General features: G+C 62.1%; 51 protein-coding genes, 1 tRNA gene, 2 rRNA genes and 1 riboswitch (2 of these 55 cut by a window edge). Of the genes, 22 read left to right on the top strand and 32 right to left on the bottom strand.

Annotated elements, in window-relative coordinates; genetic code table 11:
* The 3 genes from NXT3_RS17610 to NXT3_RS17600 form a co-directional block, all read left to right on the top strand.
* Positions 1 to 861: ribosomal RNA gene (locus NXT3_RS17610) — 23S ribosomal RNA — on the top strand (it extends 1,937 nt beyond the left edge of the window).
* A gap of 233 nt (positions 862 to 1,094) precedes the next feature.
* Positions 1,095 to 1,209 (top strand): 5S ribosomal RNA (gene rrf / locus NXT3_RS17605).
* Between the two features lie 88 nt (positions 1,210 to 1,297).
* Positions 1,298 to 1,374 (top strand) — tRNA-Met (locus NXT3_RS17600).
* 446 nt (positions 1,375 to 1,820) lie between these two features.
* On the opposite strand, the gene NXT3_RS17595 is transcribed toward NXT3_RS17600, so the two are convergent.
* The 5 genes from NXT3_RS17595 to NXT3_RS17575 all read right to left on the bottom strand — a co-directional run bounded on the left by NXT3_RS17595 (position 1,821) and on the right by NXT3_RS17575 (position 6,478).
* Positions 1,821 to 2,828, bottom strand: a complete 1,008-nt coding sequence (locus NXT3_RS17595; RefSeq protein WP_104839775.1) for a recombinase family protein — start codon at positions 2,826 to 2,828, stop codon at positions 1,821 to 1,823.
* Positions 2,829 to 3,017: 189 nt separating this feature from the next.
* Positions 3,018 to 3,377, bottom strand: a complete 360-nt coding sequence (locus tag NXT3_RS17590; protein ID WP_104839774.1) for a hypothetical protein — start codon at positions 3,375 to 3,377, stop codon at positions 3,018 to 3,020.
* Between the two features lie 178 nt (positions 3,378 to 3,555).
* The gene (locus NXT3_RS17585) at positions 3,556 to 4,323 is read right to left on the bottom strand and encodes a hypothetical protein (protein WP_097527699.1); all 768 of its coding nucleotides are present in this window, start codon (positions 4,321 to 4,323) and stop codon (positions 3,556 to 3,558) included.
* Between the two features lie 638 nt (positions 4,324 to 4,961).
* Positions 4,962 to 5,144: a hypothetical protein gene (locus NXT3_RS17580; RefSeq protein ID WP_104839773.1), complete on the bottom strand. Its 183-nt coding sequence runs from the start codon at positions 5,142 to 5,144 to the stop codon at positions 4,962 to 4,964.
* A gap of 2 nt (positions 5,145 to 5,146) precedes the next feature.
* Positions 5,147 to 6,478, bottom strand: coding sequence for an AAA family ATPase (locus tag NXT3_RS17575; protein WP_158665349.1), 1,332 nt, complete (start codon positions 6,476 to 6,478; stop codon positions 5,147 to 5,149).
* Positions 6,479 to 6,917: 439 nt separating this feature from the next.
* Here NXT3_RS17575 and NXT3_RS17565 point away from each other — a divergent pair, with 439 nt between their 5' ends.
* Both NXT3_RS17565 and NXT3_RS17560 read left to right on the top strand, forming a co-directional pair.
* The gene (locus NXT3_RS17565; RefSeq protein ID WP_104839770.1) at positions 6,918 to 7,172 is read left to right on the top strand and encodes a type II toxin-antitoxin system Phd/YefM family antitoxin; all 255 of its coding nucleotides are present in this window, start codon (positions 6,918 to 6,920) and stop codon (positions 7,170 to 7,172) included.
* Positions 7,169 to 7,591 (top strand): type II toxin-antitoxin system VapC family toxin, encoded by a 423-nt coding sequence (locus NXT3_RS17560; RefSeq protein ID WP_097540558.1) that lies wholly within the window; start codon positions 7,169 to 7,171, stop codon positions 7,589 to 7,591. Before NXT3_RS17565 ends, NXT3_RS17560 begins: the two co-directional genes overlap by 4 nt.
* Before the next feature lie 202 nt (positions 7,592 to 7,793).
* Here the strand turns inward: NXT3_RS17560 and NXT3_RS17555 are convergent, their stop codons facing one another.
* From NXT3_RS17555 to NXT3_RS17445, 24 genes are all read right to left on the bottom strand, one after another.
* On the bottom strand, positions 7,794 to 8,705 hold the full coding sequence (locus NXT3_RS17555; RefSeq protein WP_097527714.1) for an ABC transporter permease: 912 nt from the start codon (positions 8,703 to 8,705) through the stop codon (positions 7,794 to 7,796).
* Positions 8,702 to 9,802, bottom strand: a complete 1,101-nt coding sequence (locus tag NXT3_RS17550) for an ABC transporter permease (RefSeq protein ID WP_104839769.1) — start codon at positions 9,800 to 9,802, stop codon at positions 8,702 to 8,704. Before NXT3_RS17550 ends, NXT3_RS17555 begins: the two co-directional genes overlap by 4 nt.
* Positions 9,799 to 11,334, bottom strand: coding sequence for an ABC transporter ATP-binding protein (locus tag NXT3_RS17545; RefSeq protein WP_097540555.1), 1,536 nt, complete (start codon positions 11,332 to 11,334; stop codon positions 9,799 to 9,801). Before NXT3_RS17545 ends, NXT3_RS17550 begins: the two co-directional genes overlap by 4 nt.
* Before the next feature lie 3 nt (positions 11,335 to 11,337).
* Positions 11,338 to 12,435, bottom strand: coding sequence for a BMP family ABC transporter substrate-binding protein (locus tag NXT3_RS17540; protein ID WP_176536700.1), 1,098 nt, complete (start codon positions 12,433 to 12,435; stop codon positions 11,338 to 11,340).
* 25 nt (positions 12,436 to 12,460) lie between these two features.
* Positions 12,461 to 13,840, bottom strand: coding sequence for an amidohydrolase (locus NXT3_RS17535; protein ID WP_097540554.1), 1,380 nt, complete (start codon positions 13,838 to 13,840; stop codon positions 12,461 to 12,463).
* Between the two features lies 1 nt (position 13,841).
* Positions 13,842 to 14,501, bottom strand: coding sequence for a glutathione S-transferase family protein (locus NXT3_RS17530; RefSeq protein ID WP_097527719.1), 660 nt, complete (start codon positions 14,499 to 14,501; stop codon positions 13,842 to 13,844).
* Complete coding sequence (locus NXT3_RS17525) at positions 14,498 to 15,325, bottom strand: aromatic ring-hydroxylating oxygenase subunit alpha (RefSeq protein ID WP_104839768.1); 828 nt, start codon at positions 15,323 to 15,325, stop codon at positions 14,498 to 14,500. The genes NXT3_RS17530 and NXT3_RS17525 overlap by 4 nt, the downstream gene beginning before the upstream one ends.
* Positions 15,326 to 15,336: 11 nt before the next feature.
* Positions 15,337 to 15,990 (bottom strand): Rieske 2Fe-2S domain-containing protein, encoded by a 654-nt coding sequence (locus NXT3_RS17520; RefSeq protein WP_097527721.1) that lies wholly within the window; start codon positions 15,988 to 15,990, stop codon positions 15,337 to 15,339.
* 118 nt (positions 15,991 to 16,108) lie between these two features.
* Positions 16,109 to 16,429 (bottom strand): acylphosphatase, encoded by a 321-nt coding sequence (locus tag NXT3_RS17515; protein WP_097527722.1) that lies wholly within the window; start codon positions 16,427 to 16,429, stop codon positions 16,109 to 16,111.
* 162 nt (positions 16,430 to 16,591) lie between these two features.
* Positions 16,592 to 16,726, bottom strand: a complete 135-nt coding sequence (locus tag NXT3_RS32955) for a hypothetical protein (RefSeq protein WP_272939857.1) — start codon at positions 16,724 to 16,726, stop codon at positions 16,592 to 16,594.
* 22 nt (positions 16,727 to 16,748) lie between these two features.
* The gene (locus NXT3_RS17510) at positions 16,749 to 17,333 is read right to left on the bottom strand and encodes a HupE/UreJ family protein (RefSeq protein ID WP_097527723.1); all 585 of its coding nucleotides are present in this window, start codon (positions 17,331 to 17,333) and stop codon (positions 16,749 to 16,751) included.
* 24 nt (positions 17,334 to 17,357) lie between these two features.
* Positions 17,358 to 17,897: a hypothetical protein gene (locus NXT3_RS17505; protein ID WP_104839767.1), complete on the bottom strand. Its 540-nt coding sequence runs from the start codon at positions 17,895 to 17,897 to the stop codon at positions 17,358 to 17,360.
* 10 nt (positions 17,898 to 17,907) lie between these two features.
* Positions 17,908 to 19,113: an agmatinase family protein gene (locus NXT3_RS17500; protein WP_097527725.1), complete on the bottom strand. Its 1,206-nt coding sequence runs from the start codon at positions 19,111 to 19,113 to the stop codon at positions 17,908 to 17,910.
* Positions 19,106 to 19,912, bottom strand: coding sequence for an ABC transporter ATP-binding protein (locus NXT3_RS17495; RefSeq protein WP_097527726.1), 807 nt, complete (start codon positions 19,910 to 19,912; stop codon positions 19,106 to 19,108). The genes NXT3_RS17500 and NXT3_RS17495 overlap by 8 nt, the downstream gene beginning before the upstream one ends.
* A complete protein-coding gene (locus NXT3_RS17490; protein ID WP_104839766.1) occupies positions 19,909 to 20,733 on the bottom strand; it encodes an ABC transporter permease in 825 nt (274 codons plus the stop codon). The genes NXT3_RS17495 and NXT3_RS17490 overlap by 4 nt, the downstream gene beginning before the upstream one ends.
* Before the next feature lie 83 nt (positions 20,734 to 20,816).
* On the bottom strand, positions 20,817 to 21,899 hold the full coding sequence (locus NXT3_RS17485; RefSeq protein WP_097527728.1) for a putative urea ABC transporter substrate-binding protein: 1,083 nt from the start codon (positions 21,897 to 21,899) through the stop codon (positions 20,817 to 20,819).
* A gap of 93 nt (positions 21,900 to 21,992) precedes the next feature.
* A riboswitch (guanidine-I (ykkC/yxkD leader) is annotated at positions 21,993 to 22,101 on the bottom strand.
* A gap of 264 nt (positions 22,102 to 22,365) precedes the next feature.
* Positions 22,366 to 24,171 carry an allophanate hydrolase gene (gene atzF, locus NXT3_RS17480; RefSeq protein WP_104839765.1) on the bottom strand — a complete coding sequence of 602 codons (1,806 nt, stop codon included), beginning with the start codon at positions 24,169 to 24,171 and terminating at the stop codon, positions 22,366 to 22,368.
* A gap of 4 nt (positions 24,172 to 24,175) precedes the next feature.
* Positions 24,176 to 24,523 (bottom strand): cupin domain-containing protein, encoded by a 348-nt coding sequence (locus NXT3_RS17475; RefSeq protein WP_097527730.1) that lies wholly within the window; start codon positions 24,521 to 24,523, stop codon positions 24,176 to 24,178.
* Positions 24,516 to 25,184, bottom strand: coding sequence for a cysteine hydrolase family protein (locus NXT3_RS17470; protein WP_097540549.1), 669 nt, complete (start codon positions 25,182 to 25,184; stop codon positions 24,516 to 24,518). The genes NXT3_RS17475 and NXT3_RS17470 overlap by 8 nt, the downstream gene beginning before the upstream one ends.
* The gene (locus NXT3_RS17465; RefSeq protein ID WP_097527732.1) at positions 25,184 to 26,728 is read right to left on the bottom strand and encodes an ABC transporter ATP-binding protein; all 1,545 of its coding nucleotides are present in this window, start codon (positions 26,726 to 26,728) and stop codon (positions 25,184 to 25,186) included. The genes NXT3_RS17470 and NXT3_RS17465 overlap by 1 nt, the downstream gene beginning before the upstream one ends.
* On the bottom strand, positions 26,725 to 27,441 hold the full coding sequence (locus NXT3_RS17460) for a biuret amidohydrolase (RefSeq protein WP_104839764.1): 717 nt from the start codon (positions 27,439 to 27,441) through the stop codon (positions 26,725 to 26,727). The genes NXT3_RS17465 and NXT3_RS17460 overlap by 4 nt, the downstream gene beginning before the upstream one ends.
* A 12-nt stretch (positions 27,442 to 27,453) precedes the next feature.
* Positions 27,454 to 28,380 carry an ABC transporter permease gene (locus NXT3_RS17455; RefSeq protein WP_104840025.1) on the bottom strand — a complete coding sequence of 309 codons (927 nt, stop codon included), beginning with the start codon at positions 28,378 to 28,380 and terminating at the stop codon, positions 27,454 to 27,456.
* Positions 28,380 to 29,510 carry an ABC transporter permease gene (locus tag NXT3_RS17450; protein WP_104839763.1) on the bottom strand — a complete coding sequence of 377 codons (1,131 nt, stop codon included), beginning with the start codon at positions 29,508 to 29,510 and terminating at the stop codon, positions 28,380 to 28,382. The genes NXT3_RS17455 and NXT3_RS17450 overlap by 1 nt, the downstream gene beginning before the upstream one ends.
* Before the next feature lie 14 nt (positions 29,511 to 29,524).
* Entirely contained in the window at positions 29,525 to 30,667 is a 1,143-nt protein-coding gene (locus tag NXT3_RS17445) for a BMP family ABC transporter substrate-binding protein (RefSeq protein WP_097527735.1), read from the bottom strand.
* 326 nt (positions 30,668 to 30,993) lie between these two features.
* On the opposite strand from NXT3_RS17445, the gene NXT3_RS17440 reads away from it, so the two are divergent.
* From NXT3_RS17440 to dhaK, 14 genes are all read left to right on the top strand, one after another.
* A complete protein-coding gene (locus NXT3_RS17440) occupies positions 30,994 to 31,671 on the top strand; it encodes a GntR family transcriptional regulator (RefSeq protein ID WP_176536698.1) in 678 nt (225 codons plus the stop codon).
* A gap of 219 nt (positions 31,672 to 31,890) precedes the next feature.
* The gene (locus tag NXT3_RS17435) at positions 31,891 to 33,216 is read left to right on the top strand and encodes an ABC transporter substrate-binding protein (protein WP_176536697.1); all 1,326 of its coding nucleotides are present in this window, start codon (positions 31,891 to 31,893) and stop codon (positions 33,214 to 33,216) included.
* Between the two features lie 123 nt (positions 33,217 to 33,339).
* On the top strand, positions 33,340 to 34,266 hold the full coding sequence (locus NXT3_RS17430; RefSeq protein WP_104840024.1) for a carbohydrate ABC transporter permease: 927 nt from the start codon (positions 33,340 to 33,342) through the stop codon (positions 34,264 to 34,266).
* Entirely contained in the window at positions 34,263 to 35,216 is a 954-nt protein-coding gene (locus tag NXT3_RS17425; RefSeq protein ID WP_097527738.1) for a carbohydrate ABC transporter permease, read from the top strand. Before NXT3_RS17430 ends, NXT3_RS17425 begins: the two co-directional genes overlap by 4 nt.
* The gene (locus tag NXT3_RS17420; RefSeq protein WP_097527739.1) at positions 35,213 to 35,425 is read left to right on the top strand and encodes a hypothetical protein; all 213 of its coding nucleotides are present in this window, start codon (positions 35,213 to 35,215) and stop codon (positions 35,423 to 35,425) included. The genes NXT3_RS17425 and NXT3_RS17420 overlap by 4 nt, the downstream gene beginning before the upstream one ends.
* 3 nt (positions 35,426 to 35,428) lie before the next feature.
* The gene (locus NXT3_RS17415) at positions 35,429 to 36,526 is read left to right on the top strand and encodes an ABC transporter ATP-binding protein (RefSeq protein ID WP_104839762.1); all 1,098 of its coding nucleotides are present in this window, start codon (positions 35,429 to 35,431) and stop codon (positions 36,524 to 36,526) included.
* Positions 36,519 to 37,526: an ABC transporter ATP-binding protein gene (locus NXT3_RS17410; RefSeq protein WP_097527741.1), complete on the top strand. Its 1,008-nt coding sequence runs from the start codon at positions 36,519 to 36,521 to the stop codon at positions 37,524 to 37,526. The genes NXT3_RS17415 and NXT3_RS17410 overlap by 8 nt, the downstream gene beginning before the upstream one ends.
* Before the next feature lie 40 nt (positions 37,527 to 37,566).
* Complete coding sequence (locus NXT3_RS17405; RefSeq protein WP_176536695.1) at positions 37,567 to 39,201, top strand: dihydroxyacetone kinase subunit DhaK; 1,635 nt, start codon at positions 37,567 to 37,569, stop codon at positions 39,199 to 39,201.
* A 62-nt stretch (positions 39,202 to 39,263) separates the two neighbouring features.
* Positions 39,264 to 39,884 carry a dihydroxyacetone kinase subunit DhaL gene (dhaL, locus tag NXT3_RS17400; protein ID WP_423827848.1) on the top strand — a complete coding sequence of 207 codons (621 nt, stop codon included), beginning with the start codon at positions 39,264 to 39,266 and terminating at the stop codon, positions 39,882 to 39,884.
* Positions 39,881 to 40,279, top strand: coding sequence for a dihydroxyacetone kinase phosphoryl donor subunit DhaM (gene dhaM / locus NXT3_RS17395; RefSeq protein ID WP_097527744.1), 399 nt, complete (start codon positions 39,881 to 39,883; stop codon positions 40,277 to 40,279). Before dhaL ends, dhaM begins: the two co-directional genes overlap by 4 nt.
* The gene (locus NXT3_RS17390) at positions 40,279 to 40,623 is read left to right on the top strand and encodes an HPr family phosphocarrier protein (RefSeq protein ID WP_097540542.1); all 345 of its coding nucleotides are present in this window, start codon (positions 40,279 to 40,281) and stop codon (positions 40,621 to 40,623) included. Before dhaM ends, NXT3_RS17390 begins: the two co-directional genes overlap by 1 nt.
* Positions 40,607 to 42,211, top strand: a complete 1,605-nt coding sequence (locus NXT3_RS17385; RefSeq protein ID WP_104839761.1) for a putative PEP-binding protein — start codon at positions 40,607 to 40,609, stop codon at positions 42,209 to 42,211. Before NXT3_RS17390 ends, NXT3_RS17385 begins: the two co-directional genes overlap by 17 nt.
* Positions 42,212 to 42,622, top strand: a complete 411-nt coding sequence (locus NXT3_RS17380; RefSeq protein WP_097527747.1) for a hypothetical protein — start codon at positions 42,212 to 42,214, stop codon at positions 42,620 to 42,622. It abuts the gene before it with no gap.
* 124 nt (positions 42,623 to 42,746) lie between these two features.
* On the top strand, positions 42,747 to 43,742 hold the full coding sequence (dhaK, locus tag NXT3_RS17375; RefSeq protein ID WP_097527748.1) for a dihydroxyacetone kinase subunit DhaK: 996 nt from the start codon (positions 42,747 to 42,749) through the stop codon (positions 43,740 to 43,742).
* Positions 43,743 to 43,777: 35 nt separating this feature from the next.
* Here the strand turns inward: dhaK and NXT3_RS17370 are convergent, their stop codons facing one another.
* A complete protein-coding gene (locus NXT3_RS17370; protein WP_234828062.1) occupies positions 43,778 to 44,263 on the bottom strand; it encodes a VapC50 family PIN domain-containing toxin in 486 nt (161 codons plus the stop codon).
* 4 nt (positions 44,264 to 44,267) lie between these two features.
* The gene (locus tag NXT3_RS32460; protein ID WP_234828061.1) at positions 44,268 to 45,026 is read right to left on the bottom strand and encodes a GAF domain-containing protein; all 759 of its coding nucleotides are present in this window, start codon (positions 45,024 to 45,026) and stop codon (positions 44,268 to 44,270) included.
* A gap of 424 nt (positions 45,027 to 45,450) precedes the next feature.
* Here NXT3_RS32460 and NXT3_RS33270 point away from each other — a divergent pair, with 424 nt between their 5' ends.
* The gene (locus NXT3_RS33270; RefSeq protein WP_104839759.1) at positions 45,451 to 45,690 is read left to right on the top strand and encodes a PTS sugar transporter subunit IIA; all 240 of its coding nucleotides are present in this window, start codon (positions 45,451 to 45,453) and stop codon (positions 45,688 to 45,690) included.
* Complete coding sequence (locus NXT3_RS17355; protein ID WP_104839758.1) at positions 45,690 to 45,950, top strand: PTS sugar transporter subunit IIA; 261 nt, start codon at positions 45,690 to 45,692, stop codon at positions 45,948 to 45,950. The genes NXT3_RS33270 and NXT3_RS17355 overlap by 1 nt, the downstream gene beginning before the upstream one ends.
* A 424-nt stretch (positions 45,951 to 46,374) precedes the next feature.
* Here NXT3_RS17355 and NXT3_RS17350 read toward each other — a convergent pair whose 3' ends face one another.
* Positions 46,375 to 47,274 carry a LysR family transcriptional regulator gene (locus tag NXT3_RS17350; protein ID WP_097540180.1) on the bottom strand — a complete coding sequence of 300 codons (900 nt, stop codon included), beginning with the start codon at positions 47,272 to 47,274 and terminating at the stop codon, positions 46,375 to 46,377.
* A 113-nt stretch (positions 47,275 to 47,387) separates the two neighbouring features.
* On the opposite strand from NXT3_RS17350, the gene NXT3_RS17345 reads away from it, so the two are divergent.
* A protein-coding gene (locus NXT3_RS17345; protein ID WP_104839757.1) for a 4-oxalomesaconate tautomerase crosses the window boundary here: on the top strand, positions 47,388 to 48,169 show its 5' portion. The gene runs 301 nt beyond the window's last position; 782 of the gene's 1,083 nt are visible here — the first part of the coding sequence; its start codon is at positions 47,388 to 47,390; its stop codon lies beyond the right edge, outside the window.

The raw sequence follows: 48,169 nt of genomic DNA, 5'->3' as shown, positions 1-48,169 counted from the left end.
GTGAAGATGCGGGGTTCCTGCGGTCAGACGGAAAGACCCCGTGCACCTTTACTATAGCTTTACACTGGCATTCGTGTCGGCATGTGTAGGATAGGTGGTAGGCTTTGAAGCAGGGACGCCAGTTCCTGTGGAGCCATCCTTGAAATACCACCCTTATCGTCATGGATGTCTAACCGCGGTCCGTCATCCGGATCCGGGACAGTGTATGGTGGGTAGTTTGACTGGGGCGGTCGCCTCCGAAAGAGTAACGGAGGCGCGCGATGGTGGGCTCAGAGCGGTCGGAAATCGCTCGTCGAGTGCAATGGCATAAGCCCGCCTGACTGCGAGACTGACAAGTCGAGCAGAGACGAAAGTCGGTCATAGTGATCCGGTGGTCCCGCGTGGAAGGGCCATCGCTCAACGGATAAAAGGTACGCCGGGGATAACAGGCTGATGACCCCCAAGAGTCCATATCGACGGGGTTGTTTGGCACCTCGATGTCGGCTCATCGCATCCTGGGGCTGGAGCAGGTCCCAAGGGTTTGGCTGTTCGCCAATTAAAGCGGTACGTGAGCTGGGTTCAGAACGTCGTGAGACAGTTCGGTCCCTATCTGCCGTGGGTGTAGGAATATTGACAGGATCTGTCCCTAGTACGAGAGGACCGGGATGGACATATCTCTGGTGGACCTGTTGTCCTGCCAAGGGCATAGCAGGGTAGCTATATATGGAAGGGATAACCGCTGAAGGCATCTAAGCGGGAAACCCACCTGAAAACGAGTATTCCCTCGAGAACCGTGGAAGACGACCACGTTGATAGGCCGGGTGTGGAAGTGCGGCAACGCATGAAGCTTACCGGTACTAATCGTTCGATCGGCTTGATCGTTCTTGTTGCCTATGCTCATCAAACGAAGTTTGATGATGCTATCTCTGTCCTCACGCTGTCGCGATCGGAAGATCGCTTCGCTGCGGACGGCGCGCGCCACAAGGCGCGACGCGCTCTGCGCTTGCGGCATTCGGCCGGGGCGGCAGACAAAAGACGTGTTCAAAAAAAGAGGCGAAAGCCTCACCAGCTTCTCACAATTGCTCCCTCCGGGAGCAAAACTTGCGCTTTGCCGACCTGGTGGTTCTGGCGGGGTGGCTGCACCCGTTCCCATTCCGAACACGGCCGTGAAACGCCCCAGCGCCGATGGTACTTCGTCTTAAGACGCGGGAGAGTAGGTCGCTGCCAGGTCTGCAAAGCGCAAGTCAAAAACATCTTCTCGCACACACGCGGCCCCTCCCAAGACCGGGCCAACACAACTCGGAATTCGACGACTTGACGCGGGGTGGAGCAGCCCGGTAGCTCGTCAGGCTCATAACCTGAAGGCCGCAGGTTCAAATCCTGCCCCCGCAACCACTGAGACTTGTAATAGCAGCCGTTCCTTCTCCCGCTCGGCCAGCAAGGCCTCGCAGCGGCGAAGGAATTTTGTTTTGTCGGCCAGCGACTTGAACGCGCCCGACGAACGCATGCGGACGTACTCCGCAGATTGCTGATCCCGCAGTTCCCGTGAGACATCACGCCAGGCGTCCTGGGCGGCCAGGATGGCTGCGAGGCGGCCATGGATGGTAAGCTCCGCCGATTTGCCGTCCGCCGATGGTGCGATCACCACTTTCTGGATAAGTTGGCGGGCCAGAGATATCCAGCTCTCCTCGACACCGTTCTCCCGCGTTGACAGCATGGTCCTGACTGCCGCAATCGCACTTCTGAGCAGGCCGCCATTGAGCGCCTGCGTCGCAGTAGGGGAGTTAGTAGGTGGAGCAGTAGCCAACTGCTTTGATAGCGTCAGGCGTTGCTGTTCCAAGTCATCCAGCATCTGATCGAGGGCGGGGATGGCAGCGTGCCCGGCCATCAATACCGCTCAGCAAGTATTGCGGCCGGTGGCCTCTGTTCAGGCGGTTTGTGGTCGTCCGGGAAAAGCTCTGTTCGACCTCCATCTGCCGCTTCTTGACGGCGGTCCAGAGGGCATCGGAGACAATCCGCAGATCGGGCTGTTCAGTGACGATCCATTCATCGCGGGAGTTAGGACGCGCTACACGCTTCTCGGTATCTGGGTTCTTGCGGTATTCGCGCCGGTTCCAGACGACACGGCCAATATACAGTTCATTGTTCAAAATGCCGCTGCCACGGCTGACATGTCCACGGATCGCAGTATCACGCCACTTCGCTCCCCGTGGTCCGGGCACGGGGGGGACGCGACTGTTGAGTTCTATGGCCAGCTCCTTCGGCGAGCGGCCTTTGGCATATTCCTCGAAAATCCAGCGGATGATCCGGGCTTCGGCTTCGTCGATCTCGCGCAGACCCGGAATGCGGTCTCCGCGTTCATCATAGGCCTGCTTGACACGATAACCATAGGCAATCCCGCCGGCAGCCTTGCCCTTCTGGACCGTCGTTCTCATACCTTCCCGGGTGCGGTAGCGCCCTTGTTCAACCATTTCCTGGCTAAGCACTGCGCCGATGTTCATCTCGATGTCGGAAATGCGGGCATTGGCTCTCGCGGTCCAAAGCTCGACATCGTGATAGCTCAGCTTCTTGCCGATCTGCGCGCTGTGGGCGACGTCACGCGAGAGACGATCCGTCGACAGGCATAGCACGATGTCGATTCCGCCATGTTCAACGCGCCGTAGCAGTTGCTGGATGCCGGGCCGCCGCTTGTAGCTCGTGCCGCTGACGGCGCTATCTTGATATGTCTCTACGAGGTGCCAGCCGTGCTGATCGATGGTCGCCTGGCAGCGTTCGATCTGTGTCTCGATCGACTGCTCATCCTGGCGATCGGTCGAATAGCGTGCGTAAACAATGACGTTTTTGCTCATGTAGCCCCCTGATCACCCGGTACCTAGGGAGAAGACCGGGTGGATACAAGCGACAGGTCTTACGGCGGGTTCAAATACCGTCGCGTCGCGCCGATTCCATCGCAAACCCCGTTATATGAAGTAATGGGGGGAGCGATGGACTTTCCGTGAGAACGCCGTTTGGTCCCTGAGACAGGATCAAGAGGCCCCCTACATCGCAATATCGGCCACACCGCCTGCGACACGATTGCCTGAAAATAGATGTGGCTTTCGGCGGAAATCCCAGTTGCCTTCGACATACCTGTCGATGAGATCGCCCAGGACCCGGTCTGAGGCCGCTGGATCAAATCCCTGCTCAACCAGCTTCTCGAGTGTAGCTTCCTCGACCTTATTCATCCGAGCCGGATTGCCTTCCCGCTCGGCGAGTTTCGCAGTGTTGACAATCAACCACTGCAACGCGATCCGGGCGATATCGTCGCGGCCGGGGCGGCGCAGTTGCTTCTGCTGGTCGCGATATTCCTGCTGCCGCGCTCTCTGTTCTCGCAGCCGTGTCGCTCTGGATTTAGCCATCACCGCTCCCCGCAAACGCCGTTCGACCGAGAATCGAAAGTATCGTTCGTTGAATCGGTGACTGTCGGTGTCGAGGCGGGCAATATTGCGTGGAGCACGGCAAACAAACGCGTCGACGCATGGCCACTGACGGGGCCCGCTGCACACCTATTGATGTCGAAAGCTGGAATGGTCTTCGTCACGGCCATTCAATCCCGTCCAAATGGCGTACAACGGCGATCTCAGCAAATCCCTGACGGAGGGCCTTGCTCATCCAATCGCAAGCTTCAGTCTCCGAAAAGCGACCAGGCTCATACGGCACGAAGAAGCTTCGACGATACCTCGCCTGCTGGACTGACATCCAGTAGAAGCCCTCAAACCAAACAGTGTTGTCTTCATTACGTAGATCTGATCGTATGAACGCTGCGGTAGCATCCCGGGTTATCGTCTGAATCGCTTTGGCCATATCTTTTGTGACGGAGACGACGAAGCGCGGAATGCGCCCGTAGTCCTCGTCGAAAATTTGCATCTGATACGGATAGTCGAGGATGCATCCGCGATCGTTGAACACCAGTGTTCTGTAGATGTCGATGTAACCGGCAAGGTCCGGATGGGGCTGCACCAATTTGCCCAGAAGTCGCATCGAACACGCATCGAAGCGGCTCAAGGTCCTTCTCGCGAGGCTCCGTAGCTCGGCCTCATGTTCCTTGCACTGCGCGGAAACCCATTCGCGGTTAAACGGTTGATCGGTCCGAGCATCGACCTTTATGTCCGTCGGCGTGAGGGTCACGGTGACGTCCGTGCCGACAGGCACCGGCTGGCTGACGTAAATGACGGCCTTGTCACCTATAAGCGGCAGGATACGGTCGAACGAGGCTGAATGGTTGGGCGCATCGATGTGCGCCTGGTCGCGCAATTGATGTATGGAATTAAATGTCGACGAATTGAAGTCGCGGCTCAGTTCCATGGCGTGACCTCCATGCCGACCGAAAGATAGAGATTGGCAATTCTCTTCGACAAGGCACACGGAGTCTTATGCACGCACGCAGGCGTGACGGTGTTCAAGTTATTGTTCATGCTGGGGAAATTTGCGTTGATACTGATACTAGGCTGCGGCCAGTCCTTAAACCTGTCAAGCGAAAAAAGCCGCCGACAGGCTCGGTAGATCAGGAGCTGGCCTGCATACCCGACATCCAAATGATCGGATTCGAGCCTCCCCGAACGCCTATGTGACAATCCACATTGGCCACCAACAGCTCACGACCACCATAACGGAGTGGCTCTGCGGACAAACGCCGTCTCGCTCTGAATCGATGATATCGAGACGGGAATCCACAGCGTTGCGTACGGCGTTTGAATGTGAATCCTCGCCGAGGGGAATTGAATCGGAAAAGTCAGAATTTGAATCGACGGTGTGCAACGTATTTTGACTTGAGATAAGTCATCATGACCTATCCTACCGGAAAACTGACGTGTCGCGCATTCGAATGAGCATACTTCAATGGCAAGGCGCATCGGAATAAATTCGACCGTATTGCAGGTGACAGATTGTCTGAGTGAATGTTGACACCCCGGACAGTTCGGTCGGGGTGTCAAGCTGTCGGCTCAGTGATGTCTGGCAGCGATCGTTGAGCGGACTGCACCGAGATGGGTTCGGCGTTGCAGTTCGGCTTCGATCGCTGAAACCCGCTCCGGCGTCAGTCTGCCGGTAGCGATCAGTTCCTCGGTCAACCGGTCGATCAACAGCCGCTCCTCCGCCAGGATCGAGCTGGCGCGCTGCAGTTCCATCTTCAACACGTGATCGATGCGAACGCAAAGCTGCGGATCGGTCGCAAGCGCTCAAGATCTTCGTCACCGGTCGATTTGCTGAAACGCAGCGTCTCGCCCATGCCGAATTGTGTCTCGGCGAGCGTTGCCAATCGTGTCGCCATCGCAAGATCAGACTGATCACTCCCTCCTGCACCGTCACTGGTCGTTCCGAGTATCAGTTGCTCTGCGGCGATGCCTCCGAGGCAGACAGCAATTTGATCGAGGTAAAACTTCCGGTCGCGGCGTTGGAAGGACGGCAGCTCGAAGATTGCCTGCCCCCCTGTCGATATCGACCGACCGGCCAGGACACGATCCGCAAGCTCCGTGCCGAGAAATTTGCCGTGGCCGAGACACAGCCCAACGATAATATGCCCGACCTCGTGGATAGCGTTGGCGCGCAGGTACGTCTCATCGAGTCGAACAAGTTCTGGCAGAGCAGCGGCGACATCGCCAACCATGATCTCTCGTCCGGCCCGACGTGCCATGCGCCTGGCGTCACGAACGGCCTTTGCGAGATCCGCTCCGGCCATACCGGCGGTACAGCTGGCGAGAGTGGAAAGGTCCTCGACTGATATGGATTGGTTCAGTTGTTGGTGAAGGATCGCGACCCGATCCTGCGCACTGGGCAGGGGGATCTCGACATGCTTGTCGAGCCGCCCTGACCTGACGATCGCCGGATCGATGCGCTCCAGATTGTTGGTGGCACCGACGACGACAACGCCCTCTCGTCCGTCGATACCATCAAGGCATTCGAGGAACGCGTTAATGACCTGGACTGAATAGTCACGATGATCATGCGTGAAGCTATCGCGATCGCCGAAACTATCCAGTTCATCGACGAAGAGGATTGTCGGCGCATGTTCCTTTGCGCGCGCGAAATCCCGGCGCATGGCTTTGAGCAGATCGCCGAGGTGACCGCATGCCTGCCACAGTCCGAGTGAGGCCGCGACAAGGTGCGCGTTGCACTCCTTCGCCAGTGCCTTGGCGAATACCGTCTTGCCGACGCCTGGGGGACCGGAAAGAACGATGCCACGATCGACTTCTGACCATGGCAGTTCGCCTTCCGCCCATGCCCGAAGATCTCTTGCCAAGTCGACACCCCATCGCTTGGCCGCGCCGTAGCCGAACATCTCGCTCAATGGCGGTATCTCAGGTTCGGATCTCGTTTTGGGCTTTTGGCAGGCGGCCCTCTCAAGGCGCTGCAGGACATCGCGAGCCTGGCGGCCCTGTCGCAGTGTCGGCCAGACCAGCTCCAGTGGATGAGCGAGGACCCGTGTTGCCTCATCCAGACTCATCTCGACTTTGTTGATCATTCGCGAAGCGGCCTGCAGGTCGCGCGGTGAGATTTGGGGCAGGTCGAGGATCCTGTCGGCGGCAAGCCGCAATGGATGTGGAATGACGGCCTGGCTTTCCGCAAAGCCAAGGAGGCGCTGTTTCTACTGATACTGCTCGGCAAAGTCAGACAGGATCACACTTTCCTTACGCTCGGCCAAGATTGAAAAGTAGTCGATGTTGTTACGATCATAAGGTTCATGACCGCCGTGGAGGGCATCGATCCGGCAAGCCTTGTTGCTGTGATGTTCACTCTTTGGGCCACGAAGATCGCATAATGTATCAATGGGAACCTGGGCGTGTGCAGTACCGGATAGGACAGGAGCCGCGCCATTCAACACGGTGGATCGGGATCGAAGGCCGCTTGTTATTTATGCCCCTCATGCTATATGCAGGTAAATACCTACATGGAGGCGTGCCGTGAACATCACGACCCTTTCCAGCCGAGAGCTAAACCATGACGTCAGCAGCGCTAAGAAGGCAGCAAAAAACGGTCCGGTTATCATCACCGATCGCGGCAAGCCTTCCCATGTCCTAATGACCTATGACGAATTCGAGCGCTTGAGCGGCAAGCACCGCAGCCTCGTTGACGCGCTCTCCATGCCCGGCCTGTCGGCGATCGAGTTCGAGCCGCACCGCATCGAAATCAGACCCCGGGATGTGGACTTCTCTTGAGGTACCTACTGGATACCAATGTAGTGTCCGAACTGCGCAAGATCGGTGACGGCAAAGCCGATGCCAACGTGGTAGCATGGATCGGAGCGGAAGATGCGGCGCGCTTCTTCCTTTCGGCGATCACGATTCTTGAATTGGAGCGCGGTGTACTCGGCGTGCAGCGCCGGGACGCCTCCCAGGGTGCCCGGCTGCGCTCTTGGCTCGATGGCCATGTGCGCCCGGAATTCGCAGGCCGCATTCTGCCGATCGACGATGCAGTTGCGACACGTTGCGCGCACCTGCACATCCCCGACCGGCGCAACGAGGCCGATGCGCTGATTGCCGCGACCGCTCTGGTCCACGACATGACCGTGGTGACACGCAACACCAAGGATTTCGAAGGCACTGGCGTCGTTTTGGTCGATCCCTGGCAGAGCTGACGGTATCGCTCGTGCTCGGGTTCGAGGCCCATCGGTCTTGAGCACAGCTGGGCGGCAATTCTGTGGGGGTGTCGGGGGTCAGTGTAAGCTCGACTAAATTGGGCGATCGACTGACATTCCCGCCGTCTATTGCGTCCGATTGCAGGGTCGCCTTTTCGATTCTCCTCAAGGGCGAGATTTTGCGTGGCACACCCGTGTTATACTAACGTTCGAAGGGTTCGCCGAGCGAGGCGACGCCGTTCAGCTTCAGCAGGCGGCGATCTGCCGAAATAATGCCGAGCACGAGGATGGTGACGAGGTAGGGCAGGCTCGCCAGCAGTTGTGACGGAACGTCCAGTCCGGACGCCTGGGCTGCGAGACCCATCAGCGATACGGCGCCGAAGAGGCATGCGCCGAGGAAGATCCGGCCGGTGAGCCACGTTCCGAACACGACGAGCGCGATCGCGATCCAGCCACGCCCGGCGATCATCCCGTCGGCCCAAAGCGGTGTGTAAACCACCGCCGCGTAGGCGCCAGCAAAGCCTGCCATCGTCCCGCCAAATGCAACAGCGGCGAAGCGGACGGTGATCACCGAATAGCCGATGGCGTGGGCGGCCTTGGGGTTCTCGCCGATGGCCCGGACGACGAGACCGATCTTGGTATAGGCAAACGTCGCCCATATGGCGAAGGTTGCTGCAAGGGAAAGCCATACGACTACGTCCTGGATGAAGAGGCCGCCGACTAGCGGAATTTCGGAAAGCCATGGAAGTCCAAGCTTTGGAAGCCCCTTGACCGTGAGGCTCTCATAGGACTTGCCGAAAAGCGCCGAGAGACCTTGGCCGAGGATGCCTATGGCAAGGCCCGTGGCCACTTGGTTCGCCCGAAATCCGAGCGCGATGACGGCAAAAACAAGGGAAAGGACGGCGCTGCCGAGGCCGGCGGCGATGAAACCCAGAAAATGTCCCCCGCCATGATGGACGATGACGAAGGCGAGCACAGCGCCAAACGCCATCAAGCCCTCCACGCCGAGGTTGAGGACCCCGGCTCGCTCGACCACCAGCTCCCCGAGCGCCGCCAGCAGAAACGGCGTCGCAGCCGCGAGCATGCCGGCAAGAATGAACTCGATGGCGTTCATGGTTGGCTCCGGTAGGCGGCACGGCGCCATTCGAGACGGTACCGCACGAAGGCGACGGCGACGAGGTAGGCGAGAAGAAGGCTGCCCTGAAAGACGCGCACTGCGGCGATCGGCAGGTTTGCCGATACCATGGCATTGTCCCCCCCGATATAGAGGACCGCCATGCACAGCGCCGAGACAACGATGCCGATCGGATGCAGGCCGCCGAGATAGGCGACGATAATGGCCGCATAGCCATAACCGGTCGAAATCGAGCGCTGCAACTGGCCGAGGGGACCGGCGACCTCGGCTGCGCCAGCGAGGCCGGCGGCGCATCCGCCGATGAGAAGGGAAAGCCAGATCGCCCATCCTTCGTTGAAGCCGGCGTAACTGGCGGCACGGGGCGCCAAGCCTCCGACCTGGAGCTTGTAGCCGATGAAACTCTTCTGCATCAAGATCCATGCCGCGATCGATAAGGCGATTGTCAGGAGCAGTGAGACGTTGACGCGCGTACCGGGGATCAGGATCGGCACCATCGCGTCATACTGGAACATCACCGACTGGGGGAAGTTGAAGCCGTTGGGATCCTTCCAGGGGCCGAGGAGCAGGTAATTGAGGAACTGCGCGGCAACGAGGGTCAGCATCAGGGAAACGAGTATTTCGTTCGCATTGAGCTTGACGCGCCAGAAGGCGGTAACCGAAGCCCATAGGGCGCCACCGAGAGCGCCAAGGAGAAGCATGACGGGCCAGACCCACTGACCTGTTGCTTGCGGAAACCATACGGGGATGGCGGAGGCGAATATCGCGCCCAGAATGAACTGGCCCTCGGCACCGATGTTGAAGACTTTCGCGCGAAAGCCGATCGCAAGGCCCTGTGCGATGAGGAGGAGGGGACCTGTCTTCAACAGCACTTCCGAGAACGAGGCCCAGGAGAGGAAGGGCTCGAGAAGCATGGCATAGGCGACTGCCACGGGATCGCGGCCCATCAGCACGTAGAGCCCGAGATTGACAACGGTCGCCGCGGCGAGCGCGACCGGAGGCGCAATGAGGGTAGCGGCAAGCGAGCCGCGCTCCCGGCGGACAAGGACTGGAAGGAAGGCCGCGGAGAAAGCGCTCATGCCAAGGCCTTTCGGTCTGCAGTTTGGGATGCAGCGTGTGCTCCCATCATATATCGGCCGATCTCCTCGGGTCGCGTGGCCTGCGTGACGAGTGGCGGGCTAAGCCGGCCGTGGTGCAGCACCTGGATGGAATCGCAAAGTTCGAAAAGCTCCTCGAGCTCCTCGGAAATGACCAGGATTGCCAGGCCTTCGTTGCGCAGCGTGATGAGCCGCCTGCGGATGGCGGATGCGGCCCCGATGTCGACACCCCAGGTCGGCTGCGCCACGAACAGCAGTTTCGGAGAGAGCATGATCTCGCGGCCAACGATGAACTTCTGCAGATTGCCCCCTGAAAGCGCGCCGGCTTCTGCTTCCGGGCCGGGCGTGCGGACATCGTATTGGCGGATGCACGCCTGGGTGAACGCCGTCGCCTTCGCCTTGTTGACGAGACCGCGCCTGAGAAGGTTGAGCGGATGCGCGGTCAGCAAGCTGTTCATGACGAGCGACATTTCCGGTACGGCGCCGCGTCCGAGCCGGTCTTCGGGAACGAACGCAAATCCCAACAGCCGACGGGCAGCCGCATGGAGCGTGCCTACGTCCTTGCCCATCATGTAGATCCGGTCGCGCTGTTCTCGCGGCAGCACCGCCTCACCGGAGATCAGCGCGGCAAGCTCGCTTTGCCCGTTGCCCGAAATCCCGGCTATTCCGAGGATTTCACCGGCACGCACCGTCAGGCTGATATCGGTGAGCGGCACGGCAAAGGGGTCGTCCGGCCGATAGTCCAGGCCGATGATTTCGAGGCACTTTTCGCCGCCAGACTGGGGCAGCGCCTCCATCGGTTCCGGCATGTCGCGGCCGATCATCATCCGTGCAAGGTCATGCGCATCGTGTTCGCGCGGGTCCACATCTCCGGTGACGCGCCCGCCGCGCAGGATGGTCGCCCTATCGCAGATCGCCCGAATTTCCTCCAGCTTGTGGGAGATGTACAGGATGGAAACGCCGCCGTCCCGCAGGCGACGCAAGGTGTCGAAGAGCTTGTCCACCGCTTGCGGCGGCAGGACGGAGGTCGGTTCGTCGAGGATCAGCAGCTTCGGATTGGTCATCAGGCATCGGATGATCTCCACCCGCTGCCGCTCGCCGACGGAAAGCGTATGCACATGGGCAAGCGCGTCGACCTCGAGGCCGAAGTCGCGTCCGAACGTCCGGATGCGTTGCACGAGATCGGCTTTCCGGCCCGGCACGACCAGCCGGATATTCTCCACGACGGTCAGGGTCTCGAAGAGCGAGAAGTGCTGGAAGACCATGCCGATCCCCTGGCGCCTCGCCTCCGCAGGGGAGGCAAGGCTCAAAGGCTCTCCGGCCCAGACGACGGTACCGCCGTCTGGCTGCTCGACGCCGGAGATCAGCTTCATCAGCGTCGATTTCCCCGCCCCGTTCTCGCCGAGGATCGCGTGGACCGACTGCGGGGCCACATCCAGATCGATATCCTGGTTGGCTCTAATCTGTCCGTAGCTTTTGGAAATGCCGCGGAGCGACAGCAAGGGCGCGGTCATGGCTCACTTTGGCAGAGGGGTGGCGACGCCCTTGACGTGCCAGTCCATCGCGACGATTTCGCCATCCGTGAGCGTTGCACCGGCGGCCACCCCTTGGTTGCCGGCGGCCTTGGTGATCGGCCCGATAAAGGGTGAGAAGCTGGCATCGGCAATCTTCGCCTCGATCGCCTTGATCTTGGTCATGACGTCGGCCGGGATATCCGGGTTCCAGTCGACGACCTCAACGACCGCGTCGGATACGCCGAGGAAGGCGTTGGCGCCCTTGAACGTGCCGGCGACATGGGCGTCGACCGAGGCCTTAAAGAAGGGCGACCAATCCGTCGCCACGCAGCCGAGATAGGTCTTGGGCGCGTATTTCTTCATCGACGAGTTGAGATTGAACGCATAGACGCCGGCCTCCTCGCAGGCCGAGATAACGGACGGCGTGTCCTGTGCGTTGGAGAAGATCACGTCGCATTTCTGCGCCATCAAAGCCTTGGCGGCCTCCTGCTCCTTGGCCGGATCGAACCACGAGTTCACCCATACGACCGACACCTCGACATCGGGGTTCACGGCTTGCGCGCCGAGCGTGAAGGCGTTGATGGAGGTGATCAGCTCCGGGATGGCGAAGGCGGAGACCGAGCCCAGCTTGCCGGTCTTGGAAAGCGCAGCGGCAGCCATGCCGAGCAGGTAGGTCCCCTGAAAATACTTGGCCGCGAAGGGCGAGAAGTTCGGAGCCACCTGGAAGCCGGACGCGTGCAGCACGGTGACGGCCGGATTGCGGCGAGCGATCTGCAGGGCGCCGTTCTGGTAGCCGAAGGAGCCGGCGATCAGGAAGTTGTTCCCGTCGGAGACCGTCTTGTTCATGATACGGTCGGCATCGGGACCTTCCGGGATGTTCTCGATGACGGTGACCTTCACCTTGTCTCCGTAGGCGGCCTTGACCGGCTCGAGGCCCGCGGCAAGAGCATGACCCCAGCCGACGTCGCCGACCGGCGAGGGGATCACGAGGGTGATTCCGAGCGGCTCTTCGGCGGCCATGGCGGCCCGACCGCCAAGCATGCCTGTGAGACCGGCGGCGGCAACGCCCTTCATCAGTGTTCTGCGAGTTACATTGTTCAGCATGTCAGTTCCCCTGTTTTGAATTCTAGAATTCCACCGTCGCGAGAGCGGCCTCGGCCTCGGCGAACAGCCGCGGCTCGTCGAGCCCGACGAATTCGCCCTTCGCCCAGACGATGCGGCCGTTGATCATTGTCATGTCAGTGGGCATGCCGATGCCGACCTTGGCAATCAGGCTCAGCGGATCATGCCGCGTGCCGACGTAGTCCATGCGCCGCGTGTCGATCGCAAAAAGATCGGCGGCCATGCCAGGAGCAAGGCGGCCGATGTCGCGGCGGCCGAGGAGGGCGGCGCCGCCGGTCGTCGCATAGCCGAGGAAATCCGCCGGGGGCGGCACGGGATGCGCGCGCGTCGATGCCGTCAGGCACTGCAGCATGTAGGCGGAGTGCACGCAGTGCATCAGGTTCGAGTTGTCGTTCGAGGCCGCGCCGTCGCAGCCGAGACCCACGCGCAGACCAAGGGCCGACATCGCCGGAATGTCGGTAATCTCGGCGCCGACCAGATAGACCGGCTCCGGGCAGTGCGAGACGCCGGTGCCGCTCGCCGCCATCGTCCGCAACTCGTCCTGGGTGAGTTCCCAGCAATGGGCATAGAAGGTGTCGGGACCGGCAAATCCGAGTTCCGCGCAGTAATCGACCGTCCGCATGCCGTGCCGGGCCTCAACGACCGGGCTCTCGCCTTCGCCCACATGCGTGTGCATCTGCACGCCGCGATCGCGCGCCAGTGCGACCGACTCCACGAAGGTCTCGCGGTAGCAATTGACGGGCTGGCAGGGCGCAACCACGAGCTGCCGCATGCTGAAGGGGCTGGCATCCTGGTAGGTGTCGATCAGCCGCGCGCAATCGGCGATGAACTCGTCCGTCGTTTCCAGCATGGCATCGGGGATCGTTGAGCCTTCGGATTTCGGCAGCGTGTTGCCGCCACGTCCGGCATGGAAACGCATGCCCAGAAGGTCGGCAGCCTCGAACTGACGGTCGATCAGCCGTTTGCCGGCGTGCCGCGGGAAGCAGTACTGGTGGTCGAAGGCCGTGGTGCAGCCGTGCTTGATCATCTCGGCCATCGCCGTAACCGAGGCGTGGTAGAAACAGTCCTCGTTGAGCCGCGAAAAGATCGGATAGATGCGGTCGAGCCATTCGATGACCGACAGCTTCGTCCAATCGAGATCCGCACGGTTGCGGACGAAACACTGGAAGAAGTGGTGGTGGGTGTTGACAAGCCCCGGATAAACGAACCAGCCGGCGGCGTCCTGCGTGATCGTCCCGGCCGGTAGCGGTCCTTTGTGAAGGTTTTCGCCGATTGCCTCTATCGCGGGGCCATTCGTCAAGAGATCCACGTTCCGGTGGACGCTCGGACCCTTGCCCTCGTCGACGATGACGGCCGCGCAGTTTTTGAGAAGGTAACCGGCCATGTCACACCTCGTCCGGTTCGACGAGGGGGTCGGGCTTCAGCTCGTGTAGCCGATGGATTCCGGGCATCTCGATGAAGTTGTCGAGGCCGCGGATCGCGCGGGACCATAGCCTTATAGCGGGGTAGGGGTCGAGCGGGATGCCGCCGTCCGGCGCGAGCACCACGTAGGGGAAGCATGCGATATCGGCAACCGTCGGCCGGTCGGAGGCGAGGAACCGCATGCCGCGCAGGCGCTGTTCGACCAGCCCCGCCTCCAGCTCGCGAAGCGCCGCTATGCCCTGCGCCTGGAGCGCGCCGATGTCGCCCGACCGCAGGAGCATTTGGTGAAGGCGCGCGCCGCCGAGGCTGGCGGTCAGCCGGTGTGCGAAGGAAAGCCACTGCTGGATACGCGCCACTTCCTCCGGTGCGCCGCTGCCGAGCCATTCCGGCGCGGCCTTGGCGGCAAGATAGGCGAGCATGGCGGCGGATTCAGTCAGGATCAGGTCACCCTCCTCGAGGATCGGGATGGATCCCGCCGGATTGAGCGACATGAGCTCGGTGCCGCGATGCTCGGCGCCGGGATGAAAGTCGACCGCTCTGATTTCCAGCTTCACGCCGGTCAGTGCCGCCATCAGGCGCACCTTGTAGCAGCTCGGTGAAAGGACGTAATCGTAGAGCTTCATTGCGCCACCAGCTGTGCGCCGTAGGTATAGTTGTGGCGTTTCAGCCAGCGCCTGTAGGCGACCGAGGTAAGGTCGGCTCTCGTGGGGATTTCCATTCCGGGATCGAGCGGCAGGAGCCGGGGGATCTGGTTTTCGAGGATCGACCGGTCCTGCAGGAAGATCGTCTGCTGGAAGTGGATGAGGTCGGTCATCGGTGTGACATCGTCGAAGAGCGCCATCCACGGCCAGACGTCGCACAGGTCTTCGGCGAGCGGCTGGACGAAGAGGGTGATGACGTCCCATTCCCCGGGGCGGACCGGACAGGTCTTGTAGAGAACGGAGCAGGTCGGTGCCGGCACGCGGTACATGTATTCCGTCGTGATGCCGCCGCTTGCCGATTTGGCAGCCTGCGGCTGGTAGAATTTCACCTGTGTTGCCCAGACCTCATCCTCGTGCTGCCGGATTTCGACCTTGTAGTCCTGCACTTCCGTGTGCGGCTCTGCGCCCAGGATGTCGGTATGCACAAAGGGGAAATGCGCGATGTCGAGGAAGTTCTCGACCGCCCGCAGCGGCGAGCAGCGCACGCGGACCACGCCGACATCGACGAGCCGGCGGCCGGGCTGGTCAGCCTCGGGAATCGCGAAAAGATCCTTCCGAGGCTTGCCGAGAGAGGACCAGACATGGCCGTAGCGGACGCAAACGGGAAGAGTCCGCCCATCGCCGGACGTCACCCTCGCGTGGCCCTCGGCTCGTACCACCTCGATGGGCTCTCCCATCAGGGCGGTCCTGCGTCCGTTCACGTCGAGCTGGCTGAAAAGGCCGACCGGATACCACTCGTCGATCATCGTGTCCTGGATTATGGCGCGGTCCCTTTCGTCTGAAGATCTTCGGCTATCCGCCGCAAGGTCTCAACGGCGCGTGACGCAGCGATGCGCTGGGGCGGAGTGCTTTTATTGTCCAACAGAACATGGATCAGCGTCTGTTCGTCTCCCTGCGGGACGAGCAGCAGCCGGATTTTCTGCGTATCCTGCGCTTGCCAGACAAGGCCGTCGGCACCCGCCTTTGCGCCGGCCGCGGCCTCGACCGCCGCAACACCGGCATGTGCTGTCAGTGAGCGCAGGGGAATGACGCCTTCAAGCCGCGGGGGCTGAGCGGTGGGTACTCCCACGGCAACCCAGATGACCCCGCCGGACTCTTCAACCTCATGCATTTCTACACGTATTGTTTCCGGCGGCGTGAGACCCGGATGGGCCGGGATACGCAAGCAGTTTCCGGTCCGGGCGTAACTCCAACCGTGATAGATGCAGGAAAGGGCCTCGCCACGCACGAAGCCATGGGAAAGGCGCATGCCGCGATGGGGACACCGGTCCGCCGAGGCGGCGGCGCGGCCCGACTGACTTCGCCAGAGGGCGATCGACCCGGCTGGTGTCCGTGCGGGCATCACGGTTCCCGCTGGCAAATCCGCGGAAAGGGCAACTGGTGTCCAAGAGCCCGTCTTGCCGGACAGCATGAATATACTTTCCAAATAATACCAACACCTTAGCCTAGCGAAGAACCCGAAGCCGACGGGATGACTTGCGGCTCAGTGTTGCCACGCTTGCATAAGTTTTCTGCATTTGCAACTTTGATTAAATAAGCGGCAGATATAGCTGTGGACGGTCAAGAGTCCGGTCGCGGCCCTGGTCGCCACCGCCGTCAACCGGTGTGCGGTGTATCGTCTCGACCCGGACGTCGAAGGGCCCGAGCGAACATCCGATCTCCATCATGTCGATCAGATCCACCGGTCCGGCGACCTCGAGTTCGATCCGGTTGGGACTGGTATGGGAGATGGACTGCGAGAGCCCGAGCTTGGCGGCATGGCGCCAGATCCAGGGGACGAAGGAGACGGCGTCAAGATCGCCAAGGATGGTCATCCGCTCCCGGGAGTGGCTCTGATGTCGCTCCGTCATAAGGCCTCGCGCTTGGTATATTGGCTTACAGCATAGCGCCTGAATGAACTTGCGAAAGGGTAATCGACGAACGGATAAGGCTTCACGGCGATGCAGAGAGTGTGCCCCCCGCCCTGAAAGTAATCCGTGCCCAGCTCTGCGTGACGTTTACGCACCGCGCTTTCAAGGCTCCTTCCGCGTGTTGGATGTGCGCCGAAGCAAGGCGCGGTCCAAGGCCTTAAGACCAGCAAAGCGGAAAGCCATGCCCGCGAAGACGAGCTTTCGCCAGTAAATCAAGATATTGGTAATGGCACGCATATCCATCTCCTCACGCGAAGCGTCACGCAATGAAGGCCAAGCCAATACCGGCGCCTATGATCCCCGTGCCGATGATGCGAAGCGCCGGCATGGGGCCGGTGCCGTGTCGGGCAAGTGCATGGCAGGCGGCGATGCCGGTGATGTGGAGGATCACCGTGCCGCCGGCGAAGCCGAGGATATGGCCGAGCGGCGCAGCGGCCGGACCCTCTGTCCCATGGGCAAAGCCATGGAAAAAGCCGAAGGTGGCGGCGCCGGTGACAGCGAGCGCAACAGGCATGTTCGCGTTGGCGATCAACGCCGCGCCCAAGAGGACGACGGAGGTGATGATCGCCGTTTCGACGAGCGGGACCGTACCGCCGGTCAGGGCATACACCGCGCCCGAAACCATGGCCGAGACGAAGGCGAGCGGCAGCCGCCAGAGCGCTGAGCCGCCGAGCCGTGCGGCAATCATCCCGACGGCGACCATGGCGAGCAGGTGGTCAAGACCCGAAAATGGGTGGAGGAAGCCGCTTTCGACACCGTAGAAATGATCGCCGGTATGAGCCAAAGCCTGGCAGGGCAGAGTGGCGAGAAGGGCGGCGAGCGCGGTGAGAATCCTGAAGTTCATGGCCTTGCCTTTCTAAAGCGAAATTCACTCGGTCGGTTCGATGTCGAAATGCGAGGCGTCGGTCCGGTCTTTGAGTTTGCGCGCCTCTGTGAAGTGCAACCGAACGACCGCCTGGCCGTCGTGATAGAGGAAGCTGAGGTCTTGGCGGCGCGAGGTCATGCGCGCCGGCAGCACGTCGTAGCGCACGGCATTGCCGCCGAGGAGCGGCACGACCGCGCCGACATCGGTGCGATCCGCGGCCTCGACGCGCAGCAGGTGCAGGAGTTTCCCCGAAGCGTCGAGCCCAACGAAGGGGATGTCCGCAAGCCTGAGGAAGCTCGTCGGATCGCTCGCACGGGCGAAGTTCTCTACGAAACTTGCCTCCACGAGATCGAGATCGCGTTCGCGCGGCGGCGAAATGTCCTCACTTTCCGGGCGGTGCGGCACCTGCCATTGCGCGGTGCCGCGCTGCCGATTGTGGCCGGGCCCCGCATGACGATGGCCGTGGTGGTGATGATCGTGACCATGCTCATGGTCGTGATCGTGATGGTGGTGGTCGTCATGATGGTGCTGTCCACCGTGCATAGCTGTCTCCTTAGAAGCTCACCGGCTTGTCGATCAGGTGCTTATGGGAGCCGAGTTTGCCATGTGCCAGCATCGACCCCAGCGCCTCCACCACTACTCGGACGCCGAAGAGCGCCGTGATGTCCGAAGTGTCGTAGGGCGGGCTGACCTCGACGACCTCTAGACCGCAGAGGCCCTCTGCCGCGACCAGCCCAAGGATCTTCAGCGCTTCACGCGGCAGGAATCCGCCCGGTTCCGGCCACCCGGTGCCAGGCACGAAGCCGCAATCGATGCTGTCGACGTCGAAGGAGATGTAGACGGCGTCGGCGTCTTTCCAGGCGAGTTCGAGCGCGATCTCCGCGGTCTTCTCCGGTCCGAGCTTTTCGATGTCGTCGATCGTCAGCACATTCGTGCCGCGCTCGCGCGCCACCTTCACCCCATCGCGGGGTACCTGCCAGCCGCCGATACCGAGCTGGACAAGGTTCTTCGGCGAGACATTCGGCAGATTGGTCGCCCAGTACCAGGGCGTCGTATGCATGCGCTCGTCGAGATCCTTTTCCTGGATGTCGATATGCCGGTCGAAATGGATGATGCCGATGCGTTTCGAGGTGCATTCAGCAATGCCGCGCACGCAGGGAAAGCCGATCGAATGGTCGCCGCCGAGCATGATCGGCAGCGCGCCGGAGGAAAAGACATGGGCGACGCCGCGGGTGATCTGGTCGAAGCTTTTTTCGAGATTGGCCGGAATGGTGAAGACGTCGCCGGCATCGCAGAGCGTCATCTGCTCGCGCAGGTCGACGCCCATCTCGTAGTTGTAGGGCGTATAGAGTGCGGAGATGCGGCGGATGCCCTGAGGTCCGAAGCGCGTGCCGGGACGATAGGTGGTGCCGCTGTCGAAGGGAATGCCGAGCACGGCGGCGTCATACTTGCCGACGTCACGGACATTCTCGACATAGGGCGCCTTCAGGAACGTATTGATCCCGGCAAAATGCGGCAGCTCGCCTCGCGCAAACGTCGGGATCGACTTGTCCGTCAGGCTTTCAGAGCCCGGCAAGCCCATGTCGAGCGCCCATTTCTTTTCCCGTCCCCAGCCCTTGCCGGAAAGCGTCGCCTCCGCCTCGAGCGCCTTCCATCCCTGGCTGTCGAGGATGTTGAAATCCGGGTGGTGGCGGCGCTCGCGAACTGGCGTCGCTATTGGGCCAGCGCAGCGGGACTGGCGGCTTGGGGGTTCACGCATCGGGCATGCTCCTTTTTGTTTCCTGGAATGTCGTGTTGGCTTCGATCGGCCGCGAAAAGCCGAGGATCGGGACGGGGCCGTCGCGGCTCAAATCGAGGTCGTAGATGATGCGGGCGCCGTAGCGCTCCGGCGCTTGCGGATCGATGCGCGGCTTGTCGAAGGCAAGCACTCGCGTGCCGAGGCCGAAGGCTTCCTTGAGATCGTGGGTGACCATGATCACGGTCATGCCGCGCTCTCGCCAAAGCGGCTTGATCAGCGCGTGCATCTGCGCCCGCGTGCCGGGGTCGAGCGCGCCGAAGGGCTCGTCGAGCAGCAGAACCTTCGGCTCCCTGGCGAGCGCCTGGGCGATCGCCAGCCGCTGCTGCTGCCCGCCCGAAAGTGTACTTGGATACTTCCGAGCGTGCTCGCTGAGGCCAACGCCCTCAAGAAGCGCTTCCGCCCTCTCGGTGGCCGCCTTTCGCTTCGCTCCAAACAGCTTGGCCATGAACAGGCTTTCGGCGAATTCGAAGGCCATCAGGACGTTCTGCAGAACGCTCAGGTGCGGAAAAACCGAATAGCGCTGGAAGACCACGCCGCGGTCCGGACCCGGTTCGCCCGGCAGCGCCGCTCCATCGAGCGTGATGACGCCGCGCGTCGGCCGTTCCTGTCCGAGAATCATCCGGAGAAAGGTGGATTTGCCACAGCCCGAGGGGCCGACGACCGAGACGAAGGCCCCGGAGGCGATGTCGACAGAGATGCTTTCGAGCACGATCTGGTCGCCATATTCCATCCAGACATTGTGGACGCGGATCTCGCTCATCGACGCGTCTCCCGGACATAGGCCCAGGGGAAGGCGCGCCGGGAGAGACGCGCCAGCAGCCAGTCGAGAAAATAGGCGATGAGGGTGATCCAGGCGACGTAGGGCAGGATCACGTCCATGGCTAGATAGCGCCGGACGAGGAAGATACGATAGCCGAGGCCGCTCTCGGCGGCGATCGCTTCCGCCGAGATGAGGAAGAGGAAGGCCGAACCGAGTGATAGCCTGAGGGCCTCGATGAGCCGCGGCATCGCTTGAGGCAGTGCTACGCGCAGCATCAGTTGCCAGGTGGATGCGCCAAGCGTCTGCGCCTTGACGATCTGCTCGCTCGGGATGGCGGCGACGGTCATGGCGAGGTCGCGAACGAGGAACGGTGCGATGCCGATTACGATCAGCACGACCTTGGAGAGTTCACCAAGACCGAAGACGATGAAGAGCACCGGCAGGATCGCCATCGGCGGGATCATCGACACGACGGCGACGAGCGGCGACAGCCCGGCGCTTGCCACCGGAAGCAACCCGAGCGTCAGCCCGAGCACCAAGCCGATAGCGGCAGCCGCACCGAGGCCGATGAACAGTCGCTGGAGGCTCGCCGTGGTATCCGACCAGAGGGTTAAATGTCCCGACCGGCGGTCGGGCTCGGTCGCCAGCCGGTCCATGCTTGTCGCCATTTCGGTGATCGGCGGCAGCAGCTTGTCGCCCGGATTTGCTGCCCGCCGTTCGGCCGAGACGACGACATAGAGGCAGGCGATTAGCAGGAAGGGCAGGAGGGCAAGCAGGATCCGCGTTCCCGATCCCGGAACGACATTGATGGCGCGTCGCATGAGTCTTCCCATCTTCTGGAGAACATCTCGGGCCGAAGGCGACAGGGCAGGGGGCAAGCGCCAGTCCGTGCCCTGCAGCGGCGTCAGAGGGAGCCTTCGGCAGCGAGCTTCATGTAACTGGCGTCGAAGCGCAGCTTCACGTTGTCGGTCGAGCCGAGAACCTGCCCGCCCGGGAACGCGATGCCGACGGCGTCCTTGTCCGCGGCGCCGGCGCCGAGCAGGCCATGGTCGAAGGAGAAGGTCCTGACGAGGTCCATCGTCTTGATGAGGTCCTCGCTCTCGGTGAAGGCGACCGCCTCCTGAGGTGTCGCGAACAGCTTGGTCGCCGCAAGCTGGGTCTCGAAGCCGGCAAGGTCGGTGCCGGACATCACGCCCATCGCGGCGCGTGCGGTCTTGCCCTTCTCGCCCGGGTCCGTCAGGACCGACATCGTCTCGTACCAGATGCCGGCGAGGGCCTTGCCGAAGTCGGCGTTGTCCTTGAGCACCTCGGTGTTGACCATCAGCGTGTCGATGATCTCGCCGGGGATCTGCATAGAATCGAACAGCGCTGCGGAGCCGGGTTCGGCCATGACCTCGGCGAGCAGCGGGTTCCAGGTTACCACCGTCGAGGTATCCGGCGACTTGAAGGCGGCGACTATGTCGGCGTCGGAGGTGTTGATGATCGTCACGTCCTTTTCGGAAAGCCCGGCCGCTTCGAGAGCGCGCGCAAGCAGGTAGTGCGAGACCGACAGTTCGACGAGATTGATGCTCTCACCCTTGAGATCGGCGGGCGTCTTCGCGGTCTTGGAGACAATGCCGTCATTGCCGTTGGAGAAATCGCCGATGATCAGGATCGTCGTGTCGATGCCGCCGGCGGCAGGAATGGTCAAGCCATCCATGTTCGTGGCCGTCACGCCGTCGAAGCCGCCGGCGGTGTACTGGTTGATCGACTCGACGTAGTCGTTGACCTGCTTGACGTTGATGGTGATGCCGTATTTGTCGGCCCATTTCTTCACGATCCCGGCATCCGCCGCGTAGGGCCATGGCATCCAGCCGACATAGATCGTCCAGGCGATATTGAATTCCTTCTTGGGCTGCGCCTGCGTCCCGCCCGCGAGTAGCGCGAGAGAGAGGCCGAGAGCGGCCGAGAGGGCACGAAAACCGAATCTGCCATTTCCGAAACGCATCGTCTGTTCCCCTTGTTCGACTTGGGGCTCAAGCTGCGCTCATTTTCGGAAATCACGAGGCGGGATTCCCAAAGCAACGACATCGCCGCATGAGCCTCCCGGGCTTTTATCCCGCCGTGGACCCGGTGGATGTCTCCCCACCGGAGGTTTCTCTCGGTCCAGTCATGTCTGTTTCGGCATCGGAACCCTAGAAACATGTCCAGTATAGTTCCATCCATCCTAAAGTAAAGAGGAAGTTTTGCCAAATTAATGCCTTTAATTTGCGCGTCAACTGCTTACAAATTGAGCAAATCGACCAATATTTATTACGAGAACATTTGGGGCGAACTTGTCGTCTCGGCTTTCGTGCGTTGAGACGTGGTCACGAGCCGCGAGTTCGGCGGGGGTCTCCCGAAAGTTATCTTGAGCAGAATCGAGGTTCAAGGCCGCTCTCCCTTACTACTCGCCCATCAGCACGGGGAAAGCTTCAAGACGCCAAGCTGGCGATGTAGGCACGCCATCCGCCATAGCGGCTGATGTCTGCAGCTCCGGCAAGGCCGGCGGGCTCGACTAAAAAGCCCTTGCAGGCCGTTCCGTCGGCAAGCTGGACGGTGCCAATCGCAAGTGGCGATGGAATTGCTGCGACGAAGCGGCCGAACGCTTCTGCCCCCAGCTTCCAGACCTCAACCTCAATCAGGGCACCTCTACTCTCCTGACAACGCACGAGGCCGGGCTTCGCGGGCTCGGTGCCCGAAAGAGCATAAAGCCTGTAGCATTTGGCCGTCAGCGCCCGCCGGGAAAATCTGGCGCCCAGGTCTCGCAACTGGCCGTTCAAGGGCATGCCGGAAAGATGCGCGCCGACGACAACCAGTTCTGTCAGATCGTCCTCGTCGGTTTCGGCTGGAAGATAGTTCGCCGGCTGCGGCCATCCCGTGGCGCCGAGCGGCAGGGAGCTAAGGCGATGCAGTTCGGCAGCGAGCGACGCGGTCAGGTGATCCTTGCCGGCAGGCGCGAGCAAGGTGACGCTCGCCGGTCGACCGTCGGATCTGAGACCGGTCGGCACTGCCATGCCGCACATGTCCAGGAGGTTGACGAAATTGGTATAGGTGCCGAGCCGCGCGTTTTCACGGATCGGTTCTGCTTCGACCCCCGTACGTGTGAAATGCGTCGGCGCTGTCGGAACGCAGATCATGTCGACGGAGGCGATGAGCGGCGCGACCTTTCGTTTCAGCGCCTGCAAAGCATAGAGACCCTCGAAGGCATCCGCCGCCGATAGTGCCTTGGCAGCGCCATAGATCTTTCGCGTCACAGGGTGGAAGCTCGGCTCGTTCGCATTGAAGAAGTCCTTGACCGCCGCATAGCGTTCGGCCACCCAGGCACCCTCGTAGAGAAGCGCGGCCGTGGCATAGAAATCGGCAAAGGGGAGTTCGACGGTCTGATGCCCCACTGAGCGCAGTGTTTCAAGCGCCGCATCATAGGCGCTCTCCATGAGTGCATCGCCGAAGAAGCGTCGGTCCGCCATTGTCGGAACGCCGATTTTGAGGACTGGTGGCGAGGAGAGACCGCCCCTCGGCGCAATGTCCCGGGAATAGCAGTCGGTCGCATCGGGTCGCGCGGCGACTTGGAAAACTCGATAGGCGTCCGCGACGGCCAAGGCGAAGATCGAAACGCAGTCGAGAGTACGGCAGGCCGGCACGACGCCCGTGGTCGACAGGACACCGATACTCGGCTTGAGGCCGACAATATTGTTAAGTCCGGCCGGGATGCGCCCCGAGCCGGCCGTGTCGGTGCCGAGCGCGAAGCTGACGATACCGTGGGCAGTCGCCACCGCCGATCCGGAGCTCGATCCGCCGGGCACGAGCCCTGGATCGATGGCGTTGCGCGGCACCGGATAAGGGGTCCGCACGCCAACGAGACCGGTCGCGAACTGGTCGAGATTGGTCTTGCCGATGACGAGGGCGCCGGCCTCGCGCAGCAGCCGCACAACGGTGGCGTCCCTTTCGGCCAAGTAAGAATAATCCGGGCAGGCGGCCGTCGTCGGCATGCCTGCCACGTCGATATTGTCCTTGACGGCGAAGGGAATGCCCCACAACGGTTTGGCGACAGGATCGAATGCGCCGAGAGCGGTGGCCTCATCGAGGAGTTCGCTGCGATCGGCGAGATATAGAAAGATGCCGGGATCGTCGACGGCCACGATGCGCGCGAAAACACTCTCGATCGTCTCGGCCACGCCCCAACCCGACCGATAGGCGGCGTGAAGAGAAGCAATGTCGAAAGCCTGTCCGTCTGTCATAGTTTCACTTTCCTTGAAGCATTGTTACCGGCCGATCCCATTGAATCAGCACGGCACAGCCGGTATCGCTCCAGACGGAATGTTCCGTGCCGGCGGCATTGACGATGTAGGTTCCGGCCCCATAGTCGCCGCTTTCGTCGGACTGCGTGCCGGTAAGCACCAGGATCGTCTCCAGGCCCTCATGCCGGTGACGCGGCACGGAAGCGCCGACCTCGTAGCGGAGCAGGGCCACGGCCGGCTGGTCGCCTTCGAAGTGCTTGATCCAGTGAATCATAACGCCGTCGCGGAACGGCTCGAATTCGAGTTCGCGCCAGCTTCCCTGGGTCAGGCTCTCGCGTGTCGTTTCAGGCATGGGCAACCCCCTTGAGCACATCCGCAAGGTGCGCCGTCCACCCAACGATGGCGCCCTGGGCGCGGATCATCGCCATGGTTGCGGCCCTGAACTCGGGGAAGTAGCTTTCCGTCGCCTCCTCGACGAGCAGGCACTCGTAGCCGCGGTCGTTTGCCTCGCGCATGGTCGTCTGCACGCAGACTTCCGTCGTGACACCGGCGAAGACGAGCTGGGCGATACGCCGCTCCTTGAGGATGTCGTCGAGCGGAGTTGCATGGAAGGCGCCCTTGCCAGGCTTTTCGATGACCGTCTCCCCATCGATGGGCGCAAGCTCCGGCAGGATCGCGGTGCCCGGTTCGCCAGCGATCAGGATGCGTCCCATCGGACCCTCGTCGCCGATCCTCAAGCGCGGGCTGCCGCGCTCGCGCTTGGCACGCGGCAGATCGGAAAGGTCGGGATGGTGACATTCCATGGTGTGGATCACGGGCAGGCCGGCGGCGCGAAAGCCCTCGATCAATCGCTTGACGTCGGGCACGATCTTCATCAGCTGCGAGACGTCATTGCCGAGGCTGGCGCCGAAGCCGCCTTCCTCCATGAAGTCTCGCTGCATATCGATTACGACAAGGGCGACGGCCTTTCGGTTGAACCGGAACGGAAAAGGTTCTGCCTTGATCTCCTCCATCAGTGGTGCCCCGCCATGTGCGCGCCGATGATGGCGACGTCCGCCTCGCGGATCGGCGTCTCGTAGACGAGCTTGCCGTCCGACATGACGATGATCCGGTCCGACATTTCCATCAATTCATCGAGATCCTCGGACATCAGCAGCACCGCAGTGCCGGCATTGCGGGCCTTCATGATACGGGTGCGGATTTCCGCGACCGCTGAGAAGTCCAGGCCGAAACAGGGATTCGACACGATCAGGAGATCGACCTCGCCCGACAGTTCGCGCGCCAGCACGGCTCGCTGGACATTTCCGCCCGAAAGGGCTGCAATCGGCGAGGCGGGTGAGGCGGTCTTCACCTTGAATTCGGAAATCAGCGCCGTCGCCCGCTTCTTCATGCCGCGTGCGTCGAGCCAGATCGCGTCGCTGCCGTTCTTTGCAAGGTCGAAGGTGCGGAAGGCGAGGTTCTCCGTCACCGTCATCTTCTGGGCGCAGGCATTGTTGAGCGGCTCTTCCGGGATGAAGCGGACGTTGTTTGCCCTGGTCTCGAGCCGCGTTGCGCCGTAGCGCTTTCCCTTGACGATGACCGCCCCCTCGGCCGTGCGCTGGCCGGCGAGAACCTCGGAGAGCTCCTTCTGCCCATTGCCGGAAATTCCCGCGATACCGACGATCTCCCCGGAGCGAACGACCAGATCATCGATCTCGATCGGCTTCAGGCCGGTCCGGTCCGGTGCCTTGACCTTCTTGACCGCGAGCACCGGAGCGGCGTCCGGGGAAACGGGCAGGCGCGTGTCCAGTTCGGCGAGCTTGACGTCACCGATCATCATCCCCGCCATATCCGCGGTGGAGAGCTCGGATACCCTGCCGGTGCCTGAAAGTCTACCGCGTCGGAGTACGGACACCGCGTCGGCGAACTTCGTCACCTCGTGGAACTTGTGGGAAATCATCAGGACCGTCAGCTCACCGCGCTCGGTCATGCCGCGCACGAGGCCCAGCATGTCGTCGGCCTCCGCCGGAGTGAGAACAGAGGTCGGCTCATCGAGCACCAGGAACCGGCGCCCGAGATAGAGCTGCTTGATGATCTCGAGCTTCTGCTTCTCGCCGGCGGCGAGTTCGCTCACTGGACGGTCGAGCGGGATGTCGAAGGGCATCGTCTCCATGAAGGCGGAGAGCTTTTTCTTCTCCTTCGACCAGTTGATGATCGCCGGCACCTGCGCGCGGCTGATTGCCAGATTCTCCGCCCCTGTCAGCGACGGGACCAGCGTGAAATGCTGATAGACCATGCCCAGGCCGTGAGCCGCCGCGTCGCGAGGCGAGGCGATCGCCACTTCGAGGTCATCGACCTGTAATTGTCCGGAGGTCGGGTGATAGAAGCCCATGATGCACTTGACGAGCGTTGACTTGCCGGCACCGTTTTCGCCGAGAAGCGCATGGAAGGTGCCGGCCGGCACCTTGATCGACACGTGGTCGAGCGCGGTGAAGGAGCCGAAGCGCATCGTCATCTCGACGGTCTCGATGCCGACGGCGGGCACAGCCTTTGGGGCATGGATTTCGCCGATGATCATGGCAGTTGGCTCACGAGTGTTGCGGAGTTGGAGACGGAGCCGAAGACGCCGCCCTGCATCTTCACCATCCTGATCGCGGCAAGATGGTTGCCGTAGTCGGTCGCCCCGCAGCAATCCTCGAGCAGCAGGCATTCGAAACCGCGGTCATTCGCCTCCCGCATTGTCGTGTGCACGCAGACATCGGTAGTGATGCCCGTCAGGATGATGTTCCCGATGCGCTTCTGATTGAGGATCAGCTCGAGGTCGGTGGCGCAGAAGGAGCCCTTGCCCGGCTTGTCGATGATCGTTTCGCCCTCGATCGGCTTCAGCTCGTCGATGATCTCCCAGCCCGGTTCGCCGCGGACCAGGATGCGCCCGCATGGGCCGGCATCGCCGATCCCTGCCTTGATGCGGTGGGAACGCCAGCGCTTGTTGGCGGGAAGGTCGGCCAGATCCGGCCGGTGGCCCTCGCGCGTGTGGATGATGTGGTAACCCTTTGCCCGCATCGCCGCGAGCACGGTCTTGATCGGCTCGATCGGCGCGCGCACCAACGAGAGGTCGTAGCCCATGTGGTCTACATAGCCGCCGGGACCGCAGAAATCGGTCTGCATGTCGATGACGATCAGCGCCGTGTTCTCAGGCCGGAGATCGCCGTTATAGGGCCAGGGATAGGGATCGGCATCGATATGGCTGAGCTTCTGGCTCGTGACCGGCAGGGGGGCGAGGCTGTTCATGACGGATCGCTCCTATTTGGTGATCGACAGCGCGCCGGGCGCACCGGCGAGCGAGCGGGTGGGAGAGGATGTGGCGATCATGATGACGAGGGTCAGCACGTAAGGGGCGGCGTAGAAGAGGTAGTAGCCCTTCGTGATGCCGACCGATTGCAGTGCCGGCCCAAGCGCGCCCGCACCGCCGAAGAGAAGGGCGGCGAGGAAGCATCCGATCGGGTTCCAGCGGGCGAAGATGACGAGCGCCACGGCCATGAGGCCCTGCCCGGACGAGATGCCCTCGTTCCAGGAGCCCGGGTAGTAGAGCGAAAGATAGGCGCCGCCGATCGCCGCCAGCGCTCCGCCGACGGCCGTTGCGAGGAGGCGCACCGTGTCCGGGCTCAGGCCCATCGCGCGGGCGGCGTCCGAGCTGTCACCGACGACGCGCAGGATGAGGCCGGCGCGGGTATTGCGGAAGGCCCACCAGAGGAAGAGGGCAAGGGCCGCACCGATCAGAAAGAGCACGTTGATGTTGAGCGCGGCCTGGATCTGCGGCAGGTCCGACCAGCCACCGAAGGGGATGGAAGGAAGCTTCGGTGCGGCGGGTTGGATGAAGGGCTTCCCGAGAAAGAAGGCGAGGCCAACGCCGAACTGCATCATCGCGATGCCGATGGCGATGTCGTTCACCTTCGGGAACTTGCAGATGAAGCCGTGGGCGAGGCCGAAAGAGGCACCCACCGCCATTGCCGCCAGCACACCGAGCCAGGGCGAGCGCGTCATCACCGCGACGGCATAGGCCGTCATCGCGCCGAAGACCAACGTGCCTTCGAGACCAAGATTGATCCGGCCGGAGCGCTCGGTGATCGCCTCGCCGAGGCTCACGAAAATGAAGGGCGTGGAGACGCGGATCGCGCCGGCGAAAACCGCAAGGGGCACGCCCCAGATGCCGATACTGATCCCGTCCATCATGGGCTCCTTTTCCAGAGGTCCGGATTGAAGATCCTGAAGCGACCGTAGAAGGTCTCGCAAAACAGGATGACGATGAAGAGCGTGCCCTGAAGGACGAGGACGGTCGCGTCCGGCAGGCCCATGCGGCGCTGGATCAGGCCGCCGGAGGCATCGATGCCGCCGAGGAGGATGGCGACGGGGATGATCGCCAGCGGATTGTGGCGCGCGAGGAATGCGACAAGGATGCCGGTGTAGCCGTAACCTGCGGCAAGGGAGCCGTTGGCGCTGCCCTGCACGGCGGTGACTTCGATCGTGCCGGCAAGACCGGCAAAGGAGCCGGCGAGCGCGGTGAAGCCGACGATCAGCTTGCCGACGGCGAGCCCTTGGATCTGCGCGGCGCGCGCGTTGCCGCCCGCGATGCGGGCCGCGAACCCGAAGCTCGTCTTCTCGATCAGGACCCAGGAAACGACGCAGGCGGTCACGCCGATGACAAGGCCCCAATGCACGTCCATGCCGGGGATGCTGCCGAGTATGTAGTCGGGAGGCAGCGGCGCCGTCGAGGGCTTGTTGAGGCTGGCGGGATCGCGCAGCGGCCCCTCGATCAGGTGGTTCATCAGGGCGATCGCGATATAGGCGAGGAGCAGCGAGGCGATTGTCTCGTTGACGCCGCGATAGTGTCGGAGCAGGCCTGCGAGCCCGATCCAAATGGCGCCGACGATCATGCCGGCAAGCGCCATGATGAGCCAGACGAGCAATGCGGGTGCGCCGCCGACGAACGGCAGGGCGATCCCCGCCCCGGCAAGTCCGCCGAGAACGACGGCGCCCTCCGCGCCGATCACGATGAGACCGAGTCTGGCAGGAAGGGCGACGCAGAGCGCAGTCAGGAGGAGCGGTGCGGCTCGGCTCAGGGAATTCTGGATCGAGAACCAGCTACCGAAGCCGCCGGCATACATCAGCTGAAGGAGCGCCACCGGCGGTTTGCCGATCAGCGCGATGAAGATCGCGAAGAGCGCGAGCCCGATGAGGATCGCAAGGATCGTAATTGCCAGGGGTTCTGCGCGCCTTGCCAGCCATTCGAGGAGGGGCCGGACGGTGCCGGCCCGCTCGCCGAGCGCGGGCACAGGGTGAGAGTTGGCTTCGAGGGTCATGACGCCGACGCTCCTCAAGCGGTCGAGCCGACGACCCCCTCGACCAGATAGTCCATACTTTCGAGTTCGATGGCGTCCTCCGCGAAAGCCTGCCCTCCGGCCACGACGACATTTCCCTTGTTGTCCTTGATCGAACCCCTGAAGACCGAGAAGCCGCCCGCCATCATTTCGGCGAGCGTCGCCTCGAACTTCTTGCGCGCCTCTTCCGAGACCGCCGGGCCGAGCGAGCTCATCTTGACGAAGCCTTCCTTGAGTCCGCCGCGCACGAAGTTGCCGAGCTTTTCGCCGGCCTGGGCCTTCTTCACGAAGTCCGTGTAGACGTTGCCCCATGCCCATTCGGCGCCGGTGAGATATTTCTCGGGAGCGAGCGGACTCTGGTTGGCGTGGTAGCCGCAGATGAATGCGCCACGACCGGCGGCCGTCTCGACCACCACCTTCGGACTGTCTACGTGGCAGGTCACGACGTCCGCGCCCTGATCGATCAGCGCGTTGGTAGCTTCCGCCTCCTTGACGGCGAGCGACCATTCGCCGGTAAAGATCACCTGGCAGGTGATTGCCGGATCGATGGAGCGAGCGCCGAGCAGGAAGGAATTGATGTTCTGCAGCACCTGCGGAATGGGCTTGGCGGCGACGAAGCCGATCTTTTTGCTCTTCGTCGCATAGCCAGCGGCGATGCCGTTGAGATATTGCCCCTGGCCGATATAGCCGAAATAGGAACCGGTGTTCGCCGGATGCGTTCCCTCCTGCCATAGGCCGCCGCAATGGCGGAACTGGGCGTCGGGATATTTCTTCGCCATCTCCAACATGTGGGGATCGAAGTAGCCGAAGGAGGTGGGGAAGAGCAGTGCCGCTCCATCAAGGTTGATCATCGACTCCATCGTCTTCTGGACGTCGACTGTTTCCGGGACATTCTCCTCCTCGACGACGGTAACGCCCGACAGAGCCTTGATCGCGGCCGCTCCCTCCGCGTGCGCCTGGTTGTAGCCGTAGTCGTCCTTGGGGCCGACATAGATGAAGCCGACGGTCAGTGCGCTCTGGGCCGCGGCGGGCGAAAAGACCAGGTCCGGCGCGAGGCTCGCCACGGCGGCACCTGCCACGGACGATTGGAGAAATGCGCGGCGGGACAGGAGACGGGAGGAAAGAAGTCGCTTGGTCATCGGAATGCTCCCTGCGAGCGGCGGAGGTTGGTTGGAAAGTCAGTACATGAAAGTGCATGCAATGCGCGTGCCAACAGATATTGCTGGTTCTTGTGCCGCGTCTAAATGAGCACTGAGGAAACTGTATGCAGTTGACAGGCGTGTATGGTGTTTTTTTACGCATGCCTAGGAAATGGCCTGCGAATAATCGTTCATGGAACTCAATCAAACGCAGGCCGGGTCTTGTGTCTGGTAAAATAGGAGACGTTTCAGTGCGTTATGCTGCAGTTTGACTTGTGAAGCATGTGCGTGCATCTGTATGCAGATCCCAGAATATCGAGTCGCGCGTGAAACAGCCAAGAAGAAGAGAGATCATCCGGGCAGGTACAACCGTCGAACAGATGGTGCGGGCGATCGCGGACATGATTGTCACCGGCGAGATGCAGCCGGGCGAGAAACTCGACGAATTTTCCCTCGCCGGCCGCTTCGAGGTCTCACGGACCCCGGTGCGCGAAGCGCTGCGGCAACTCTGTGCGATGGGCCTCGTCGACCGGCAACCCAATCGCAGCGCAGTGGTCACGAACGTGACCAGTGGATATCTCGCCTCGATGTTCGAGGCCATGGCTGAACTCGAGAGGATCTGCGCCAGGCTTTCCGCCGAGCGCATGTCGGTCGAGGAGCGCCGCGCGATGGAGAAAATGCACCGAGAGTCGATGCGCCTCGTCCATGCGGGTGCCGACGAGGACTATGCCGCACACAATATCGAATTCCATACCCGACTTTATCGCGGCGCCCACAACGATCACATCTTCGAACTGGTGACGCAGACGCGGGCACGACTTGCGCCCTTCCGCCGTGCCCAGTTCCGCCTGCCGGGGCGACTGGCGAAGTCTTACGAAGAACATCAGGGCATTGTAACCGCAATCCTTCGTGCCGATGCCGAAGAGGCGGGAAACGCCGCCTATTGGCATGTTTCAAACGTCAGCGACGCAAGCACGGTTTTCGTGAGCGACAACAAAGGCTGACCGGGACGCGGCGGACACGCCTTCTCTTTCTCTCCCCAGTTCCTTCAGTGTCCTGGCGGCCATGCTGCGCCGCAGCGACGAATTGCACTTGATGTGTTTAGTAAAACGTATATCACTAAACATATTGCTCAACATGAGGGAGTGAGACGGTTTGGGCATGTGAGCAAGAGAGATTTTTCCGAAGCCGGCTTCGGTCGGTTCTGTATCTGGGAGGAATACATGCGGAAGATGACGAAGGCCCTGATGGGCATGTCGTCGGCGCTCGTGCTGTCGACGGCGATACCGGAACTGGCGAGGGCCGATGAATTGACCCTGTGCTGGGCGGCATGGGATCCGGCCAACGCGCTGGTGGAGCTCTCCAAGGATTTCACCGCGCAGACGGGCACCGCAATGAAGTTCGAGTTTGTGCCGTGGCCGAACTTCGCCGACCGTATTCTCAACGAACTCAATTCCGGCGGCAAGCTCTGTGACCTGCTGATCGGCGACAGCCAGTGGATTGGCGGTTCCGCCGAAAACGACTACTACGTGAAGCTCAACGATTTCTTCGATAAAGAAGGAATCAAGATGAGCGACTTCGCCGAAGCGGCGGTCAACGCGTATGCCACCTGGCCGAAAGGCACGCCGAACTATTGGGCCCTGCCGGCCATGGGCGACGCCAATGGCTGGTTCTATCGCAAGGACTGGTTCGCCAAGCCGGAGTTGCAGGCGGAGTTCAAGCAGAAACACGGTCGCGATCTCGGCCCGCCGCAGACCTGGGACGAGTTGAAGCAGGTCGCCGAATTCTTCACCGGCCGCGAAATCGACGGCCAGAAGGTCTATGGCGCGGCGATCTTCACCGAACGCGCCTCCGAGGGCATCACCATGGGCGCGACCTCGGCGCTTTATCCCTTCGGCTTCAAATACGAGCAGACGAGCGGCAAATACGACATGGAGGGCGCCGTCAATTCGGCGGACGCGGTGGCAGGGCTCGAGGCCTACAAGGCGCTCTACAAATGCTGCCAGCCGCCCGGTTATACGGACAGCTATATGGGCGAGGGGCTCGATGCCTTCAAATCCGGCCAGGTCTCGATGGCGATGAACTGGTTCGCCTTCTTCCCGGGCCTCTACAAGGACGAGAAGGTTGGCGGAGACAAGATCGGTTTCTTCGTCAATCCCAAGCAGAAGGTTGCCGCCTCGACGCTCGGCGGCCAGGGGATTTCGGTTGTGGCCAACACCGACAACATGGACGGCGCGCTCGCCTATATCAAATGGTTCGCCCAGCCCGACGTGCAGAAGAAATGGTGGGCGCTTGGCGGCTATGCCGTTCACAATGCCGTCTTGAACGATCCCTCCTTCAAGGACAGCCAGCCCTTCGCGGCCGACTTCCTCGTCGCGATGAACCAGGTGCAGGATTTCTGGCAGGAACCCTCCTACGCGATCCTGCTGCAGGCGATGCAGAAGCGCCTGCACGACTACGTCGTCGCCGATAAGGGGACGGCGCAGGAGGCGCTCGACGCTCTCGCGAACGACTGGAAGGAAATCTTCGAGGACGAAGGCAAGCTCTAGACTTGCTGGAACACGGCCCGGGTTGTGAAGCGCCGGGCCGTGGCGGCCGCCCGAAGTCCTTTTCAACGCCAGGTGACGTCAGTGACCGATGCCCCTTCCACCATCGCGGAGCGATCCGCCGAGATGCTTGCCCGCGCCACGCCCGTACCGATGGCTGCGAGAGTGCGCGGCCTTTCCGATCGCGCGATCGCATGGCTGTTCATAACGCCGACGATCGCCTTGCTACTTGCGATCAATATCTTTCCGCTGATCTGGGCGGTCTATCTGTCATTCACGAATTTCCGCGCGAACCGCCCGAACGCCGAAGTCGCAAGCGTCGGCTTGCGCAACTATCAGCGCGTGCTGAACGATCCGGACATCTGGATCGCCATGCAGACGACGGCGCATTTCGTCTTCTGGACGATCCTTCTGCAGACGCTCATCGGCTTCGCGCTCGCCTATCTGATCGATCGCAAGTTCCGCGGCCATGCCTTCTGGACGACGGTCATCCTCATCCCAATGATGCTGTCGCCGGCGGTCGTCGGCAATTTCTGGCGCTTCCTCTACCAGCCGCAGATCGGGCTCTTCAATTATATAGTCTCGTTCTTCTCAGGGATTCCGCCGTCGTCCTTCGAGATGCTCGGTTCGGTGACGCTCGCACCCTGGGCGATCATCATCGTCGACACATGGATGTGGACGCCCTACGTCATGCTGATCTGCCTTGCCGGCCTTAGATCCATTCCTGACTATATCTACGAGGCGGCGGAGGTCGACCGCGCCTCCGGCTGGCGGCAGTTCTGGTCGATCACCGTTCCGATGGCCTTGCCCTTCATCATGCTCGCGGTGCTCTTCCGCGGCATCGAGAACTTCAAGATGTTCGACATGGTGATGCTTTTGACCGGCGGCGGGCCCGGCTCGACCACCGAGGTCGCGTCGATCACCCTGAAACGTGAAGCCTTTGAAAGCTGGCTCACGGGACGATCCTCCGCCTTTGCGATCATCCTTTTCGTGGCGGTGTTCGGCCTCGCCAACATCTACGTCAAAGCGCTCAACAAGGTGAAGCAACGATGAGTTCGGTCAACACCGCCCATTCCGTGGTCGAGCCGACGCCGACCGTGAAGCGCATCGCCAGTGCGATCGTCATCCTTTATGCGCTGGTGACGATGATCCCGCTCGCCTGGATCTTCCTGACCAGCATAAAGTCGCCGCCGGATTCGATCAGCTACCCGCCGAAGATCGTCTTCACGCCGACGCTCGAGGGCTATTGCAATCTCTTCACAACGCGCACGCGGCAGACGCCGGACTATATCCAGTCGCTCCCCTCCCCGACCGGTACCTGCGACGAGATCACCCGCAGCCGCAATATGGTCATCGCCGGACCGTCGAATTACTGGCCGCGTTTCGGCAATTCGCTCCTGATCGCCTTCGGCTCGACCTTCCTCGCCGTCTCGCTCGGCACGCTTGCGGCCTATGGCTTCTCGCGGTTCCGCGTGCCGCTTGCCGACGATCTCCTGTTCTTCATTCTCTCGACGAGGATGATGCCGCCGATCGCCGTCGCGATCCCGATCTACCTCATGTATCGCCAGTTCGGCCTTTCCGACACGGCGCTCGGCATGATCCTGCTCTATACCGCCGTCAACGTTTCGCTCGCCGTCTGGCTCCTCAAGGGCTTCATCGACGAGATCCCGCGCGAATACGAGGAAGCGGCGATGATCGACGGCTATACGCGCCTTCAGGCCTTCTGGAAGGTCGTGCTGCCGCAGGCCACCACCGGGATCGCCGCGACGGCGATCTTCTGCCTAATCTTCGCCTGGAACGAATATGCCTTCGCGGTGCTGCTCACCTCGGGCTCGGCGCAGACCGCGCCGCCGTTCATACCGACGATCATCGGCGAGGGCGGGCAGGATTGGCCGGCGGTCGCCGCCGGCACGACGATCTTCCTGGTGCCGATCCTCGTCTTCACCATCATCCTGCGCAAGCAATTGCTGCGCGGCATCACCTTCGGAGCGGTACGCAAATGACGAACCCGCAAGAACTGACCCGTGCGCCCCGGCAGAGGCGGCTGTTCTTCCTCAGGCGCGGCCCGATGGAGAACATTGCGACGGCGCTGATCGCGGCCGGCTTCCTGATGCTGTTCCAGCCGTTCCTGCTGACGCTGTACACCTATTCGCTCGCGATGCTGCTGGCCGGCACCTTCATGTTCATCGTCGTCTCGAAATTTCCGGAGTAAGCGATGTCCGAGATCAAGATCATAAACCTCCGCAAGCAGTTCGGCAATTTCATCGCCGTCGAGGATTCAAGCTTCACCGTCAATGACGGCGAGTTCCTGGCGCTGCTTGGGCCATCCGGATGCGGCAAGACGACGACGCTCCGGATGATCGCCGGGCTTGAGCTTCCGACCAGCGGCAAGATCCATCTCGACGGCGAGGACGTCACCTTCAATCGGGCGAGCGCCCGCGACATCGCCTTCGTGTTTCAGCTCTTTGCTCTCTATCCGCACATGAATGTGCGCAGGAATATCGGTTTCCCGCTCCTGTCGCAGGGCGTGCCCAAGACGGAAATCCGCGCCCGCGTCGAAGAGACCGCGAAGCTCTTGCGGATCGACCACATCCTCGACCGGTCGGTCTCGGGCCTGGCTGGCGGCGATCGTCAGCGCGTGGCGCTTGGACGGGCGATCGTCCGGCGGCCGAAATGCTTCCTGATGGACGAGCCGCTCGGCACGCTCGATGCGGAATTCCGCGAGGTCATGGTCCATGAGTTGCGCGAACTGCACAATCGCATTCATGCGACCACGGTCTACGTCACGCATGACCAGCACGAAGCCATGGCGATGGCCGACAAGATCGCGGTCATGAACCACGGAGTGGTCGAGCAGTTCGGCACGCCGCAGGAAATCTACAACAGGCCCGCCTCGATGTACGTCGCCGACTTCATCGGCTCGCCGCCGATGAACTTCATGCGCTTCCATTCGGGACTCGAACGGGGGACGCGATCGATCCTGCTTGACGGCATCGAGGTCGTCGTGCCTGAGATCGGCGAGGATGTCTTGCCAGGCGAACTGGCGCTCGGCGTGCGTCCCGAACATATCCGCTTCAACGACGAATCCGGTCTTCGCGGTGCTGTCTATGGCAGCGAGTACCTCGGCACGAACCAGATCGTCGCCGTTGAAACCGCCTCCGGCATCGTCAAGGCCCGCATTTCGGCCGACCGAAGCTTCAGGCTCGGCGAGACCCTCGGGCTCGAATTCGATCCAGCAAAACTTGCGGTCTTCGACTGTGCCTCGGGCAGGGCGATCGCCTCGTCCCTCCACGCGGGAACCTGCCATGGCTGAGGTCGCTCTTCACGGTATCGGTAAGACGTTCGGCGACACGGCGGCGGTCGACGATCTTTCGCTCACGATCAGGGACGGGGAGTTCGTCGTCCTCCTCGGGCCGACGGGGGCCGGCAAGACCACGGCGCTGCGCCTGATCGCCGGCCTTGAAAGACCGGACAAGGGGCGGGTGACGATTGCCGGCCGCGATGTTGGCGGGCAATCGCCGGCCGAGCGGGACGTCGCCTTTGTCTTCCAGCAATATTCGCTCTATCCGCACTTAAGCGTCTACGACAATCTTGCCTTTCCGCTGCGCTCTCCGGCGCGCCAGCTGGGTGCCGAGGAGATCGACCGGCGTGTGCGCGATGTCGCGCGCATGGTTCGGATCGATCACAAGCTCGAAAATCGCTCGACCCGGCTTTCGGGCGGCGAGATGCAGCGCGTCGCGATCGGCCGCGCGCTCGTGCGCCGTCCGGCGATCTATCTGATGGACGAGCCGCTGTCGTCGCTTGACGCCAAACTCCGCGCCGAGCTTCGGCTGGAGCTGAAGCGGATCCAGGGCGAATTGAGTTCCACGCTGCTTTACGTCACCCATGATCAGGTCGAAGCGATGACGATGGCGGACCGCATCGGCATCCTTTCGGAAGGCCGGCTCGTGCAGATCGGCACGCCGCGGGAGATCTACACGGACCCGGCCAATCTGCACGTCGCCGCGCGCCTGGGCCAACCGCATATAAACCTGCTTCCCATAGACCTCCTGCCCGGCGCCGCACCACCTTCCGGCGCGCTGACGATCGGTGCGCGGACCGAACATCTGGAGATCACCACACATGCTCGGGGCAACGCCGAAGTGGACTGGATCGAGCACCTCGGCGATCAGAACCACCTGCACATCCGGGTGCAGGGCCACAAGCTCGTGACGCTTGCTGACCCTTATCTCTCCATCAAACCAGGCGACCGGATCAACCTTTCGCTGAGACAGCCCCTTTATTTCGGGTCGGCCGGCGAGCGGCTGCGCTGATGCTGCGGGGATTAATCGACAAGGTAATTGGATGAGCACGATGAAGCACTTTTTCAACCGCAAGGAAAACATCGTCACCGAGGCGCTGGACGGCCTGCTCCAGACCGCGCCACCTGGCACCCTCGCGCGCCTCGACAGCTATCCCGATATCAAAGTCGTCCTGCGCGGCGACTGGGACAAGGCGAAGGTTGCGGTCGTTTCCGGCGGCGGGGCCGGCCATGAGCCGTCGCATGCGGGCTTTGTCGGAAAAGGCATGTTGACTGCGGCGGTTTCCGGCGAGATCTTCGCCTCGCCGAGCGTCGATGCGGTGCTGACCGCAATCCGCGCGGTGACCGGGCCGAAGGGGTGCCTGCTGATCGTCAAGAACTATACCGGCGATCGCCTCAATTTCGGACTCGCGGCGGAAAAGGCGCGCGTCGAAGGCTTTCGCGTCGAGATGGTGATCGTTGCCGACGACATCGCGCTGCCGGATATCGCTCAGCCGCGCGGCGTCGCCGGAACGCTCTTCGTCCACAAGCTTGCGGGGCATTTGGCCGAGCAGGATGCGGATCTCGAGACCGTTGCCGCTGCCGCCCGCACGGCCGCGCGCGACATCGTTTCGCTCGGCGTGTCGCTCTCCTCCTGCTCCATCCCTGGCCAGGCCCATGCGGAACGGCTCGAGGCGAACGAGGGGGAACTGGGGCTCGGCATCCACGGCGAACCCGGCGCCGAACGGATCGCCCTACAGGAGGCGCGCAGCATTGTTGCCACCATGTCCGAGCGGCTCTCCAGAGCTTTGCCGCGAGACGGCGGCTATGCGCTTCTCATCAACAATCTCGGTGCCGTGCCGCCGATCGAGATGGGATTGATCGCCCACACGGTCCTTTCCACGTCACTCGCAGCACGTGTGAAACTGACGATAGGCCCCGCGCCGATGATGACGGCGCTCAACATGAACGGCTTTTCGCTTTCGCTCATCCGGCTTGATGGCGAGCGTGAGGCGGCATTGAAATCGCCCGTCGGCCCACATGCCTGGATACCCGCCGTCGAGCGGCATGATGTCTCCGTTCTGCCGGCAATTGCTTTGCCCGCGACTGAGGCCGTCGCGGCCAGTCACGATCCGGCCGCCGATCGGCTGATCGCGGCGATCTGCGATCATCTGCTCTCGCTCGAAGCGGAGCTCAACCATCTCGACGCCCGGGCCGGTGACGGCGATACCGGCTCGACTGTGGCGACGGGTTCGCGCAGCGTTCTTGCCCAGATCGAAAGGCTGCCGCTGAGGGACATCGCAGCGACTTTGTCGTCGATCGGCAGCATTCTCAGCACCAGCATGGGCGGATCGAGCGGCGTGCTGCTGTCGATCTTCTTCACGGCGGCGGCCAAGGCCTATTCGGACACGAATGACATGGCAGGCGCGCTTTTGGCGGGACTCGAACGGATGACCTTCTACGGCGGGGCGGCCGTCGGCGACCGAACGATGGTGGATGCTCTGGATCCGGCGCTGCGCGCGCTTAGGGCGGGCGGCCTTGCCGCTGCGGCGTCCGCGGCGCGCGCCGGCGCCGATGCAACTCGGGCGATGAAGAAGGCGAAGGCCGGCCGCGCTTCTTACATCGGCGAAGGGGATCTCGACGGCGTACCAGACCCGGGAGCCATCGCGGTGGCGGCGGTCTTCGAAGTCGCAGCAGGGCTTCGTTAAGCACATGCTCTGACGATGGCGGCCGATCGCGAGTATGATCGAGCGAGGTTGGTAAAAGGGTGTTGGTCGTGGTGGCACATGCAGCGCTCATAGGCGGGTTGATCGAAGCCTGTCGCGAGGTGATTGCCGCCAATGCCGATCATCTGTCGGAACTCGACAGGGCGATCGGCGACGGAGACCATGGCACCAACATGCGTCGCGGCCTGGAGGCGGTCTACGCCGACCGAAACCGGCTCGCGCACCTGCCTTTGCCGAACGCACTCCAGGAGATTGGCCTGGCTCTCGTCATGAGCGTCGGCGGTGCGGCCGGTCCGCTCTACGGAACGCTGCTGATGGAGACCGGCCGTCAATTGGCCGGTCCGGACGGACAGATCGAGTTTGCACGCGCGCTCGAGCTTGCCATTGAGGCCGTTGCCCGTCGCGGGCGGGCGAGTCCCGGCGACAAGACGCTGCTCGACGTGCTTTACCCGGTGCATGCCGAAGTGGTAAGGCGCGCGGGTCTGACGGGCATCGCCGAAGAGGCGGAACGGGCGGCAAGCCTGACCTTCGGCATGAGGGCGATGCGCGGGCGCGCCGCCTTTCTCGGCGACCGGTCGGTCGGACATGTCGATCCGGGGGCCAGGAGCTGCGCGCTGCTGACGGTCGCGATCTGTCGTTTTTTGGAGGAGCAACGTCCGGCATGAACCCGAAATCCGCAAATGTCGGCATCGTCATCGTCTCGCATTCGCCGCTCGTCGCCGAGGGTGCCGCCGATATGGTGCGCCAGATGGTCGGAGATTGCGTGCCGCTCGCGTGGTCGGGCGGCAATGCGGAGGGTGGGCTCGGCACTCACGCCGCCGGCATCCGCGCCGCGATCGAAAAGGCCTGGTCGGATGCGGGGGTCGCCGTCTTCGTCGATCTCGGCGGGGCGGAGACGAACAGCGAAATGGCGATAGAAATGCTCGGAGAGCCGCGTTCGGGAAGAGTGATCATCTGCGACGCGCCACTCGTCGAGGGGGCGGTGATGGCCGCGGCCGAAGCATCGGGCGGAGCGGCACTCGCGCGCGTCGTGGCGACCGCGGAGGAGCTGTCACCGTGATGGACAACAGGCCGCGACGAGAAGCGACGGAGGCAGTCGAGACGCAGGGTTACTGCCAGGCGGAGATCGAGGTGACGCACGGCTTCGGGCTGCATGCTCGCCCGTCGGTCATCTTCACGCGGCTAGCGAAGTCGTTTCCGTGCACCGTCGAGATCAAGGTCAATGACAGCAGCGTTTGGCTGAACGGCAAGAGCATTGTCAAGATCATGGGGGCGAGGATTCGAAGGGGTTCGATTCTGAAAATCCGAGCCCGAGGATTGCGCGCCGCCGAAGCGATCCATGCCCTTAAAGCGCTCGTCGAGCGCGACTTCGATGAAGACAAGAAGCATGGCCGAAACGCTTGAAATCTTCGGGATATCCGCCTCTCCGGGTGTGGGGGTCGGGCCCGTCCATCTCGCCGCCGAATTTACGGCGGAGGCGCCCGCGCCCGGCGACACCGTGGCCGCTGAAGGCGACAAGCTGCGACGGGCCGTCACCACCGCCGTTGCGGAGCTCGAGGCTCTGGCGTATCGGTCGGACGAGGAGAGCGCCGGCATTCTCGACTTCCAGATCGAGATGCTGCTCGATCCGGCTCTCGTCGAAATGGCCGAGGAACGGATGCTGGCCGGCGATGGCGCCGCACTCGCCTGGTTCGGCGCGCTCGACGACTATATCGCCGGTATCGAGGCGGCGCCCGATGAGCAGCTCGGCGCCCGCGCGGTCGACATCGTCGACATCCGCAATCGCGTCCTCAGTGCGCTCACGGGCCGCCCCCTGGAAGATTTTGCGCCCGGTTCGGTCTTCGTCGGCAAGGACCTCGAGCCCAGCCTCTTCCTCGCGCATGACTGGACCACGGGCGGCGGCATCGTCCTCTTCGAAGGCAGCGTCTCCAGCCATGTGGCAATGCTCGCTCGCAGCCGTTCGGTACCCATGCTGGTGGCGACGGGACGGTTCGAAATCGCACCCGGCGCGCGCGTTCTTGTCGATGGGAATGACGGCCGAGCCGTTATCGCGCCCGACGATGAGCATGTTCGCGAGGCGAAATCGAGGAAGCCTGCAGCAAGGCCGACCGCCTCGCGCGCCGGCGGAGCGATCGAAACCGCCGACGGCGTCGCGATCCGGCTGTCCGCCATCATCAACGATCCGCTCGAGCTCAGGGCCGTTGATCCAGCCTCCTTCGCGGGCATCGGTCTGATGCGGACCGAATTTCTGGTGACTTCGCCCGCGGATGCCGTCGATGAGGAAAAGCATTACGACATATATCGGCATGCATTGGACTGGGCCGGCGAATCGCCGGCGATCGTGCGCATGCTCGATCTCGGCGGCGACAAGACATTGCCCGGAGCGAGGAGGAGTGAATCCTTCATGGGCCTCAGGGGCATCCGGTTGCTCCTGGCGCGGCCGAAGCTGGCCCGCGCCCAGGCGCGCGCGCTGCTGCGGGCCGCCGTACATGGCAATCTCGGCGTCCTCTTGCCGATGGTGACGGTCCCGGATGAACTCGAAGCTATGCGGGCGATCTTCGAAGAGGAATCGACCGCGCTTGGCAGGAGGGGCGTGCAAACGCGCATGCCGGAGATCGGCATGATGGTGGAGGTCCCGGTGGCGGGGCTGATGCTCGATCGTTTTTCGCGGTCGGACTTCTTCTCTTTCGGGACAAACGATCTGGCGCAATATCTTGCGGCGGCGGCAAGGGACGATCAAAGTGTCGCCGCACTTTACGACGCCGCCACGCCGGCGGTCTTAAGGGTAATCGCGCAGGGCGTGGCGTTTGCCGAGGCGATGAAAAAACCAATCGGGATCTGCGGCGAGATGGCCTCCGACCCGCGGCATATACCGGCGCTCATGGCTGCGGGCCTTCGCCATTTCTCGGTGGCGCCCAATCGCTTGGCGGACATCAGAACTATAATCGGCGGCATGTGCTCGGACGGCCGGGCCGCGGCGGAGATGAAATGAATGTCGCGCGAGACAGTTGAAGACGCGATCATCGCCTACAAGACGGTCCTGGCGCAAATCATCGACAATCGGCCATCGGGAACCCGCCAGCGGCTCGCCGCGGCACTCGGCAAGCATCGCAGCTTCGTGACACAGGTGACGAGTCCAGCCTATTCGACCCCGCTGCCGGCGCGTCATCTCGCGACGATCTTCCGTGTCTGTCACTTCAGCCCGGGCGAGCAGGAGCGCTTCCTTCAGGCCTATCAATCCGCGCACCCCGGCAAGCTGCCAGATTTCGGGAGCGCGGAAAAGCTGCGCCAGCTCTCGCTGATCGTTCCCGATCTCGGCGACGAAAAGAAGAACCGCCTCTTCGACGAAGCGATCGAGGAACTCGTCCGGAACATGGCGAAACTGGTCGGAACGATGGATTAGAGGGTCGTGATGTGTTTCAGTACATCGCTGCTCCGTCAGGGCCCTGTTCGAGCACCCGGTGCCAAGTTGGAGCGTTGCGGCGATTTGCGGGGCAGGAGAGCACGGCGTCGTGGGGAGGGGCACGATGAAGAAATTCATGAATCGAGCCGAGACGCTGGTGGCCGAAAGCCTCGCGGGATTCGTTACGGCCCACGAACGGCTGGTGACCTTCGGAGCGAACAGGAGGTTCGTTCGCCGACTCAGTCTTCGTCCGGACAAGATCGCGCTCATTTCGGGCGGCGGCGCCGGACACGAGCCGATGCACGTCGGTTTTGTCGGCAAAGGTATGCTGGACGCGGCCTGCACCGGACATGTCTTCACCTCCCCGACGCCGGACCAGATCATTGCCGCGATCCGGGAAACCGACGGCGGCGAGGGGTGTCTGCTGATCGTCAAGAATTATGACGGCGACGTCATGAATTTCGAGATGGCCGCCGAGCTCGCGGCGGCCGAGCACCGGATCGCCACCCTGATCGTGCGCGATGACGTAAATCCCAGCGGGTCGAAGCGCAGCCAGGGCAGGAGAGGTGTTGCGGGAACACTCGTGGTCGAGAAGCTGCTTGGAGCGGCGGCGGAGGCCGGCTGGCGGCTCGAAGAACTGAGTGCGCTTGGCGAGGACCTGAACGGCCGCATCCGCACGATGGGCGTGGCGCTTAGCGGCGTGACAGTACCCGACACCGAGCGGAAGACCTTCGTGCTCAGCGAAGACGAAATGGAGATGGGCGTCGGAATTCACGGAGAGCCGGGACGTGCACGGGTCAAAATCGCGACCGGCGACGAGATCGTGGAAACGATGCTCGAGGCGATCTTGAGCGATCTGGCGCCGGACCGGAGCGACCAGTTGCTCCTCTTCATCAATGGCTTCGGTGGCACCCCGGTATCGGAGCTCTATCTCGCCTACAATTCCGCCCGCGCGCGGTTTGCGCGCCTGGGCGTCACAGTTGCCCGCTCGCTGGTCGGAACCTATGTCACCTCCCTGGACATGGCGGGCCTCTCAATCACCGTTGCGCGCCTCGACGAACGAGAGCTTTCCTTGTGGGACGCACCAGTTGACACCGCGGCGCTGCGCTGGGGAAGCTGATCGGATATTTCACCTGGGCGCCTCGGCCTGTGCTTTTAAGATCGCATGAATGTATTATGAGGGTAACTGCTGGCGCCACAATGCCGTTCGGTCTCAGCGGGTTGGAAACAACTCGGCCGGAGCCAACCCTCCGACCGAAAGAACTTCAACCGAACTTTATCAGGTTGATCGCCGGCGGTCAGCTCTGGTCGCCGGTAGGCGGCCCCTTGTATCGTCAGGGCCTCAAGTACCTCCTTTGGATGTCGCGCGAAGATCTTCGAGAGAAATTCGTCAGGGGTCAAGGCAATGATGCCCTCGGGTAGGTTGCCGAAGTCGCGGATGTTCGAGGTGACAATGATCGTCGCTTCGACCGCGACGGCTGCCGCGACGACATGGCGATCCTTCGGATCATTGCGCATCTCTGGCTCCATCTCTTCCCATCCCTCCGCGGTCGCTTCAGGGAACGCCTCCTCCATTATGGTGCGCAAAGCTTCGGCCCTGGATGGTTCCATGCCGTAATCGCTGACAAGATTGCGGGTCATTTCCTCAGAATACGGGTCGACCAGTGAGCCTGGAAAACAGCCCGCTGCCGCGACCCGCAGCAGCGTCGAGGCTATCGTCCGGGATGAGGACCGCCGCCGGCGTCCCCAGGACCTCAGCTTGCGTATAGCCGAGCAGCCGTTCGGCGCCGGTATTCCAACTGGTGACGATGCCGCCCAGGTCACTGGTGAAGATGGCATCATTCGAGGATTCCACCACGGCGCTCCATCGCCGGGCGTTCTCGTCAGCCAAATGGCGGCTGATGCTGAAACCCAGTTGCCGGGCAATCGTCAGTGACAGTTGGAGTTCGTCCGTCGTGAAGTCGTGAGGCCTTGCGAAATAGGCCATGAACTTGCCAATGACCTTGTCGTCGATCGCCAGCGGCACGAAGGCGAGGGCACCAATACCTTCCTTCCGGATCGTCGTCTTCAGTCCTGCCGGTATGTCGGCCGTAACGATGTCGATGATGAAGATCGGCTGTGCATTTTGATCGCCCTGGCGCCACGGCGAATGTCCGTCGACCGCCTGCCGATAGGCTTCAGACAAGTCCCGCCACGCGACGAACCGCATGACCCCTTTGGCGTCGAAGCGCAGGATCGAGGCGCGGCCGCATCCCAGTCCGTCGACGATTGCATCGAGAGACGCCTGATAGACGTCATCCACTGAACGCGCTCGATAGAGGCGGTCGGTAAAGCGATACAGCACACTTTGCTCATAGGCTCGCCGCGCGAACTCGTTCGCGGTACGAGCATGCTGGTCCTTCATGTTGACTACCGGTTTCGAGAGCCGATGTTGTGAACAGCCGAGCCTTGGGGAGGCCCTCAGCATACGCGAACGGCGTGTGCTTGCAAAGGAGTTCAGCGGATTGTTGATCGAGGTCGGCGATATCCGTCAGGCGCCGCTGGTGCTGTCCGGGCATTCAACTACCGCGCCGCTCGCCGCGTGCTTGTCCCGGTTCTGGCGCATTCGGTGGCAAGCAGTCGTTTGACGGACATGGCAGTCGCACGCTCAATCAGATGATAAATTGATCGGCGGACGACGAGACGTGAACGGAGTTGACTGCATTGCGACCTTGATTCTCGCTCGAAAACCCCCAGATCCCTGTCAGGACATACCGTCCGGAATATGACCGGTCGTCGCAGGAAGTTCGCGTAATGACTTCTTCACCGCGATCGAGTCAGGGGTTGTGATGCGTCCACATGAGTTCCACTGGCAACGGGAACTGTTAATCAAGGCTCCTTGCCAGGACAGACGATCCGCTCTTCAAGCGATCGCGTCAGATATATCAGAGCGAACTGGTCTCGAGGCCGACTCCATATTTGATCCTCTTGTGGAGCGTGAGGCGTTGGGATCGACCGCTTTTGGCGGAGGATTTGCCCTGCCTCATGCCCTCGTGCCGAAGCTTCGCGCACCCGCAAAGGTACACTGATGACCCTTCGGCAGGGTATCGATTTTGACGCACCTGACGACGAACCGGTAGACATTCTTCTGGCGACGGCCTGGCCGCAGGACCACCAGGAAGGCTTTTTGCCGGTACTTGCCAAACTTTGCCGTCCGTTCAGATCGAGCCAGGTTCTACAAGGGATTCGCAACGCCCGCTCGAGAACCGAGGTGATGATGGTCCTGCAGTCATTCTCCAACCCTGATGTCCTGTTGGACCGACCGATCTTCAGAATTAATCCTCAATGATATCGGACGTCGGGGAGACGCTCGCGGAGGCATCAGAGATCATCGATCAAAGCGCATTTGTTCCGTTCGATGGTTCCCTGAGCGGACCCCTTGCAAAGAGTAAGCGGGAGTGGGGTCTGCTGGTGAACGGCTTTAATTCGGCCGGAACCGGAAATTCGGATGCGTGTATACGAGCGGCAGCAATGGGTCGATCGTTCCGGTTCATATTACGTCGCAGCAGGGTGGAAAACAGCCATTTGGCGCGGTGCGGCCGAACGGCTTAATAGCACCAGGCAGGCCTCGATAGCACCAGGCAGACCTCGAACCCGCAAACCTCGAGACAGCCGGCCGCGGGCAGCCTCGGCGAATGCGGCCAGACCCAAGGCACTTCGGTGAGCCCAGACACGCTAACAGGGTTTGTCGAGCCATCCTCATGAAGGTCCCTTCAAGCACTTCCCCATGCGCCCATCAGCATCTTGAGAAATCTCTCCGCTGCCGGCGACAAGGTGCCGCCCCGGCGGCGGACCACGCCGATGGTACGCGATATCTCGGGATCGCCAATCGGGCGCGTGATCAAGAACGGATGGTCATCCTGCGGGGTCGCCATGCGCGGCAGGACCGAGATTCCGAGGCCCGCCTCCACCAGACCGAGGGAAGTGGACAGATGGGTCACCTCGTAGAACCAACGTAGCTTGATATTCGATTTTGCCAGGGCCGCGTCGAGCAAGGTTCGGTTGCCGCTTGATCGATGAACGGTTATCAGGTGGTAGGGCTCGAGCTCTGCCCAGCCGACCGCGGCCTTGGCGGCGAGGGGATGATCTCTGCGCGCTGCCAGCACGAAAGGGTCTTCCACCAGCCGGTCGAAGATCAAGTCCGGGTCCGACGTGCCCATGATATTTATGCCGAACTCCACCTCACCGCGTGCCACAGCTTGGAGGCCGTCGGTCGCGGGCAGGTCGAGGATACGAAAGCGAATGTTGGGATACTTCTCGTTGAACTCGCGAATGACGGTCGGTAGGAAGTAGAATGCTGCGGTAGGGAGGCATGCGATCGTTACCAATCCGCCTCGATTGGCGCCAACGTCGCGTACGGCGAACAAGGAACCGTCGAATTCCTCCAACATGCGCCGCACAAGCGGAATGAGTTCTGTTCCGAGCGCCGTCGCCGACACATGCCTGGTCGTTCGCTCCAGTAGGGGCGCTCCAATCGCCTGCTCGAGTTTTTGAATCCGGCGGCTCAGGGCGGGCTGCGACAGGTGCAACGCATCGGCAGCACGATGAAAGCTCTCCAGCTCGACCACGCTCAAGAACGCCCGAAGATCAAGGATCTCGCAATTAATGCTCATCTTGCATCAATTTCCCGATTCTTAGCATTTCACAAATCAACCGTACTTCCGATAATTGGATCAAACAGGCCGATTGATACGGCGATGACATAATTCCAATGGAAGCACAAGCGATGAACGACCTCTTGGCGATCCCTTGCGTGCTGATGAGAGGCGGCACCTCGAAAGGTCCGTTCTTCCTGGCAGCCGATCTTCCTGCGGAGCCCAGCGAGCGGGACAAGATCCTGCTGTCCGTCATGGGCTCGGGTCACCCGCTGCAGATCGATGGCATCGGCGGCGGCAACCCGGTCACGAGCAAGGTGGCCATCGTCGGACCTGCCACCATCGCTGGTGCTGACGTGGATTACCTCTTTGCCCAGGTGCGGGTCGACCAACAGATGGTCGACACCTCTCCGAACTGCGGCAACATGCTTGCTGCGGTCGGCCCTTTCGCCATCGAGGCGGGTCTGGTTCCGGTCCGAGGCGAAACGACGCTCGTCCGAATCCATAACGTCAACACTGGCAAGATGATCGAAGCCGACGTTCCGACGCCGAATGGCAACGTCTCATATCTCGGCGAAGCGGCGATCGACGGTGTACCGGGCAGCGCAGCGCCGATCGCGCTGACCTTCATGGACGCAGCCGGCGCGCGTACCGGACAGCTCTTCCCAACCGGCAAGCCTATCGATTGGATCGACGGTGTGGCTGTCACATGCATCGATTGCGCCATGCCGATGGTGTTGGTCGAGGCACACTCGATCGGCGCAACAGGCTTCGAGTCAACGGCTGAACTCAATGCTGATAAGGAACTGCAAGGACGGCTGGAAAAGCTGCGCATCGCTGCCGGAGAACGGATGGGCCTTGGCGACGTGCGCAACCAGGTGACTCCGAAGCCCGTGCTCATTTCCAGGGCAAA

This window comes from Sinorhizobium fredii, from assembly GCF_002944405.1.
In the GTDB taxonomy this organism is placed as follows: Bacteria; Pseudomonadota; Alphaproteobacteria; order Rhizobiales; family Rhizobiaceae; genus Sinorhizobium; species Sinorhizobium fredii_C.
This window is presented reverse-complemented; position numbering and strand designations above follow the sequence as displayed.

Coding starts and splice junctions, on each gene's coding strand:
- NXT3_RS17595 (WP_104839775.1), bottom strand. CDS start 2,828: ATGAGCAAAAACGTCATTGTTTACGCACGCTATTCGACCGATCGCCAG.
- NXT3_RS17590 (WP_104839774.1), bottom strand. CDS start 3,377: ATGGCTAAATCCAGAGCGACACGGCTGCGAGAACAGAGAGCGCGGCAG.
- NXT3_RS17585 (WP_097527699.1), bottom strand. CDS start 4,323: ATGGAACTGAGCCGCGACTTCAATTCGTCGACATTTAATTCCATACAT.
- NXT3_RS17580 (WP_104839773.1), bottom strand. CDS start 5,144: ATGGAACTGCAGCGCGCCAGCTCGATCCTGGCGGAGGAGCGGCTGTTG.
- NXT3_RS17575 (WP_158665349.1), bottom strand. CDS start 6,478: ATGATCAACAAAGTCGAGATGAGTCTGGATGAGGCAACACGGGTCCTC.
- NXT3_RS17555 (WP_097527714.1), bottom strand. CDS start 8,705: ATGAACGCCATCGAGTTCATTCTTGCCGGCATGCTCGCGGCTGCGACG.
- NXT3_RS17550 (WP_104839769.1), bottom strand. CDS start 9,802: ATGAGCGCTTTCTCCGCGGCCTTCCTTCCAGTCCTTGTCCGCCGGGAG.
- NXT3_RS17545 (WP_097540555.1), bottom strand. CDS start 11,334: ATGACCGCGCCCTTGCTGTCGCTCCGCGGCATTTCCAAAAGCTACGGA.
- NXT3_RS17535 (WP_097540554.1), bottom strand. CDS start 13,840: ATGGCCGGTTACCTTCTCAAAAACTGCGCGGCCGTCATCGTCGACGAG.
- NXT3_RS17530 (WP_097527719.1), bottom strand. CDS start 14,501: ATGAAGCTCTACGATTACGTCCTTTCACCGAGCTGCTACAAGGTGCGC.
- NXT3_RS17525 (WP_104839768.1), bottom strand. CDS start 15,325: ATGATCGACGAGTGGTATCCGGTCGGCCTTTTCAGCCAGCTCGACGTG.
- NXT3_RS17520 (WP_097527721.1), bottom strand. CDS start 15,990: ATGCTGTCCGGCAAGACGGGCTCTTGGACACCAGTTGCCCTTTCCGCG.
- NXT3_RS17515 (WP_097527722.1), bottom strand. CDS start 16,429: ATGACGGAGCGACATCAGAGCCACTCCCGGGAGCGGATGACCATCCTT.
- NXT3_RS32955 (WP_272939857.1), bottom strand. CDS start 16,726: ATGCGTGCCATTACCAATATCTTGATTTACTGGCGAAAGCTCGTCTTC.
- NXT3_RS17510 (WP_097527723.1), bottom strand. CDS start 17,333: ATGAACTTCAGGATTCTCACCGCGCTCGCCGCCCTTCTCGCCACTCTG.
- NXT3_RS17505 (WP_104839767.1), bottom strand. CDS start 17,897: ATGCACGGTGGACAGCACCATCATGACGACCACCACCATCACGATCAC.
- NXT3_RS17500 (WP_097527725.1), bottom strand. CDS start 19,113: ATGCGTGAACCCCCAAGCCGCCAGTCCCGCTGCGCTGGCCCAATAGCG.
- NXT3_RS17495 (WP_097527726.1), bottom strand. CDS start 19,912: ATGAGCGAGATCCGCGTCCACAATGTCTGGATGGAATATGGCGACCAG.
- NXT3_RS17490 (WP_104839766.1), bottom strand. CDS start 20,733: ATGCGACGCGCCATCAATGTCGTTCCGGGATCGGGAACGCGGATCCTG.
- NXT3_RS17485 (WP_097527728.1), bottom strand. CDS start 21,899: ATGCGTTTCGGAAATGGCAGATTCGGTTTTCGTGCCCTCTCGGCCGCT.
- atzF (WP_104839765.1), bottom strand. CDS start 24,171: ATGACAGACGGACAGGCTTTCGACATTGCTTCTCTTCACGCCGCCTAT.
- NXT3_RS17475 (WP_097527730.1), bottom strand. CDS start 24,523: ATGCCTGAAACGACACGCGAGAGCCTGACCCAGGGAAGCTGGCGCGAA.
- NXT3_RS17470 (WP_097540549.1), bottom strand. CDS start 25,184: ATGGAGGAGATCAAGGCAGAACCTTTTCCGTTCCGGTTCAACCGAAAG.
- NXT3_RS17465 (WP_097527732.1), bottom strand. CDS start 26,728: ATGATCATCGGCGAAATCCATGCCCCAAAGGCTGTGCCCGCCGTCGGC.
- NXT3_RS17460 (WP_104839764.1), bottom strand. CDS start 27,441: ATGAACAGCCTCGCCCCCCTGCCGGTCACGAGCCAGAAGCTCAGCCAT.
- NXT3_RS17455 (WP_104840025.1), bottom strand. CDS start 28,380: ATGGACGGGATCAGTATCGGCATCTGGGGCGTGCCCCTTGCGGTTTTC.
- NXT3_RS17450 (WP_104839763.1), bottom strand. CDS start 29,510: ATGACCCTCGAAGCCAACTCTCACCCTGTGCCCGCGCTCGGCGAGCGG.
- NXT3_RS17445 (WP_097527735.1), bottom strand. CDS start 30,667: ATGACCAAGCGACTTCTTTCCTCCCGTCTCCTGTCCCGCCGCGCATTT.
- NXT3_RS17435 (WP_176536697.1), top strand. CDS start 31,891: ATGCGGAAGATGACGAAGGCCCTGATGGGCATGTCGTCGGCGCTCGTG.
- NXT3_RS17430 (WP_104840024.1), top strand. CDS start 33,340: ATGCTTGCCCGCGCCACGCCCGTACCGATGGCTGCGAGAGTGCGCGGC.
- NXT3_RS17425 (WP_097527738.1), top strand. CDS start 34,263: ATGAGTTCGGTCAACACCGCCCATTCCGTGGTCGAGCCGACGCCGACC.
- NXT3_RS17420 (WP_097527739.1), top strand. CDS start 35,213: ATGACGAACCCGCAAGAACTGACCCGTGCGCCCCGGCAGAGGCGGCTG.
- NXT3_RS17415 (WP_104839762.1), top strand. CDS start 35,429: ATGTCCGAGATCAAGATCATAAACCTCCGCAAGCAGTTCGGCAATTTC.
- NXT3_RS17410 (WP_097527741.1), top strand. CDS start 36,519: ATGGCTGAGGTCGCTCTTCACGGTATCGGTAAGACGTTCGGCGACACG.
- NXT3_RS17405 (WP_176536695.1), top strand. CDS start 37,567: ATGAAGCACTTTTTCAACCGCAAGGAAAACATCGTCACCGAGGCGCTG.
- dhaM (WP_097527744.1), top strand. CDS start 39,881: ATGAACCCGAAATCCGCAAATGTCGGCATCGTCATCGTCTCGCATTCG.
- NXT3_RS17390 (WP_097540542.1), top strand. CDS start 40,279: ATGGACAACAGGCCGCGACGAGAAGCGACGGAGGCAGTCGAGACGCAG.
- NXT3_RS17385 (WP_104839761.1), top strand. CDS start 40,607: ATGGCCGAAACGCTTGAAATCTTCGGGATATCCGCCTCTCCGGGTGTG.
- NXT3_RS17380 (WP_097527747.1), top strand. CDS start 42,212: ATGTCGCGCGAGACAGTTGAAGACGCGATCATCGCCTACAAGACGGTC.
- dhaK (WP_097527748.1), top strand. CDS start 42,747: ATGAAGAAATTCATGAATCGAGCCGAGACGCTGGTGGCCGAAAGCCTC.
- NXT3_RS17370 (WP_234828062.1), bottom strand. CDS start 44,263: ATGACCCGCAATCTTGTCAGCGATTACGGCATGGAACCATCCAGGGCC.
- NXT3_RS32460 (WP_234828061.1), bottom strand. CDS start 45,026: ATGAAGGACCAGCATGCTCGTACCGCGAACGAGTTCGCGCGGCGAGCC.
- NXT3_RS33270 (WP_104839759.1), top strand. CDS start 45,451: ATGCGTCCACATGAGTTCCACTGGCAACGGGAACTGTTAATCAAGGCT.
- NXT3_RS17355 (WP_104839758.1), top strand. CDS start 45,690: ATGACCCTTCGGCAGGGTATCGATTTTGACGCACCTGACGACGAACCG.
- NXT3_RS17350 (WP_097540180.1), bottom strand. CDS start 47,274: ATGAGCATTAATTGCGAGATCCTTGATCTTCGGGCGTTCTTGAGCGTG.